This is a genomic window from Pseudomonas sp. CBS (genome assembly GCF_024734645.1).
Taxonomy (GTDB): Bacteria; Pseudomonadota; Gammaproteobacteria; order Pseudomonadales; family Pseudomonadaceae; genus Aquipseudomonas.
Window position 1 is genome coordinate 516998 of record NZ_CP102929.1, and the last position, 57671, is coordinate 574668.

Sequence of the window (57671 nt, forward strand, 5' to 3'; positions counted from 1 at the left end):
TCATTGTGGCCAATGGTGTCCGGTATATTCCTAGGTTCCGCAGTCTGGTGGCTTGGTTTAAGTAGCTTTTCCTCCGTGTTCAAAACCAGAATATCCAAGTCAAAACTCAAACTGGTTAACTACTTTTCCGGCTCTATTATAAGTATTCTTGGTGCGTATCAGGTAGCCGTCGGTATTGTTCTCGCTGTGGGATTCTAGCTTTCCTGAGGGCTTACATGGCTTCTCTTGAGAAGAGTCATGATCCTGGTCTTCACTGAGGGAGAGGACGGTGCTTTTTTTGATATATTCTCGTTCTATGGGTCGGGCATCTGTCGAGATGCGCCTAACAGTCGAAATGGTTTATATTTTTTTGTGTTTGCGGAGTTTGTAAAATGAAGATGGCATATGCGTGAGATTTTGATGTATTCTTTTAAGTGGGTGATATATAGCTCAATTTAAGTACTCATCTTGCAAGGAAGCGCCTTCGTGGATCGTATAGACATAAAAATCTTGAGTGTGGTGCAAGATTCGGGGCGAATCTCCATTACCGAATTGTCAAAGCACGCAGGTCTCTCCATCCCTGCCACGACGGACCGGCTGCGGAAGCTCGAGGATGCCGGAATCATTTCTGGCTATGGTGCTCGGGTTGATCCAGCGAAGCTTGGGTACGGAATATCTGCCGTTGTCGGCATCACTGCCTTTAAACCATCAAAAACTAAGCTGATAGCAACCCTCGACGAAATCCCTGAAGTTGTTGAGTGCCTGCACGTCACAGGCGATGACTCGTACCTCATAAGGATCTATGCTAAGTCAATGGCAGACCTTGAGTGCATCATCGGAAAGGTTAATAACTATGGCGAAACGCGTACAAGCATCGTCTTATCGGTTCCTATCCAAAAAAGACAACTGGTACTTCTACAAAAATAGGAGCCGGACTTAGATGCGGTACTCCCCCCTCCCGGATTGGGTGAAGGTACGTTTTAGGGTGTAATTGTTCATATGAAGATATTTTAGCATGTGCTGCAGGTAAGATTATTCGTCCAGCTCAGCAACCAGCGCGATTTGAGCTCGGTAATGTCCGATATTGTGGCGGGGTCGACTGCAGCGGTATGGACCTGGTCCGAGTCGAGTACACACTGCGCAGCGTAGCAGCTAAACTCTCCCCGGCGCACGAACGCATGGGCATGGAGCGGGTGGTGGGCATGAACAGTTGGCTCGCCGAGTATGGTGTGGCCGTGGAGATTGAACGTAGAAGGTTTCGAATCCATCCGCGCCGCGCCGGTGATGCGAGTGGGTTCACGATGACTCAGCCTTGAACAGGGATGGATATTACCGATGGTCAACTCAGCCTTGCGGACATGGTGCGCAGTCGGTGCGCTGTGTGTGGCCTCGTTTACGATGGTGACGTCCGAGTTCGCCCCCATTGGTTTGTTGTCGCAGATCTCATCCGACCTGGGTCAAACCCCGTCTACCGTCGGCTTGGCGGTGACGTTATACGCATGGATCGGGGCAGCCAGTGGCTTGCTCTCCAACTGGCTGAACCGCTGGATTCCCCGCAAGACGCTGCTGATCGCATTGATGCTATTACTGGCCGTATCCAATGGCCTGGCGGCGTTATCCCCCGATTTTCCGACGTTGCTCGGCTCCCGCGCCGTCGGCGCATTGGCCCATGGGGTGTTCTGGGCAATCGTGGCGGCCACTGCCGCGCATATTGTGCCGCCGTATCGCATGGGGCTAGCCACCTCGATCGTGTTGGGCGGCATTACGATCGCCACGGTTATGGGCGTTCCGTTGATCAATATGGTGGGCCAATACGATGGTTGGCGCACGGCCTTTGCTTGCTTGGCGCTGATGTGTGGGGCCAGCGCCGGTGCGATAGCAGTGGTGCTTCCCTCCGTGCAGATTCATTCGCTTGCCAAGGGGGTCGGGTTTGTAGCGGTTCTGCGGCGTAAGGATCTGTTGATCACTTACGTCATCACCGGGCTGACAGCGGCTGCGCATTTTGGAGCCTATACGTTCGTCGAACCATTTATTGGTCAGGTACCTGGGATTACTGCGTACTTGATCGCTGTCTTGTTGTTCGCCTTCGGGGCCGCAGGTTTCTTGGGCAATCTGCTGAGTGCGCTCTTTATTGATCGCCACTTGAGCGCTTTCATTCTGGCAGCCTTGATTGCGATGGCATTGGCCTTGGTGACCTTGGGTATTTACGGTCCTCTTCTAGGTATCGCGCCGGTAGTTATCTTGCTGGTGATCTGGGGTGTGGCCATTTCCGCGTTGTTTACCGGCCTGCAGACCTGGGTCTTGAGGATTGCCGGTGATCACACGGTACCGGCCACAGCAATCCATACAGCTGTACTGAATAGCGCGATCGGGCTGGGTGTGATTATCGGTGGTGAAGCTCTGAATCTAGCCGGGTTCAAGGGGGCGATGCTATCGGCCAGTTTGGTGATTGCCCCGGCCATCGTCTTGATGATTTCCGCAGGGGTTCGCGCGTGGACAGAGCCCGCCTTCTTGAAACGTGGTGCGCGAGTGGACTAGTCGCAAAGGCTAAGGCCGGCAGATGCAGACGGCGCGCCGCCAGCGAGATGTCCGCCCGTCACCCTAATTCCAGTAGCCCGCTGTTGCTGGATCGATTTGCACGGCGTTATTTAGGCTCAGTTGGGTGAGTTTTGTGAGCTGGTAAGCGTATGGCCCAACGGATCGAAGGCTGCTGACAACCTGTTGGGGGCCGCAAGCGTAATGGCAGTCGTGGAGGAGGGGAGTAAGGTGGAAGTTGATCATATCCAACGGGATTCTGCCTTTGTCGGCCAATACCTCATCGAGATCCAGCGTCTGACTGAGCAGAAGTCCATTGGCGAATTAAGGGGGAACTGGCGGGCTGTTGCGCTCGCGGGCTCTAGGCAGAGCACTGGAAGCGCTTCAGCAGTCGGAAACTGAAATTCAACGATCCCGGTTTCCCGCAATAACCGCCGTCAGAACGGTTTTAGCTGGGTATGCAATGGATGGGATCGAATTGGGCCCATTTATCTTCGTCCATCACCTGAATCGCTCGCAGCGATCCGCTCATGAATTCTAGCCGGAAATGACCTGAAGCGGAGATAATGTCGAGCCAGCCTGAATAATTCAAATCCTCCACGGGGCGCTCATCTTGATCGGTGGTGGTAACCCGAACCAATCGACCCTGATTGGTAACCTCGTATTGATCCATCGTGCATTGGAGGTCCTTCGTAGCAAATGTTGCTCCGTTAGCTCCGTTTGGCATACGGTACCTAAAGGTCACATAATCATACATTGCCATTGCTTTCTCTTTTCGTAACTTGTATCTGTGATTTCGCAAAAGTTTTCACTATGCTGGCAGATTAATAAGTAAGCGACTTAACCTACAGTAGAGACCTAAGCTTGAAGGCTAGCGATCAAGTGCTGAACACAATTACCTGTTCAATCGGTACACTATTATCAATATTGAATCCATTTCTGAGTGGCCAAATCCCGCCTGAATCAAGCACCTTTTGTGAGCGCGCGTAATGACAAATTGGTTATATCCTAGCTTTACAGTTGAGCTCTCACCCAACGTAGACAGGTTGGGCGAGAGCTCGTAAAAGCTCTAAATTTTGAAATGCCCGACGAGTTTGTTGAAGGAGATAGCCAGTCTCGAGAGCTCATTACTTGAAGCACTCGTTTGATTGGCGCCAGCTGCGGTCTGAGCAGATAGATCCTGTACGTTAACCAGGTTACGGTCGATCTCCCTGGCCACTTGTGCCTGCTCTTCTGCAGCGCTGGCAATCACCATGTTGCGTTCGCTGATCTGATGCACGCCTTCGCTGATTCGCTTGAGGGCTAACCCTGCCTCGGTGGCTAATGCTTGAGTGTTGAGTACGAGGCTCTGGCTTTTACTCATGGCCAGCACTGCATCATCAGCACCGTCACGAACTCGACTGATCATTAGCTCAATCTCCTTGGTTGAAGACTGAGTACGATGGGCAAGCGCACGAACCTCATCGGCGACTACGGCAAAGCCTCGACCCTGTTCCCCAGCTCGCGCTGCTTCGATTGCAGCATTTAGCGCGAGGAGGTTCGTTTGATCTGCTATTCCGCGAATCACTTCCAGCACCCTGCTGATGTCATGAATCTGGACAGCCAAGGCCTCAACGCTCCTTGTGGACTCAGTAATGGCAACGGTCACCGTGTCAATAGCCGTCACGGCCTGCTGCACTTGTTGTTGCCCCCGGGAGGCTTCATCAGCGGTTTTGCTGGATATCTCGGAAGTGCTTACTGCATTTCGAGCAACTTCTTCAACGGCAGCAGTCATCTCGGTAACAGCAGTAGCGGCTTGCTGTATTTCTCCGCTCTGAGTCGCCAATCCTCGTGTACTGTCCTCAGTCACTGCAGTCAATTCCTGCGCCGCGGATGCCAGTTGGCCAGCAGCGCTAGCAATTTGTTGAACGGTACCTTTGAGGTTGATTTGCATATCGCTCAGAGACTGCAAAAGTTGTCCAGTTTCATCAGTGCCGCTGACCTTAACAATATGAGTCAAATCTCCCGTCGCGACTCGGCCTGCGGCTTCTACCGATTTATAGATCGGCCCTGTGATCATTGCTGTCGTAATTAGGCCAAGCACAATGGCGCAGACGACCGCGAATAAGCACCCGATAATCAACATCCAGAATATCTGCGAGTATGCAGTTTCTGCAATTCTGTTCGCCTCACCGGTTTGCCGGGAGTTGGAGTCGAGTATCGTAGTAATATCGTCCTTAACATCTTTATAGGCCAATGCTACAGTGGATGTAGCGATTTTTCGGGCTAATTCAGTGTCCCGGTTGCTAAGAGCGGCAAGGCCTGTGTCAACAGCAGCAATGTAAACTGACCAGTCACGTTCAAATCTGTCGCCAGCGGCTCTCTCATCAGCTTCCAATGGTGTTGTCCGATACTCTCTGAACGCCTTCAGGGCTTTCGCTTGATTGTCGCGATAGAACTGAAGATTTGCCTTGATATCGTCCTCACTGGCATTTGAGGCCGCTAACATGATTGCCCTGAAAAAGTCGCGGTTAGTGGCAATGGTGTTGTTATTTACAATTTGAGTTTGTTCGATTGACTTTACATTATTAGTGATTATATTCTGCATCTGATCGTTTAGCTGGCCAAGGCCAGATAAGCCGAGAGCTGCTACTACCACAGTGATTAGTGCGCACAAGCCGAACGCGGTGATTAGCTTGGTCTTTAGTTTTAGATGTCTTAACCAAATCATAGCCGTTGTCCCGTGAAGCATAATAGATATTGAGCGTTCATGACTGTCAAGTCAGATATTACTGGCTGTACATGATAGATCTCAGGCGAAATTGTTTCTAAGTAGCCCATTTTGTCTATGGTTCCAACGCAGAATATGTGTGTTCAATGCACATTCTACCTCCGACTCTGAAGCCTCAGATCAGCTTAGCTTCCTCAAGGTTTTAGCAGTGAAAGGCTGAAGGCCGTTTTAGTACATTTCAATCGTTCGCTATGTAACATGGTCAGCGATCAATCAAACGAAGCCGTGATTCGAGGCTTTCCAGCAAATCTAAACTTTCAATTATATCAGACCTGGCATTACTCAAATCTCTACTATCTTGTGAGTTGTCTATCATGGTGTGGTGATTGGTCGCTAACTGCGCATCGCCATTTTGAATTAATAACCTGATGGATGTAGCCAAGCCTTTTTTTAAACGTAGTATCGCGGTAAGCAGTACGTGCATATCCCGATATAACATTCTTTCCATCAGGGCGTGTTTTACGACCTTATCTGTTTCGATGGTGGGAGAGAGGTTCAGTATTCCTGAACTAACCTCTTTGAAAGCCTCCTCAAACCGTTGAACAGTAACGGATGCTTTGCTTGCTTGTCTCGAGAGATCTTGCGAAAACTTAATAAACGCCAGTCCCGGTTTTCCATTTTGCGTTGGTAGACTCATCGATTGACCTCGTCAACCCTTAAAACTCATTGAATCATAACTTCCACCTGGAACGGGTGCGCAGCTATTTATCCTGTGACTTTGCGACAACACTAAAGTAGGGCTATGATCTGATATATGATTTCAACATTGTCAATTTCTCGCGTAGGCCAATCAGGTGTCTATGATGAGACTAGCCTAGCCGAACGGAGGGCTAACAACCTCGAATCTTCGAAAATTTTCTTGCGCTTTAGTTTAATTTTGCGTTTTTTTTGAATTTTTATTTCGCTTTCTGCATTCAGGCTTTCCGCTTATGTCTCACCCCCGCGCCGCGTCGGCATTAACGATGGTATAGCGGGTAACTAGCCCCACCTGTGCTCATCGTAAGCGAATTGCGAATCATCAACTTTCGGCTTCAAGATGATCGCGTCAGTAGCTAAGCGTTGTCAGGAAGCGCCGATGTAAAGGCGCAGTGGTTAACGGTGACGACCAGTGGCAGCCGGACTGATATGCGGCGCTGCGCATCCCTTCCAAGGGCATGGGGCGTACGCGAACTTGACCAAATTGTGACGTTGAAGACAATCTATCGTGACTTCGATGGTGCTCTATGTATTCAAATCTTACTTCTGGTAATATTTTTGATCTATGCCTCGATAGCGCTGCTGTCGATTCGGAGGTACAGGTTGTGCCATTCATTCGCCCGGTAGTCGTCGGCTTACATTAAGGCTTACGGAAGCCTGATTTCCAGATGTTGCCTCCCCTACACGGATATATTTTTGCTATTGCAGGCAGACTTCGATCACACGATGAACGTCTATCGCTAATAGCGTCGACCGCACGTTCTAAGTCACAGCTCGAAGCTGTCACATTTACTTGATCAGCTTCTGCGCGATATTGGTGCGTCTAATCAAGCCGTTTACCTGTGCTTGCGTACGTAGGCAACCTGCACCTTGCGTGTTCGAAGAGTTGCGGCATTGGTGTAGGGCTGATCATTACGTTGCCATAATAGATGACGGGATCACTGGTATATGGCGGGCCTTCGGACTTATCGCACGCCCAAGACTCGCTTATGGGCGAACGGTTTCTGTTAGCTTATTTTCAGCCTGTTCCGCGGCGGGAAAAGCATGGCTGGCCACAAGCTCTTGCAGTGAATAGTCAAGGGCGTCACTGTCTGGCGCGTGATAGCGACATCATAGTGACTCAGTGTATTGTCGCAATGTGGGGCGGCTTCCCATCAACATAACTGGTGTTAATCAACTCTCTCAGAAGGTTTGGCGCTGCCTTGGTTTTTCAAATTAATGAGTAGGGATGGCCTGCACAGACCGACGCTATCTCGCGGTGGACGGTGGGTGATCACACCTCATCCCTGCCACGAACAGTTGGATTCTTGTTCTGTCTGGGCAATCGCAGTAGCCGACTGCAGCGGACGTTATTTTCGTTTGAAATCACGGCGTTCAAGCCAAGGGATATTACCTCTCCAGTAAATCATATTCATTCGGTTGCGCAGCGTGTTGAGAAGGGGGAGGAACATGGCAACAGGCCGCCAATTTTAGGTTTGGCTGGACCTAGTCAGCTATGCCTTCAAAAAATCTCCAAAAATCGGTGTGTCGCGGTTGAGATAGGCTTTGTCGATTTCGGTGCAGGTCCGGCCATGCCTATTGCAACATGAATTTTTTTTTAATACCTTTCATCGGAGCAGTGTCACCAGGCGCAAGTGCTTGGACTATTATGTTAACTACCTATAACGTTAATGAGACTTAGCAATGAGCGAGATCACTTTCTCGTCATGTCAACTTACCTGCGAAAATTCTGCAAGTGAGTACTTTAGCAATCATCGCTGCGATATTGGAGTTGTCGGCGGAATAGAAAACACATTCGATTATGCTACTAGCATGTGCAAAATAGGGAATACAACGATCAGTCGATCAGAAAGTTCGACAGGCTGGGCTTACGAAAAAAGAGCGGAGCAGGACGGTTTTCTGCTTACTGTTCCCGATTCTGGGCGTGTCTCATGGCGAACAGCAAAAAATAATTATGAGTCAAGGCAGGGTGCTGTTTTTGTTTCAGATCAACGGGAAATTGTTTTATCCAGTTTTTCTCAACAGGCCAGCTATACGTGCATTTTTTTGCATTATGATGATGTAATTCGATGCATGAGTTCTCTTGTTGATGAAGCACCTAAGGCGAGAATATGTTTTTATAATAGAAGCCCCGATGTTAAGGTTGGTGGGTTTTTAGCTAATATGGCCGAGACTGTATTGTCTTTGCCGGCTGAGCTTCCATTGGTCGAAGGGCCCTTCCTTAATCATCTGAAAGATAGCCTAATCTCCTACACGATATATAATATCGAAAACAACTATTCTCGTATAATACGCTCAACTGATACCGTGCGCATACCTACACCGCACTGTATAAAAAGTACAGTAGAGTATATAGATTCTTATTTCTCTGAAGAGTTGACCCTCACCGGCCTAGCTGCACGGGCTAACGTAAGTGTTAGAGGTTTGCAGGTGGGTTTTAAAAAATACAGAGATACCACAATTGTAAGATATATTCGCGAGGTCAGATTAAGTCACGCCCGGAAAATGATTTCCGATACCAGCCTTTTTTTGTCCTTAAAGCAGATTGCTTTTGCCTGTGGTTTCACTAACTACTATCTGTTTTGCAAGTATTACTCTTCGAGATTTGCAGAGCCCCCTCTCGAGACGCTTAGGCGGTCGCGTACCCCAGGGCTGTAGCCCTATCCCTTACTCATTAAACTCCGGTTTATACCTGAGTGATGACTCTGTACTTTTAGAGAGTGGTTACAGAGTTGTCCGATGTCTCCTGCAGTGAGATGTTTATGTATGGCATCGTTTAGTGAGGCTTGCAGATCGAGTGATCCGTTTTAAGTCGCGCAACGTTCCATACGGAGTAAGCGCAGATGTCGAAAGTGATGCATTATTCCGTATTTGCGATATTGATCAGTTCTTATGGTTGGGTCAGCTGAATCATACTGAGCTTGACTCTACCGTATCGATATTCAGTCCGACAAAAACTGGGCCGTTGCGTGTGCTTCAGGCGCCCGTTGCAAAACGCATAGCTGTGCTGCTGATGCATCAGATCAGCGTTCGTTAGGAAGCTTTGCCTCATCAGGCGTAACGCCTTGGAAGGCCTCAACGATACCTACTTGCAGCCCATCACTCGACGTCAAGCGTTGGCGAAATTGTCTTGCGTTCTGTGACGTGCAAGAAATTTCACCACCAAAATCCTGCCGCTTCGCCTCAACTACTTTGAGCCAAAGACGTCTTAAATCCCCGCTCAAAAATAAGATCGTAATGATAAAAAACCGAACAAACCACTCGGTGATGGTGCTGTGCTACGACTGAGATAAAAACGCCTTCTGCCTTTAACGACACAAAGAGAAGATTCGATTCTCGCGGTTCAGATAGGGGGCTTGAGCCAATTGTCGAAAGCGTGGCGTGCGTACCTGAAAGCACGGGCGTCACTACACAGCCTCTGCAGGATGCTGCAACTCGCAAGCGGGCCCAAGCAGATCGAGGTCTTCCAACGTCAAGCCCGAGCTTTTCACCTTTTGGCGAGTGAGAATTGACTATCATGTATCGGCTGCGTACTATTTGGAACATCGTTCCATTAAGGGTTTTTTGTCACATTCACCTCATTGCCAAAGATAAGTCGAGAAAAATATGAGAGTCGTGAAAGGGGCTGTTGACCGTTGCCTGGAAGCTATTGAGCTGCTGGCGCGTGAAGCTCGCTGGATGCGGATGTCCGATATCGCAGCCGAACTGGGCTTGGAAAAGGGTCCTGCACATCGAGTGCTTGCTCAATTAGTCGAGCAAGGGTGGGCAGAACAGGATGAAGCCACCTCGCAATACCGCTTGACGCTCAAGTTGGCGCTGCTTGGGCAGCGCTATTTACACGGAATTGGCTTGCCTGAATTGGTACAGCCGATCCTTGAGCAAGTGGCTGTTCAGTGTCATGAGTTGGTGCGACTTACTGTGGTCAACGAAGGCACCTTGTCCTGGTTGTCTTCAGCCCAAGGTGCCGCACCGGGGCTGATGTATTCCCCGGCCATGGATAAACCGATCAATCTCCATGCGACTGCCAATGGCAAAGCCTGGCTGGCCTCAATGCCTGATGACTTGGCCGTTGAGCATGCGCTGCGTAGTGGGCTGGGGAAAGCTGACGGGGGAGCAGGGCCGAAAGCGATCAACAACATCGAAGGTTTGCTGGCTGAGCTGGCGCTGACCCGCAAGCGCGGGTATGGCTTAGTCATTGAAGAAGCCGAGGTGGGTGTCTGGGCGATTGCCGTACCGGTCAAGCTGGTTCCAGCTGGCACTGTGGTCGGCACGATGAGTATCGCCGGCCCGGTCTTGCGTATGCAGCCTGAACGTTATGACCAATTGCATGCGTTGCTTGAAGATGCAGCCAACAAACTGGGGACGGTTTGGCCGCGTCAGAACAGCCTGCATTCGGAGCACGTATGAGCCCGCCCGCAGCGACATTGACCGAGATGGAGTCAGAGTTAGAAGTCGCTGCGGCGGCTCTGGTCCGTGCACGGTTAGAAGGGGGGCGACTAGCCTGCTTGCCCGGCTCGAATGTGCCAAGCAGCCTCGCACAAGGTTTTGCCATTCAGCAGCGAGTGGGGTCATTGGCTGGAAAAACCGTGGGGGGTGGAAGTGTGCGTTACCCCCGGCTGGCAAGTGGATCGTTGCTCCGATCTACAGCGACAGTATTTTAAAAGGCGAACGTTACCGACTGGCCGCCGACGCGGATAAGGCGCGCATCGAGCCAGAACTGGCGTGCGTCCTGGCCCATGATTTGCCGGCCCGTGTCGAGCCTTATACCGCTGAGGAAATCGGTGCCGCGATCAGTGCCGTGCACATGGCCTTGGAAGTGATCGACTGCCGTTACACCGATCCACACACACTGCCGTTCGTGCAATTGCTTGCCGATGGTCTGTTCAATCATGGCCTGGTACTTGGAGAGGCAATCACACTGCCAAACCCTGGCGCCATGCCCTCTGAACTGGAAATCACCGTGCGCGGCGCAAAGGCAGAGCGACTAAATGTCAACGGCCGCCACCCGGACGGGGATCCGCTTCTGCCGATCATCTGGCTGGCTAATTTTCTTTCTACACAAGGGATAGGGCTGCAAGCAGGGCAGGTGGTTATCACCGGTTCGTATGCAGGTGTTCTCGATGTGCCTGTGAATCAGCCGCTGCATGTTCAATTCGGCGAAGCAGGCTCATTGTCTGTCCATTTCTCAACGCTGGAGGAGTAAAAAATGCGCTTAGTTCGTTTTGGATTACCGGGTCAGGAACAACCAGGGATCTTGGATTCACGAGGGGTCGTTCGAGACCTGTCTGGCATTGTCGATGACATTGATGCGTCGGCACTGACCCCGACGGTGCTGGAAAAACTGCGTGCTGTAGACGTTGAAAAGCTGCCGGAGGTAGCGCCCGGCACACGTCTTGGTCCATGCGTCGGTAATGTCCCGAACCTGATTTGCATCGGTCTGAACTACTCCGATCACGCGGCTGAAACGAACACGCCTATCCCGAGCCAGCCGGTGGTCTTCAACAAGCACACCGCATCCATCAGCGGACCCAACGACCCTGTTATTTTGCCGATCGGTGCCGAGAAGCTTGATTGGGAGGTCGAACTGGCCATCGTCATCGGCACGCCTGCCTGGCAGATCAATGAGTCCCAGGCACTGGATCATATTGCTGGGTATTGCCTCGCCAATGATGTGTCCGAACGGGCTTATCAGCTTGAGTACGAAGGTCAGTGGACCAAGGGCAAAAGCGGTTTTTCTTTCGCGCCACTGGGACCCTGGCTGGTCACTCGTGACGAAATCGCCGACCCGCAAGCCCTCGACCTCTGGCTCGATGTGAATGGCAAACGTCTTCAGACCGGCAATACCCGGACGATGATTTTCAGCGTTGCGCATATTGTCGCGTACCTCAGTCGCTTCATGCCGCTAATGCCGGGCGACGTGATCATTACCGGTACGCCACCCGGTGTAGGGCTCGGGCAGAAGCCGCCGGTGTTCCTCAATGCGGGTGACACCATGCGTGTCGGTGGTCACGGGCTGGGTGAACAATTTCAGACCGTGGTTCCTTATGTAGCCGAAATGGGCGCTGCATGGGTCGCCGGTCGCCATCCCAATGTTGACTGACTATCGCTAGAGGAAAAGCTATGAGCTTTGCAGGAACAGGTGTAGTCGCTATCTGGCATGATCTTTTGCCCGAGGCGCGGGACGAGTTCTATGAGTGGCATAACCGTGAGCATATGCCTGAGCGGGCTGCAATCCCCGGGTTTCTGCGCGGGCGGAGATACATTGCTCTGGATGCAGGGCCCACGTATTTCAACCTTTATGAGGCGGACACCGTGCAAGTGTTGGGAGGAGAGGATTATTTATCTCGCCTCAACACTCCAACCCCATGGACGCAGCAGTCTGTTAAGTCCTATCGCAATGTCGCGCGATCCATTTGCAATGTCACTTACACCAGCGGTGTGGGGCAGGGTGCGTTTTTGCTGACGGTGCGTTTTGATGTGTTCGAAGGACACCATGAATCGGTATCCAACGCGTTGTGCCAAAGTGTGCTTCCTCCCATTGCGGATAAGCAGGGCATTACCGGCGTGCATTTGTGCGTAGCTGATGAGGCTGTGAGCAAGGTCGAAACTGCAGAGAAAAAAGCGCGGGCCGAAGGGACCCAGATACCGGCCTGGATCGTTATGATTGAAGGCTGTGCGTCGGACTACGTGCGTGCTGCTGGCGAGTCCTTTTTGGCTCAGTTGCAACGCGTTTTGGAAGGGCAATCGACGGGACCCGAAACGACGCTTTATCAACTGGAATACACGCGTTGCAAGACACCTGGGAGCGCGGGTTGATCACTGAGCGTTAGAGTCCGTATTAACTTAACTTCGTTTTAATCAGATCTTGACACACGAGCGTGCCCCTACAGGCATTGAATCTGGCTCGCGCCTAGGCACGCTCGGGTTTTACAAGGAACAGGCGCAACGAAACGCTGTCTTTGAGCAAAGCCTTCCAGCAAAGCCGATGAAGTACGCCTGAATGCGTCGAAAATCCGTGCATGACTTGTCTCGAAATTAATGACATAACTTGAATAGAGAAATAATAATAATGACTCTCTTAATCCGTTCCGCTGCGGCTTGTGTATCTCATTTGCGACCATTGGTGGTGGGTATAACCCTTGCGATGACAACCTGCGCCGCACAGGCCGAAGGAAGCAGTTTTATTGAAGATGCGAAGGTCAATTTGAACCTGCGTAATTTCTACATTAATCGTAACTTTACTGACCCCATGAATACCCAATCCAAGGCCGAAGAATGGACTCAAAGTTTCATTCTCGACGCGAAGTCCGGTTTCACCGCCGGAGCAGTGGGTTTTGGGGTAGACATGTTAGGGCTGTATTCGCTCAAGCTCGATGGCGGTAAAGGCACTGGAGGGACTCAATTGCTGCCGTTGGATAGCGACAGGCGCCCTGCTGATTCTTTCGGTCGTACGGCGGTGGCTGGCAAGATGAAAATCGGCAAGACCGAACTTAAAGTAGGCGAATGGATGCCGGTATTGCCGATCCTTCGTTCCGACGATGGGCGCTCACTGCCGCAAACATTCCAGGGTGGGCAGGTGACTTCGCGGGATATCGATGGATTGGCTTTGTACGGCGGCCAATATCGCCAGAACAGTCCGCGCAATGATTCAAGCATGGAAGACATGTTCATGCTGGGCAAGGCTGCGTTCACCTCAGACCGCTTTAACTTCGTCGGTGGTGAATACACGTTCAATGAAAAACGCACACTGATCGGCGCGTGGAACGCGCAACTCAAAGATATCTATCAGCAGCAGTATCTGCAGATCGTTCACAGTGAACCATTGGGTGACTGGACCTTGGGTGCCAACCTGGGTTACTTCTGGGGGCGAGAGGATGGTAGCGCCCGCGCTGGCGACCTGGATAACCGCACTGTTTCAGCACTTCTGTCCGCCCGCAATGGTGGCAGCACGTTTTACATCGGCTTGCAGAAACTAACAGGTGACGATGGCTGGATGCGGGTCAATGGTACCAGCGGCGGTACTCTGGCTAACGATAGCTATAACAACAGTTACGACAATGCCCGAGAGAAATCGTGGCAATTACGTCACGACTATAACTTTGCCACCTTCGGCGTGCCTGGGCTGACGCTGATGAATCGCTATATCAGCGGCGACAATGTGCACGCAGGTAGCGTCACCGACGGCAAGGAGTGGGGGCGGGAATCAGAAGTGGCTTATACGCTGCAGAGCGGCACGTTCAAAGACCTTAATGTGCGCTTGCGCAACGCGAGCATTCGTCGTGACTTCAGCACCAATCAGTTTGATGAGAACCGTCTAATTGTCAGCTATCCATTCAGCCTGCTCTAGCTAGGCGCGACGCGGCTGCTTGCTCGCTGTGATCAAGCGTCTGAAGCCCAAGGGGGGCGGTCAACCACCACTGGCGGCAGGTCTTTGGTAGGTAAATGTACCTCGGTGTACATTTAGCGGTCATCCACGTACATTCGGGCCACGCATTTTTGATAGAAGGTTAATGGGATGCCCGAGTTAAAAAAGGCACGTGGCAAAGGCCAGGACGCGGGCTGGCGGGGCTCGCCGGACGGCTGGCTGGCAGCGGCCTATGAGACCCTGAAGGAGTCGGGCATCGATGCGGTGCGGGTCATGCCGCTGGCCAAGCGTCTGGGTTTGTCACGCACCAGTTTCTACTGGTTTTTCGAGGACCGCGAGCAACTGCTGACGGCGTTGCTGTCGCGTTGGCGGGAGACCAATACCGGGGGGCTGATACAGCAAAGTGAAAGTTATGCCGAAAGCATTTCCGAGGCGATCCTAAATGTGTTCGAGTGCTGGCTGAACCCGCAATTGTTCGACTCGCAATTCGAGTTTGCCGTACGCAGTTGGGCGCTTCAGTCCGCTGAAGTGGCCCAGCAAGTCGCTGTGGTTGACGAACAGCGAATGAATGCCCTGGCGAATATGTTCAAGCGCTTCGGCTATGACAGCCAGGGCGCTGACGCCAGGGCCCGGACGATCTATCTGACGCAGATCGGCTACATCACCATGAATACGACGGAATTGATCACTGTGCGCTTTGAGCGCATCCCCCATTACGTGAGCATCTTCACCGGCAAAGTCCCCAAGCAGCGTGAGCTGGATCGTTTTTACGGGAAGTTCGGCTATGCCGAAAAAGAGCCCGGGCTCTTTGTTCCGTTGGCGGAGACTTTCGAAGGCAATGGCGATGATCAATAAAACCCTGGGGATTATTGGCGGCACCGGCTGGTTGGGCGGCGCGATTGCCAGGGCGGTCCTGGCGAAGGGGCTGGTGCCGGCGGCAAACCTGATCATTTCCAATCGCTCGGGCAATCACCCGTTGGCTGAACAAGGCGCTCGCCTGGTCACGGACAACCAGGCGTTGGTGGATCGCAGCGACGTGGTGATCATCGCGGTGCGCCCCGAGCATTTCGCCAGCCTGAATATCAACGCGACGGGTAAGACCGTTATTTCCCTGATGGCCGGGATCAGCGCACAGACGATTGTCGCGCAGACCTCGGCTTCGGCAGTGGTGCGGGCGATGCCCAACGCGGCGGTGGAGATCGGGCAATCCTTTACGCCTTGGTATTGTTTTGCAGAGGTAGCGGCAACGACGAAAAGCTTCGTGCAGAGCTTATTCGAATGCGTGGGCACGGCCGCAGAGGTAAAGCAGGAAGACTTCATCGACTACCTGTCGGCGCTCTCTGGCACGGGCCCGGCTTTCCCTGCCTTGCTGATGACGGCGCTGGCCAATCAGGCGATGGCAGCCGGCATTCCCGCCGATATCGCGCAACTTGCCGCGAAAAATGTCGTAGTCAACAGCAGCCAGTTGCTGGCCGATCACGATGCTCAGCAGATGATCGACGCCTTGGTAGCTTACCGTGGGGTAACGGCCGCTGCCTTGCAAGTGATGATCCATGGGCAATTCGAGGAGCAGATTGGCGAGGCGCTGCGAGAGGGTGCTGCCGTTGCCCGTCGAGGGCTTTAGGCTGAATGAGCCGAAAGCCCCTTCACAGGGGCGTCGGGGAGGGCACGCATGCGGTCAGATGTCTTTGAGCAACCGCAGCGCATCGTAGATGGCGGCGTGGGTGTTGCGCGCCGACACCGCGTCGCCGATCCGGAACAGCTGGAAACGGCCCTCGGGGTTGGTCACGATGTTCTGGGTTTTCCCGGCGATCAAGTCGTGCTGTTCGACCGCGCCGTTATTGCTCGAGTGCGGGCGCAGTTCAAAGTAAAGGTCTTCCAGTGGCAGGGTGCCGTGGTTGACCACGACCTGATCGACCACGCGCTGTTTGTGCACCTGGCCGTAATCGCTGCCGAAGCTGGCCACCAGATGACCGTCGCGCTTTTCTACGGACTCGACCCGGTACGTGACCGTGAAGGTGACATTCAGGTCTTGCAGGCTGCGCATGTAAGGCACCAGGTTCATGGCCATCACCTCCGGCGCAAACGAGCGGTCCGGCGTGACGATCTCCAGTTGTGCGCCGCTTTTGGCGATGACCTCGGCCGCCTGTAGCGCCGCGTGGTCGCCTGCATCATCGAAGATCAGCACGTTCCGGCCGGGTTTGACGTCGCCGGAGATGATGTCCCAGGTCGAGACCACCAGCTCGTTGCCGTGCTTGAGCACTTCGGTGTGGGGCAAGCCGCCGGTGGCGACGATCACGACGTCCGGTGCCTCGGCCATGACGGTGTCGGCTTCGGCCCAGGTGTTGAAGTGGAACTTGACGCCCAGGCGTTCGCATTGCGCCATGCGCCAGTCGATGATGCTGATCATCTCGCGACGCCGCTCGCTCAGTGCCGTCAAGCGGATCTGCCCGCCAGGCTGATCGGCGATTTCGAACACCGTGACAGCGTGGCCGCGCTCACCAGCCACCCGTGCCGCTTCCAGGCCCGCCGGGCCGGTGCCGATCACTACCACCTTGCGCTTGACCGCGGCCTTGGGGATCTCGTGGGGCATGGTGGTTTCGCGGCCGGTAGCAGCGTTGTGGATGCAATACGCGGCGCCGCCCTGATAGATACGGTCCAGGCAATAGTTGGCGCCGACGCAGGGGCGAATGTCCTCTTCACGCTTTTCGATGATCTTGCGCACAATGTGCGGGTCGGTCATGTGCGCCCGGGTCATGCCGATCATGTCCACCTTGCCGGAGGCGATGGCGTGTCGCGCCGTGGCGACATCCGGAATCTTGGCCGCATGGAACGTTGGGAAACCGGTGGCCGAGCGGATCTCGCCGGCAAAATCCAGGTGCGGCGAGTTGCGCATGCCCTGGATCGGAATCACGTCGGTGAGGCCGGCATCGGTATCGATGTGCCCGCGCACGACGTTGAGGAAGTCCACCAGCCCACTGTCCTTGAGCATGTGGGAGATCTGCAGGCCGTCGCTGGCGCCGAAGCCGCCAGGCAGGTCTTCATCGCCGGTGTAGCGCACCCCCAGCAGGAAATCCTCGCCGCAGCGTTGGCGGATGCCGCGCAGGATGTCGAAGGTGAAGCGCATCCGGTTTTCCAGCGACCCGCCGTAAGGCCCGTCGAGGTCGTTGGTCAGCGGTGACCAGAATTGATCCATGAGGTGCCCGTAGGCCTGCAGCTCCAGGCCATCGAGACCGGCGGCCTTCATGCGTTCGGCGGCGTCCACGTAGTCCTTGATGATCCGGTCGATGTCCCACTCTTCGAGCTTTTTCGGAAAGGCCCGGTGGGACGCTTCACGCCGATGGGACGACGATACGACCGGCAGCCAGTCAGCCTTGTCCCAGCGCGTGCGACGGCCCAGGTGAGTCAGCTGGATCATCACCGCGGCCCCGTGCTCGTGACATTCGTCAGTCAGGTCCTTCATCCATTTGACCACCTCGTCCTTGTATGCCAGCACATTATTGAACACCGGCGGGCTATCACGGGAAACGGCGGCAGAGCCTGCCGTCATGGTCAACGCCACACCTGCTTTAGCTCGCTCTACGTGATAAGCGCGATACAGATCCTTCGGCATGCCATCGACAGGATAAGCGGGCTCATGGGAGGTGGTCATGATCCGGTTCTTGAGGGTCAGGTGTTTGATCTTATAGGGCTGCAGCAGAGGATCGCTGGACATGGCGTTGCGCTCCGGGAACAGAACATCAGGCTCGGTTTTGACATGACGGTATGTTCAATGTTCATGCATGTCAACGATTATGACATGGGTGTACATTTTTATTGCGTGACAAAAAAACCGGGATTACCATCCAGTCAAATCAAGGGTAGGTCGGTGCCCTGCGTCCGGTTTCCTGCCTCCATTCTTGGTGGCAGAGGAGGGCCGAATACTCGTGAATACATGAGGGGTTTCACATAACTAGAAATTCACTTAGCACGTAAAACCCCTGAGGGTGTGATTGCACTCTGCTTTAAGAAGGGGAGGTTAATTCTTCTGCTGCCCTGCCAATAACTACTCATACAGTACGCGGAGATGCACCATGATGACGTTATCCAGTAAAATGTGTATCGGTTGGCTTGCAGGCTTGGCGATGACCGCCGCTAGTCTGATGGCCCACGCCGAAGAACCCGCGCCTATCCGTATTGGATGGGTGAATTGGTCGGATACGGAAATCGCTGTAAAGCTGGCGGAGACGGCATTACGCGACCACCTGAAACAACCCGTCAAATTGGTGCTGGCCGACATTGGCATTCAATTCCAGGCCTTGGCTAACGGCAATATCGATCTGATTCCGATGGTCTGGCTGCCAAACACGCACAAGTCGTTCTACGACAAATACAAAGTTAAGCTTGAAGACCTCGGCGTGCTGTATGAAGGTCGAATCGGCATGGCCGTGCCAACCTCCATTCCCACGAGCGAGGTTGCGAGTGTCGAAGACCTCAACAAGCCTGAAGTGCGGGAAAAGCTTGGCGGCAAGATCCTGACTTCGGAAGTGGGTAATGGTCAGTACAAACTGACAGAAAAGGCCATCAAAGAGTACAAACTCGACGGCTATAAGATGGTCGCCTCTTCAGAGTCCGGCATGTTGAGCGAACTGGATCGCAACCTCAAACGTGACAAGTGGTCGTTGATCAACGCCTGGAGCCCGCACTGGATGTTCGCAAAATGGCCTTTGCGCTACCTAGATGATCCGAAGCAGGTTTTCGGTGGGGCTGAACAAATTCATGCGATTGCCCGCAAAGGCTTCAGCGCCGAGCACCCCGATGTCGCCCGGTTCTTCGCCAACTTCAAGATTCCCAAGACTGACCTTGAGACGTTGATGTCCTCCGCCCGTGACAGTTCGGCAGACAAGGTCGTTGCAGAGTACTACGCCGCCAACAAACCTCGCTTCGAGGCGATGTTTGGCAGCCAGACAGCCTCCACGACATCGTCTCAGTAGTAGCCATCTTCCGCTAATGATGTTGCTGTCAGGTGCCCTTGAGAGGGCACCGGATGCCTCGAACGTATATTCAGGCGGCACCCTTGAAGACCACAGCCTATCTGCGCTTTACCTTGGATGAAGCGGTTGACTGGGTGAGGCGCCTTTGCGAAGCGAAAGGATGCTCACCCGCGATTGCCATTTCATTGGCCCACGCTACCGTAGCTGCGCAAGCGCGCGGTAACCAGGCCGTGGGATTCCGGCATCTCGCCGATTACCTGCCGGGCTTTTCCTCCGGTCGCATCAATCCGCGGGCGGAGCCGCGTATCTCCCCCGCTGGCTCGATTATTTTCAGATCTGATGCCCAAGGCGGTATTGCCCAGCTTGGGGTAGATCGGTGTTTTGATTCGCTGTGCCATGCCGCGCATGCCAATGGCATGGCCACGCTGAGCCAGTGCAACAGTTTCACAAGCGGTGAGCTGGGTGACTACACGTTGCGGTTTGCCCAGGCAGGGCTGGTTGCATTGGCGGTTGCAAATGGACCTGCGCTGGTCTCCGTTCCTGGCGCCAAGGGCAAGACCTACTCTACCAATCCGCTCTCATTTGCCGCGCCCACGGCCGATGGCATCCCTCTGTTATTTGACCAGGCCGGCAGTGCTACTGCATTCGTAAATATTGCCCATGCAGCCTCGACGGGCAGCGATATTCCCGAGGGCTGGGCATTGGACCGGGATGGCAATGGTACGCGTAACGCCTTGGCGGCGTTGAGCGGTGCATTGCTGCCTTTTGGTGGTCACCGTGGGGCCAATATCATGCTCATGGTCGAGGTTTTGGCGGCGGGGCTCACGGGCGCCAATTGGTCGTTGGATGCACCAGCGTTCAACGAGGGAACGCAGACGCCTGGCTGCGGCCTCTTGATTCTGCTCCTGGCGCCGAACTTCTTTTCCGCGGGATTCGAGCAGCGGCTTTCAATACAACTTAGCCGCCTGAAGCAGATGGGCGTCCACAGGCCGGGATGGGAACGGCAACACGCAACTGTCACCGCACAGAGTGAGGGGGTAAGTATTCCTATTGATCTGTTCGAGCAAATAAGTCGACTATAATCCGGTCGATACGATGCTCGCAAAATGACATCGAAATCGAGAATGAATTGCACTGAAACAGCAGGCAGCGATCGATAGTCTTGGGTTCACGTAGCTCCCGCTCGATCTAACTATCCACATAGGCCGTGAAGTGGTAGTCCTGATTATTTCAGAGCGGTGGAAGATTTTTTTCGAACACGACATCTAGCCTGCGAACACGCATCAGCTATCCCCCGCGCTGGTGCTGGTCATTCAGGTTTATCAATGGCTGATTAACGCGCTCACCGGTGCAATGCGCACCAGCGGCTATCGAAGCCTGAGGAAACCCCTTCAGCATGTTTCTCGGAGTCTTCTTGGAATCTGAAGCAGCGTTGCGTCAGTCCTCAGTTTGTCAACCTTAAGCTTTCCTTTAAAGCGCTACGCAGGAACAATAAAAAATTAGTAATTCTTTTTATCTCGAGGATAATGGTTGCGAATTTTTTCGAAAAAATCCGTACGATTTAAAGGACCAATGAATGGCTATCGACAATGCTGAGCTAGGTGGTGGTGATTCAGCTTCCACCCGAGACCGTGTTGCGTTGGGCGATGAAATTCGCAAGTTGCGCAAAGCTCGCGCCAAGACGTTGGCGGAAATTTCCTCAGCAATCGGCCGGTCGATCAGCTTCATAAGCCAACTGGAACGTGGCCGCGCTGAAATTCCGATATCCGATCTAAAACGCATCGCTTTGACCCTAGGGGTACCCCTGGACTGGTTTTTCTTGGAAAGTGAGCGTCCGGCAGCAGAGGTTGGAAGAGTCGTTCGTGCGGGGGGGCGGCGTCGGTTGGGATCGGTCGCCGGTGGGCTTACGGAGGAGTCATTATCACCCTCTATTGGAGGTGCATTCGAAATGTTCCTCAGTACAATGAGCCCCGGTGCCACTTTCGAAGCTAAAAGCACCCGCGGGACTGAGGAGGAAGGCTTTCTAGTTTCTGGACAGCTTAATCTCTGGATAGGTGCACACCCCTTCAGTTTGAGTGCAGGAGACAGTTTTCGCATCGCCAATGAGCCCTATCGTTGGGAAAATCCCAGTGAAGTGGATGCCGTTGTCATCTGGGTCATCTCGCCACCTGCTTTTTAACTGATCGTGTGTGGCAGCGTATTTGATGCGTATTGCTGCGACATCCCGGGAACCGACAGTACGCCCTGAGAGCTGGCCTGCCGACTGGGCAGAATAAATAAACGACTCAGGTTCATAGCGATCAGCCAGGCCGCACGCGAATGCCCGTCGCCGAGTAGTACATCGGTAATGTCTCACTGAATAGGTTCAGCGCACCCAGCGGCTTACGGATGAACGTGTCTTGAGTACTGACAACCATAGCCGCTGAATGGCTCCACGGGAACCGCAAAGGTCGATGATCTCCCCTCGATGTCGGCATCGGTGGCAATCACCTGTTCGGTGACCTGGCTGATTAGCTGTTTACCAGCTTTGAATTGTGGTGGTGGAGATCTTGACCGTGTTGCACCAGCGCCCGGCAATGATTGGAAGCTGCACGATAGACCTGCGCCTGTACTGTTGATCATAAGCTTCCGGTGGTGCGGCCTAGATACGATGGCCGATGCACCAGGTGAGCGCCGTTGCGTAATAGGTGATGGCTGCTCGCGATGGTGATGTTCAGATGAGTCGCCATCGGAATGCGGGTGGACCTGTTGGAATGATCATTGCGGGGAAGCGGACTGAACAGAGGATAGGGCAGGGCACAACCACAAGGGTATCAATAGTGGCGCATTTAGTGCTTCGGTTATTTGCTGCAGCCGCTCTCATAAAAGTACAGACAACTAATAGCGCCTAGATCTTTTGCTAAGATGACGTCCTCTGCACTAAGTTTTGAATGATGTGGATGTTTTGAGGGCTATTTACATAGTTCTGATATTGATTCCCATGCCAACAGTAAGCCCGTAATTATTATCAGAGCTCCTCCCGCGCGACTTACATTCCTGATGCTGTTGGGGGTCGATAAAATCTGTGACCGTAGTGCGTGCGCTGCAACGACCCAGAGAGAGTCGATTACCAGACCTAAAATAATGGGCACGAAAGAGTATGTCACAAGCGTTATTATTGGATCCGCGATACTTCGAGGGAGAAAGCTGGGAACAATCGTTCCGAACATAATAAAAGCTTTTGGATTCGTAACGCCTACGACGATGCCGGTTACTAAAGGCCGTTTTCCACGGGATGTCTGTGTTCGCTTGGCTGAATCAGTCACCCCGGCACTCGAGAGGAATTGAAGTCCGATCCACAATAACGCAATTGCCCCCAGCGCTCTGATCAATAATAAAGTTATATGGGATTCCGTTATTATAGTACCGAGACCAACAGCAAGAAGTACTGCGACAATAGACATGCCAATTGCGTTGCCTGCCACTCCTCGTAGAGCATAGTTTTTTCCGTCCATCAATACTTGGCCTATAAAAAGCATAATACTTGGCCCCGGCACGGCAATAATTATTGAGCATGTCACGACAAGACCGATCAGGCCAGTGAACGCAAAGCTAATTCCATTCATAAAGTACCCCCTTGCAAAACGCCGCATAACGCTGCGGCGCTCTGCATCGTTGGTTATTGTTTTCTATCCGAAAGCAGTGATAATGTTGGCTGAATATGAAGAGCCTCATCAATTTCATCGTCAGTCATTAATGGATAACATTTATCGATATACTCGTCTTTAACTGGCAATGTGCTGCGCCGTAATTTAAAGTCTATAGCGCAGGCGCAAGCATTGAACGCCACGTTCTTGTATTGATCCAGATTTGTCTCCTCGTCTATGTAGTCATCGATGTCCCAGCGTCCAATTAAGCTTTCCTGCATATGAAACTGCTCAGTCTCAATACCGTCACGAAACACATGAAATACGGGGTGAATGTAAGCACTCTTAGATGTATCAAAGTGATCGGCTGGCAAAGTAAAGTAATGCGTTGGAAGATTGCCATCGCCATATCGGGAAAAACCGTACTCGAATAAGATTTCGACGTATTCACGAGATTGACCCCATCGTTCAGCATTATATTTTCGGGGAAACGGTGGCCAAACCTGCGCAATAATATCTCCGCTTTCTGATCTCTCAAACGTGACCACGCAGCTAAAATAGCTGTAGAGCTCAAACAAAGGCATGGTAGTACTGACCATGCCAACCAGGTACTCGGCCAAAGTACTCAACGCTGCAGGCGGCTCATTATTGGCGATTACACATTCAAAAATTGGTTTGACCGGCACGTTGTAGTGTTTTTCTGAGATCAGGGTAGCGAGAGCCTGAATATTGCATCGGAATCCGTGCACAAATCCGGATGCTGCGTCCGGATCATTTACACGTGTCGGGGCTCCAATAAAATATAAATCTGGCTCATTTTCAGAACACCATGTGGAGTCGAGCAGGAAGTATTTGCCGTTTTTATCGCGGCTCGGTTGTATGGTTTCAGCATCAAAAATATCGCCCATCGTATAATTGAAACCGCAGCACACTATAATTTCGTCCACAATGCCAGTGCGTCGCATCCACCTTGGCGGAGACCAGTGTACACATGGGGTTTCATATTTGACGAGAATGCGGCCAGCATTTTTGCCTTCCGTAATCCGGTGCACTTCTACGATGCGGTCACTGACGATGTTATTATTCGATTTCAGTTGCATGAGATCAAAAACATCAGACACTTGAGCACGGATATCATGAACATTATGAGTTTGACGGGCAAGTTTAGGTAGCGAGCGAGTTACAACACGCGTTTCCGCCGTTATATCAACCAAGTGATGAGCAATTTCAAAAGCTGAATTGCCACGACCAAGCACAACTACCACTTTGTTCCTGTAATGCTCATGCGCAGCCTCAGGATCGTAATCCTCGTAGAGAGTATATATTTCTTTGGTCAGCCCTTTTATCGATGGAATTACAGGCTCGGATCGGCCCGCGCCGCAAAATACTCTATCCGCGATCAGGTCTACTCCACCTTCGACCGAAATGAGGAAATTCCCGTCCTCTGGTCTACGGGATATTTTTTTTACGCGCGAATTCGTTCTGATCGATGGTCGCAGTCCCATTGAATCGGCGACATACTGAAGGTAGGTTTTGTAGGTGCGAGCAGATGGCCAGTGTTGGCTGGTCCAATTAGTAAATCGCAGCTTTGGGTCTTTCTCTACATCTTCTGAGGTGATCGTGCTAAGCGTGTGCCAGTCATAACGCATCCGATAGGTATGCGCATCGCCAGGAACATATTTCTTATTAAGCGATATTAGCTGGCCGCAGACTGGAACCTTATCCCATTGCCCACCCACACTGGAGCTGGCCTCTAGTAACAGGAAATCAATATCGCGCTTCATGAATTCAAGCGCCATATTGATCCCAGCAGGACCACCGCCTACTATTATATTCTGATAGTGATTTTTCATCTTATACTCCCCTCATTTGCTATTGCTTTTGATAGAAGTCTAACGGAATCTATTATTAGTTGAGAGTGATGACGCCTCATCGGAAGAGCTGCGTCAATACTCCATACATCATTGCTCCAGTTAAGGTGGGAGCAGCGATACTGCCTTTGAATTTCATCCTGATAAGGATGATGAGGGCCATGGATATGAGCGCAGGGATTATTTGTCCTGGTTTGAAATCCGGGGCCGCCACATCCCACAGCGAAACCGTCAAAAGGCCTGCTATTGCCGCCGGGCCAACTCCCAATAGGAGTTTCCGGGTTCTTTCGCTATTTGAATTGGTGCAAGTTCGCGCTTTACTGGCCCACCAAAAAGGGAGCCATCTCAAAGCAAAAGTGACCACGCCACACAAAATAACGATCGTTTCGGTTTTCACAGAATGCTCCTGAGCGCGTGCGCGGCAGTGCCGACGAGGATGGCGAGCAATAAAGCGAAATGCCCCGGCAAAAAGAACAGTGCAGCTAATGCAGTTCCGATTGCGACGACAGTAGGAACCCTTGAGCCACGGACGCCGCTTTCAAGGAGTAGCGAAAAGAACAGTGCAGGCAAAACAAATGAAAGCGCCTCCCTGACTGCAACAGGCCAGTGGGCCAAGTTGGCGCCGAACGTGGTTCCCAACACGGTCCCTAGGATCCAGGCGGCATATGCGCCCAGTTGCAAACCTAAAAGCCAAACCGGTCGCACTTCATAGGCAACTTTCTCAAGTCCGTTCGCTGCAGTGGAAAACACCTCGTCCGTCAAACCAAAGGACACCAAAGGAGATGGCAGTAACCGGGAAAGCCGGGCTGCAATTGCAGGGCCATAGAACACATGTCTGCCATTCAATAGCAGCACACTAAGAACCGTTGTGATCACGCCAGCACCAGAGGTAAGCAAAGCAATCATAAGGAACTGGCTGGCCCCCGCGTAGACGACAACAGAAATAAGTAGCGTGACAAAGGGCGATAACCCCGCATCGGTCGCCGCAAGACCAAACGAGAATGCGATGGGAATATACCCCGCAACAATAGAGATGCTGGCAAGCAACCCTTTGTAAAAGGCTCCGATGCGGCTCGTCAGCATAGTGTGGGTTTCCGGAACAAAAAGACATGTGTGCCACCGGACCAGTCGTCTGCCCCGACGGTTGCAAATACACGTCGATGTTGAACCAGTTCCAGTCCCGCAGCGGAAGCAAGAGCTGCAAATCGTCGTGCGTGGGTTTTTCGCTCCACCTCGTAATCAAGACCAGCCACCATGGCTTGTAGCTCGAGCCAGAAAAAACGCGTAAATGCGCCGATTTCGTGTTTTGGCGATCTGTCAGGAGGCGAGCGCCTTAACGCCGTGAAGAGCGACCGACATCTTCTTACGGCCAAATCTGTCAAACGGTTCGTCGCATCGTTGACCGCCAACGCCAGTTCTTCCTTGAATTTAAGGAACAGTTGTCCGTCCGCGTCATCCGGCACCGCCGTAATGCAGGATTCAATCATTCCAATAGAGGAAAGGATATAAGCAGCATGGTGTCGGATTAACGCCAGTTGGCGCTGCTCGGTATTGTCGAACTCAGGAAGATATTCATCTGCGATGCTCAGAAGCCCCCCCGGACGAAGAATGCTCTTTGCTTTTTGCAGCATGAAGGCTGTGTTGAAATGATGCGAGGCGCCAACGGAGGTGATCAGATCGAGTGGTTGCTGAAACTTCTGTTCAAGGAAGTCTGCCTTGCATAACCGGATACCTTTATGTCCATGGGTGTTCTTCTGCAGACATGCGAAGGCGATATCATCAGGTTCAACTGCCAGGCTGCTCAAATGGGGCAGCATCTCATGCAGCATGAGAAGCGGGAGCCCCGGCCCTGTTCCGACATCAACGTTATGCACCGCCTGCATCTCATAGCCGAGACTGGCTATGTCCTGTGCCATGGCAACCACCTGTCGAGCATAGGCGGGGTGAAGCAGTTCAAACGCATCGTACTGGTCAACATCGATTCTGCTTGAAAAGGAACTGTCACCCGTCCCAGCGCGCGAAGTGATGCGTTGGTGTATGGTTAGTGCGCTCAACTGAGCAGGAAGTCGTAGTTCGCCGTGCTGGAGAGCAACTTCGCTCTTCAATGTTTCCAACACCCAGCTCTGTGATTTATGCGATACCGTCGAATTGGGAGCTGCAGCGAGAAAGTCCAATGAGTTTTCCGCCTGGCGCGCAAGGTGTACAGCTTCTTCCGCAACGGTTGACCCGAGTTTAAGGTCCGGCGCCTGGCGGGAAAACGCGTGTGTGAATCGTATCGGGAGTAAAGAAATAAAGGGGCCGCTATAGTCCGATCCCGTAAACGCATGAAGTGGCCAGTTAAAGCTGTCAGTCAAACCCAGACGCAGATTTTGATTCAAGAGAACCTTTGCCTGCGAGGGAGGTATTGTGCATCCGCGAAACCGAATAAGGGCAGAGTCGGTGCCGTTGCTGACTTCCGCACTCAGTCTTCCAATAACACTACCCACCCCGTCCCAATCAGGAGTCGAGGGCCAGTCCAGGACGGCTACGCCGTTAAGTGCATCGGAACGGTATTCCGGGTACTGGACAAAAACCATCGCTTCGGCAGCGTCTCCCGTCGAACCATACAAGTGCGGAACATCTGCCGCAAAGGCGTGTGCATCCCCCGCGCTAATGAGCTTTGGCTGTCCAGCATCCCCGACTAGCATGGTCCCCCGTGTCACAATAATCTTTTCCGTCACGCCCGGCGGATGAGGCGCGGAATGCTTCACGTGGCCGGCTTTTACCCTCATTGCGTAGATTTCAATGGTCGGAGCATGTTCTGAGCCGGTGCGTTCTATCAAACGGACTGCGGACTCTTCGTCTCCAACAGGAGCACCTACAGGACTGTCTGAAATCAGCTCACTGAATGGCGTGTTCAGTGCATTTGCTATAGCCCATAGCGTTTCAATGGTCGGGTTTCCCTCGCCCGCCTCCAACTGCGAAAGGGTTGATTTCGCGATACCACAGCGCTGCGATAACCCAGAGAGTGTTAAGCCGCTTACCTCTCGTAGGCGGCAGATGTTACGAGAAATCGATTTGATCAATCTTCACTTCCCCTAGGCGTCGTTCTGTATATAGAACAAAGCTAGTTAAATAATGCCGTGAATGCAAAGAAAATTTGGTGGTGTGTTCGATAAAAAGGAATGTGCCTCTGTAGGGGCCTTGCCTTAACCTGTCCTAAGGCGCTGAGCGGACTAGAATTTCGTGCCGCTTCGCATGCTTAGCAACGCATGCTTTCCACAACAGGAATTCGAATAACTGATATGCCTACCGCGACCGTGCCAACGACGCCCGCTCGTTGGGAGATGTTGTAAAGGGTCATTGAACGGGGCTATCGACCAACGTGGTCTATCATCAAAAAAATTTAGTGAAATAATTTTTTATGCGTGCATAATCGGCTTAAGAAATTTTTATTCAGGAGAAAATACTGAGCTTGTTGGAGGGTAGACTGAGGGCCTGACAGGCGTGATATTGATGACGGAGCGAGAGTGCAGCTTGTGACAGATATGCGCGGGGAGTTGGGGTCATAACGCTCGCAAGCTGCGTAAAGCTCGCGATAAACCGTTGGCAGAGACTGCGCTGCAAACAGATTGATCGCTTAGATTTGTCAGCCAGCTGGCTCTAGGAAATGCATCGATTTCGATTGCAGATATCAACAAGATGGCGTCGATGGCGGAGGTAACCTAGGACTGGTTGGATACCTCGGACAATAAGCGAATAGCGGAGACGGATCATATTGTCCGATCCCACAGTTGTCGGTGCACTGGTTTCTTAGATGGTATTGCAGATGAGCTGTTTTCACCAGGCATGGGGTGCTTGTGAGAAATGTTTCTTTGCTCCTTCGCGATAGCTGCAACGCGCGCCCCGGCAGCGCCGAGTATCACAGAAGAGGAATTCTATATTGCCAGTGGACTATTCCATGTTTGGCTAGGTGAGCTTACGTACACTCTGAAGGCGGACGACAGTTTTCGGATGGTTCGTGAGTCGTATCGTTGAGGCAATACATGTGATCTGTAAATCAATGCCATGTGGGTAATTGCTTTACGGATCTACTGATCATATGTAGTGGCAAAGAGTCGCAGAGCTGATAAGTACCGACATAAAAAACTCCCTGGGATTGGCGTTGTGGTTCCGTACATCCATAGTTTGTCAAAAGTGGTCTGAGCTTCAAATAAAACCAAGAAGTCGCTGACGTTCTTGACGTGAAATAAAGCGCTTTTATGAGTGTGAAAAATAGCACTCTGTACGAAGTCGGTATCCCTAAGATCGCTTGCTTGAGTCGACAGCTCGATTGTACGGGTGTCCAAACGACAGTTTCTTATTTCAGGAGATACACAAGTTGGCCTTTTCATCTGATAAACGCATCGAAGTGACACCGCCGCAGGTTGAACCGACCGATTCAGGTTGGTATCTGGCCAGTGGGGTGGAGTTGCCGCTTAATCCTCTCACCACCGATGTGACATGTGAATGCCTGGTGATCGGTGCTGGCTGGATGGGGCTGCATGCTGCGCGGCGTTACGCCGAACTCAATCCCAATGCCCAAGTGGTGTTGGTGGACGCCGGCCGAATTGGCAACAACGCATCCGGTCGGTGCATGGGGTTTGCCATTGATCTGGCGCACAACCCCCGCAAGCGTGACTTTGTCGAGGACCTGAAGGGCAATCACGAAGAACTTCATGTCAACCGAGAAGGCACCTCATACATGAGAAGTGCGGTTGAATCCGGTGTTGAGTGCGACTGGGATCCCCAAGGGAAATATCACAGCGCTGCCACGGTGCAAGGCGTGGAAGATCTCAAGCACTTCTCCAAAGCGCTTGACGCCATGGGACAACAATATAGCTGGATGGATGCTGAGGCGATGCGCGAACTCACGGGCAGCAAGCATTACATCAAAGGTATTCATCACCCCGGCACCGTACTTCTTCAGCCTGCTAAGTACATGATGAATGCGGCGCGCGCACTTCCAAAAAATGTCAGGATTCACGAAAACACGATTATCACCTCTGCCAAGTTTGGTAAACCGCATCATGTGTTTGAAACGCCTCAAGCCGTGATCAAAGCGAATAAAGTGATCATTTGCGCATCGGGCTACCTGACAAACTTCGGCTTTTACAAGAACTCAGCTATCCCGGTCTACACGTTCGCCAGTATGACGCGAGCGTTGACGGAGAAGGAGCTTGCGGGCTGCGGGTCGGGTGCATTCGGGCTTATTCCGGCAAACAGTTTTGGTACGACGGTACGTCGAACTAACGACAATCGGCTGATCTTTCGTAACGTGTATTCGTACGCCAAGAAATTCAAAACCACGACCGAAGATGTGCATGAAGCAAGCCTGCAACAGCAGTTATCGTTCGACAGGCGCTACCCAGAACTCGCCTCCATGGGGTTTGAGTCCAGCTGGGGCGGGCTACTGACCCTGTCCCAGAATGGCGGAATGATCTGGGGCAAACTCGCCGAAAATGTTTACGGTACTGGTATCTGCAACGGTACCGGTGTGTCCCGCGGTACGGCATTCGGAAAAGCACTGGCCGAACTGGCTTCAGGTATGAGCTCTACCACTATTGAAATCCTCAAGCGGCGTAAAGCTCCGTCCCGCGCTTATCCGGAAATCATCACGTCATTGGGTGTGAAATTCGTCACCGGACGTCGTTTCAAAGAAGCTGGACAAGAAGTTTAATATTTAATAATAGGAGAATTTGCAATGGCAAATCTGGCCGGCATCAACCTTGCAATGCAAACCACTTTCGACGAGCGTGGCGAGATCGATTATGTCGCCTTCGAGACACTCATCGACCAGTACATTGAGGCGGGCGTGCATGGGTTGGTACTCGGTGCAGGTACGGGCCAACACCCCTATTTAACAGAAGCCGAATGTAACAAGCTGTATGAAGTTGGCATCCAGCGAATTAACGGTCGTGTCAACGTCATCTGCCAAACGTCGGCTTTGAATATTGATGAAGTGGTGCGTCGCTCCAAACATGCCGAGCGTATAGGCGCGGACGCACTCATGGTTTTGCCACCATACCTGGAAGGCCCGAGTGATGACGACAGCCTCTTTGAGTTTTACCGCGAGATCGACGAAGCGGTGAATATCGACATCATTGGCTACAACATCCCATACGCTACTCAGATCTCAATTTCTCCGCAATTGCTGGACCGTCTGCAGCAGTTGAAAAACTTCAATTACATCAAAGATAGCAGCGGCGATTTCACCGTTCAGCAGCAGTACCTTCAAAGTGGGGGCGGGGTGTTGAACGGCGGCGACACCCTCACATTGTATGCCTTCTTGGCGGGTACAAAAGGCGCTATCTGGGGGGCTGCCAACTACATGCCACGCGAGTCGGTTGATCTTTACAACCTCGTTCAGGAAAAGCGCTACGACGAGGCCTTTGCTCTGTGGGGCCGCATGCTCCCTTCTTTGCTGCTGGTGCAGACCACCAACTATATTCCAAGTGTGCTTTACGCCGCTCATCTGCGTGGCTTCGGTCCGGGCAATTTGCGCAAGCCGCAACGGCGCATCAGTGAGCAGGAAGCGACGGTGCTCAAAGCCTCTCTTGAGCCGCTTCTCCGCGGCTGACCTGAAAGGCTGTAAAGCCGCAACTGGGCTCCTTGCCGCGATTTTAGCCGCAGGGAGAAAGCGGTGATTTTAGTCGGCGCATTGGTCGGGGATTACATCCCAAGCCCTCTCATTGTCGATAAACGTACGGGCGTTTTGAAACCTGGTGGAAGGATAAACGGGGAGTTCGCCGGAAAGTGGGTGCAGATGTCTGGTAATGGACGATGCCCGGTCGACGCAATTGAAGGCGCTTGACCGAAAAAAATAATCAGCTTCCGGATAGGCCTATGAATATGATTACTCAACCTACTGAAACCGTCGCGGCGCCAATTGTGGAATGTCGCGGCGTTTGGAAAATATTCGGCAATCAGAACCCTGTGGCGATAGATGCCGCAAAGCGTTTTACCGAAGGCAAGGATGCGTTACTCAAGCAACATGGCTCAGTCGTCGCCGTTGCGGATGCGACCTTTGCCGTGCAGCAGGGAGAGACGTTTTGCATTATCGGCTTGTCCGGTAGTGGAAAATCGACATTGATTCGGCATTTCAACCGACTGATAGCCCCGACCTGTGGTGAGGTTCTCATCCACGGCCAGGACATCTGCAAAATGGCATCTGGCGAATTGCGAGACCTGCGCTCCCGCAAAATGGGCATGGTATTCCAGAACGTTGCTCTGTTGCCGTATCGCACGGTGCTGGAGAACGTGATGCTTCCACTTGAAGTGCAGGGCATCAACAAGTCCGATAGCGTGCGAAAGAGTCAGGAGGCTCTGGACAAAGTTGGCCTGGGTAATTGGGCCAATCGCTACCCTCAGGAGCTTTCCGGGGGCATGCAACAACGCGTCGGCATCGCGCGAGCATTGGTCGCCGACCCGGATGTGTTGCTGATGGACGAGCCGTTCAGCGCGCTCGATCCGTTAATCCGCAAGCAACTGCAGATTGAATTCAAAAAGCTCTCCAGCGAACTGCGCAAGACCACCATTTTTATTACCCATGATATCGACGAAGCCATCCGCATCGGTGATCGCATCGCAATTATGAAAGAGGGCCGAATGATCCAGATCGGTACCCCGGAAGAAGTGGTGCTCAACCCGGCTGATGAATACGTTGCCAGTTTCATGGAAGGCATTTCTCGATTGAAGTTGCTTAAGGCGCGCTCGATGCTCAAACGTATCGATAGTCGTGACCTCGCTCAGTTTGGCGGGCGTTCGCTGGACGCGCTGGCCAGTGTCGATATTGATGCAGATCTCGAGACGCTTATCGATGTAGCCGTGGGTAAGCGTGAAGACGTGGTTGCCATCAAGCAGGATGGCCAGATCGTCGGTACCGTTTGCCGTGAAACCTTGCTCAGGGCCGTACGCGGTCTCGACCTGGCTTGAGTCTTGAAGCCACCGGGTTATGGGAGAAGAGTATGAATTCAATCATCGAGGGATTCGACGCTGTGATCGATACGTCTTTGGCGTGGTTGATCGACGAAGCGTCCGGGTTCTTTGCGGCGATTAGCACAGGCATGGAAGCGGCCTATGGAGCGTTTAATTTTCTGTTGATGATCGCACCTTGGTGGGGCGTCGTCCTGATCGTAGCTCTGGTTGGCTGGAGACTCAATGGTGTGTTTTTCGCGGTGATCGCCGCTGCTGGACTCTGGTTGTGCCAGGCCATGGGTCTGTGGACCGAAACCATTGCTACGCTCACGCTGGTGTTCAGCTCAACCTTGCTGGCGCTTCTGATTGCTATCCCGCTGGGAGTGCTGGTGGGGCTGTCGGCAAAATGGAAATACAGTGCCGAACTGGTGCTGGATTTCATCCAAACCATGCCCCCGTACATCTTCTTGCTACCAGGTATCGCCTTGCTAGGGTACGGGCCCGCGACGGCCATCTGGGCTACTTGCCTCGTTGCGATTCCGCCTGCCTTGCGGCTTACCGCACACGGCATCTTCATGACGCCAACGCAGTATTGTGAGTTGGGCTCGGCGGTGGGCATGAAGCCTGTGTCGCAGGTTTTGAAAATTCGACTGCCATTCGCCATCCCTTCGATCCTGGCGGGCATTAACCAGAGTCTGATGTTGAGCTTTGGCATGGTCGTCATTGCTGGCATCGCCGGATCTGGCGGGTTGGGGCAGACCATTTATGAAGCTGTGCGAACCCTCAAGATCGATTTGGCCGTCAATGCCGGAATCGCCATCGTGGTGCTGACGATCATTCTCGACCGTATCTCCCAGGCCGTGTGCACTACAGAAAAAGGAGCAGTGTGATGGAACTGAGCATCTCCCCTGGTTCCGTAGTCGCGCCATTTCTAAGTTATCTAAATAGCAATTTCCATGACGTGTTCGTAAATATTGCGCTTTTTTTTGATGTGCTGATCGGCGGTATTGTCACACTGCTTTCCTTGGGATCGCCGCAGATAATGATCGGCTGCCTTTCCGTCATCTGCGCACTTATCGCGGGTTGGCGAGTCGGCCTAATGACCCTCATTGGCCTTGGCTGCTGCCTTGCACTGGGGATGTGGGCTCCGGCGGTACATACGATTGCGCTGATCATTATCGCCGTAGCCTTTTCACTGTCGATTGGCATTATTTTGGGGGTACTGGTGTCACGTAGCGAGCGGCTGAAGGTGTTCTCGCGTCCAGTGCTGGATGTCATGCAGACCATGCCGCCATGGGTCTACTTAGTCCCTGCGGTGGTGTTGTTCGGACTGGGCGCGGTTCCCGCTTTGCTGGCCACCATTATCTTCGGTATCCCGCCAATGATTCGTCTGACCATTTTAGCGATGAGTCAGATCCCGTTGAATCGACTTGAACTTGGCGCCGCGATCGGTGCAAAACCACGGGAAATCTTGTGGAAAATTGAGCTGCCTTCTGCATTGCCGACGTTGCTCGTCGGCGTCAACCAATGCGTCCTTTTGTCCTTGGGAATGGTCGTGCTGGCGGGGCTGGTCGGCGCCGGCGGGCTCGGTTCCGAGGTGACGCGCGGATTGAGCCGCATGGAGTTTGGCTTAGGCGTTCGCGCGAGCCTCGCCATTGTGATCCTGGCGTTGATCATCGACCGGGTTTGCCGCGGAACGGTGCCTGCACGGTTTCTCAAACATTGATCATTACCGGCTCGAAATTGTAGCGGTTGTTCATACACAAAAAGTCTTGGAGAGAGCATGCGTACTCAATTGTTCATTGACGGTCGATGGACCGACCCGGTCAACAAAGGTCAGCTGGACGTCATCAACCCAGCCACAGAGCAAGTCATTCATGTCATCCCTAAAGGCACTGCTGAAGACATTGAGCTGGCCGTCAGCGCCGCACGTCGCGCCTTTGATAAGGACGGTTGGCCAAACACCACAGGTGCCCAGCGTGGCGCCTATTTGCGACGCATCGCTGAACTGATTCGTGAGCGCTCGGAAATGTTGGCGCGTCTTGAAGTACTGGACAATGGCAAGCCGCTGCCCGAGGCGCGCTGGGACATTGGTGACGCTGCGGGTTGTTTTGAGTATTACGCTGGGCTTGCCGAGCAGCTCGACGACACCAGTGTTGTCGACATTGCGATTTCCGATGACCGATTTCGCACGCGAGTACGCCGGGAGGCTGTCGGCGTAGTCGGTGGGATCATTCCGTGGAACTACCCTTTGTTGATGGCGTCCTGGAAGGTCGCTCCAGCATTGGCAGCAGGTTGCACCATTGTGCTCAAACCTGCTGAAAATACCTCACTGACCGCATTGGAACTGGGCGCAATTGTCCAAGAAGCAGAACTGCCGGCAGGCGTATTAAACATTGTGACGGGACTTGGCGCAGAAGCCGGCCAAGCGTTGGTGAGCCATCCACAGGTGGATAAGTTGGCGTTTACGGGATCTGGCCGTATTGGTTCGCAGATCATGGCCGAGGCCGCCAAGGACATCAAACGCATAAGCCTTGAGCTGGGTGGCAAGTCGCCGCTGATTGTATTTGACGATGCTGATATTGAAGGCGCCGTTGAATGGATCATGTTCGGAATTTTCTGGAATCAGGGTCAGGTCTGCTCAGCTACGTCGAGAGTTTTGGTTCAGGACGGCGTCTACGACAAGCTGCTGACTCGCCTTATCGAGGAGGCCAAAAAGATTACCTTGGGGGATGGTCTCAAGGAGGGTGTCCTGCTGGGCCCATTAGTGTCAAAACAGCAACTTGACCAGGTCATCGCTGCGGTGGCACGTGCTCAGGAGGATGGAGCGCAATTGGTCGCTGGCGGTCACAGGCCTGGGGAGTTTAGCCAGGGGTATTTCTTCCAACCAACGATTCTCACCGAGGTGCCGCTGGACAGTCATGCCTGGAAAGAGGAAATCTTCGGTCCGGTAGTTTGCGTTCGCCGCTTCACCACCGAAAGCGAAGCGTTGACCCTGGCCAATGACAGCCGATTCGGTCTGGCTGCGGCGGTAATGACACAAGACAACGTGCGCGCTGATCGGGTTTCCGCGGCTTTGCGTGCTGGCATCGTCTGGATCAACTGTTCTCAGCCAACCTTCACCGAGGCGCCTTGGGGAGGTTACAAACAATCCGGGATCGGCCGTGAGCTTGGCAAGTGGGGGTTGGAGAATTATCTGGAAACCAAGCAGGTCACCACTTACATAAGTCGGGACCCTTGGGGTTGGTATATCAAGTAAAGCTACCATGCGCGAGGGGGGCTGCTCACCCATCGCCATCATCAGGTTGAACAGCCCGGCGAATGCTGGGCCCGCAGGAGGTAGGTTTTGGCGAACACATTGGTAGTCGTGGCCCATCCGGACTTGTCCAACTCACGTATCAATGCCGCATGGCGCAACGCAATCGAAAGTCTGCCGGGTGTTACAGTGATCGATCTGTATGGGCGGTACCCAGATGGCAAGATCGACGTCGCTGCAGAGCAGAGATTGATTGAGGCGAATGATCGAATCGTTTTGCAATTTCCGATGCAGTGGTACAACTGCACGCCGTTGCTCAAACAGTGGATAGACGATGTCTTTGCCCCGGGCTGGGCATATGGTGGCGGCAGGGCTGTTGCAGGTAAGACGCTGTGTATTGCCGTCTCGACTTACTCCAAAGCTTCTGATTATGAAAAAGGAGGCCGTTACGGTCGCACGCTTGAAGAGTTGACCAGTCCGTTTGAAGTGTTGGCGTTTCGCGTGGAGATGCTCTATCAGCCTGGATTCTTTTTGAGTGGACTGGAAAGTCTGAGCGATGAGGAGCTAGCGATCAGTACTGAGCAATATCGTGAGTTTGTAGCGTCCTGCGGCTGTGGATAGCGTATGGAAAAGGTTTAGTGCCCGATGTGCAAATGATGCAGTCGGTGTATAGGCGTTTGACGCTTTTTACGCTCGAATAATAAATGTTTGTGCACGGGTTAATCTAATAACAAAAAGAGAGTCCCCAGTGATGATAAAAATTTTTACTCCTGCCTTCACGTGTTTAGTGTGCAAGTGTGCACTAAACATTTATCAAATACCCGATTCTCGAGCTTGGTCAAACCTGATTTGAAATAAGTCGCGCAGAGAGCGAGGTCTATGGTCTTTCGCATCCTGCGCCGCTGACAGCGTATGCGTATCTCGCCATGGGCGAGGTGAATACTCCGGCCATAAATGTGCCTGGATGTGCGCAAACCGCGATTCTGGTGAAGTCCATTCGACTCGTCAGGGTGATCCTGGGTAGGGGGTAACCACACAGGGACGTGGCCCAACCTAGAGCAGGTAGGGACAGCAACGTTGTACGAAACCAATAGCTGCAGAACATTCTGCGTTTATATTTCATGCACAAAAGAAGGGTCAAACTATGCACAAGCTGTTGAAGGTCCTGGCCGTTTCATTGATGTGTCTCTTTGCTGCCTTTAGCCAGGCAGCAGAAAAAACAACGATCAAAATCGGTACGCTGTCCTGGGAAGACGTCATGCCCTTGTCTCAGATTACACAAAAATTCCTGGAGAAACAGGGTTATAAAGTTGAGTTGGTAACTTTCCCTGATTGGGGCATTGGCTTCGCCGCTCTCGCCAGGGGGGATGTCGACTTGATGGTGTCCCACATCAACAACATTACCGCTGATTATTGGAAGAAAAACTACAAACGTCTTGAAAAGGTTTCAGCTGTTTCCCATGGTTTGCACCAGGGCATCGTGGTACCCGACTATATGCCGATCAAGACCATTGATGAGTTGAACTCAATCAAAGACCAGGTCGGGGCGAAGATCATTGGTATCGAGTCGGGTGCTGGCATCATGCAACAAACCGCTGATGCTATTAAACAGTACGACTTACAATACACGTTAGTGGACGGAAGCACTGCAGCCATGGTTGCTCAATTACAATCAGCCATCGAGCGAAAGGCTCCGATTGTTACAATGCTGTGGCAGCCCTCTTGGATGGACATGAGATTCAAAGTCCGTTACCTGGAAGACCCTAAAGGCGTATTCCCTGCGCCGCAAAGCTACTACTGGATTGCCAAGAAGGGCTTTTCCACCGAGAATCCTCGTGCCCGGGAGGCTGTCGCAAGTGTCTTCGTTCCGATTGACGACGTAACGGCCATCAACGTGTCTATTAATGATGGTATGAACGTTGATCAGGCAGTCCAAAAATGGTGGGACGCCAACACCAAGTTGATCAACCAATGGTCTGTGATGTCCGAGAAATAACAGGGCCCAGACCGTAGTCCTGCATGATGTTCACGAGCCACTCGTGGTCGGTATTGATTGCGATAACCCATGGCTGGGAAGTCGTCCTCATGCAGGAATACCAGTAAGGCGCGCGGAATGAGTGTTTCGTCCGCTGCGCCATATCTGCGTCCCCCAAAGCCTAAAGGACGCCTGGCAGTCATCGAAATAGCGGCCTTGAGCCGCTTTTTTCGTTTTCTGAACTCCACATGGAATCCATGTCCAGCCATGATTTTAGGTACGCGCCTCTGCGGCGCTCAACGAGGTAGGTGTTGCAGAAGAGTGGATGGAAGCGCAGCGTTCCCACGCTGACGCCAGGTGATCTGCGAGCTGCGGACGTAGCCGAAGAAAACCCCATGGACTGGGTGCTTCTGCCCGATCCTCCAAGACCGCCGCGCGGCTTGTTGTAGAGTGTCCACGTTATACCCCGCCGGCAGAAACGCGATTGTTGCGAAGTCCAGCAGGTCCAGACTGGTCTTGACCAGCTCCGGGTTGGTGAGCAGCACTTCGACACGCGGTCGACCTGGTCGAGAATCCAATGCTCGCGCCGAGCCGTTTCAACCGTGGCTGCAGTACCGCAACGCGGAGGCCTGCCTGTTCGAGAACTTTCTTCAGTCTGGACGTGGTTTCGCGCGTCCCGCTGTAGACTATGTTTGCAAAGACCTTGCGGCTTTTTGCCTTCTCCTCGATGCACAAGTTCAGCAGCGCCGGCATATGTGGCATCAGTTGATTGCGGCCGAAGAGCGCCAGCACAAATGCCAGCGTGTCGCGGGTATCCGCCCTCGATCATGCGCTTGGTGAGTTCCGGAACTGGAGGTAGAACAAGTCGTCGGCGTAGTCTTGAATATTCATTCCCTTCCAACCCTTAGCGTTCTTTTGGCGCGTGGCCTTTTGTATGGAAATAGAAACATGGGTATCGGCTAGGCATTGATTTGTCGAGGGCTAGTACGGAAAAGACAAGAGTCGGTACACTGCGGTGCATATTTTTTCGGGGCTTGCCATGAACCTCACTGACGCCACGCTTGTGCTACTCCTCGCGGCACGTATCCATGGGACCGACGAAGCCGTCAGGGCTTCGGCGAAGAGCGTGGTCAAGAAGTTGCCGCGCAGTAAACGCGATCTGATCTACAAGGTGATCGACAGCCGAAGTCCGCTCGAGCTCGTGGATTTTCTGGCACAGAACCTAGATTCGTAATGACAGTTTCGATGGGGCTGGCAGTCTCTGACTCATTACATCAGGACTCCTGCGGCATGAGAGCTGGGCGCAGAAAAAGAGCCTAATTTTTGTTGAGTCCTGTTAGCACATCGCAGCGGTAAGGGAATTAGCAAACTTCATCAACATGCATCTTGAGTCATCCACTACCGCCAGCTTCAGTGGCCGCTCCAAGTTGAGCACACACGCCTAAGCGCTGCGGGCGTGATCAATGGCGCGAAAGATCACGCTTTTTTAGCCTTGAGCAGGCCGAGGCATAAGTCGATGTGACACTCGTTTTGCCGCCCCTTTTTATACCGGAGTAGGCGCATAAAAAAGCAGCCCCCGTCCCGGGGATTAACTCCTCAAACGCAGACGCGCCACGCCGGGACTTGGACTATGGCACATCGTCGGTTCGGAGGAGGGAGCCACCAGCTTTGGTCATACGGTGGGACGGCATAAACCCATTTAAGTCTTGGTGCGATCCGGTCGGATGCCCACCCAGCACAAAACACTCCCGAACAACAGAAGTGCGACGGAAATTCCAATCGACATATGCATGCCGCGCATAAAAGCGTCCGGCGCCGTGTCCTGAATCAAGTAGCCAAAGATTGCCACGCCCAGCATGCCGCCGACCTGCCTCGCAGAATTGAGCACGCCGGAAGCGATCCCCGCACGCGAGACGTCCACCGATGAGATCGTCGCATTAGTCATCGTCGGCACCATCAGTGCGATCCCGCTGGACGCAAGCAGCATCGGAACCACCATAAGCCAATAGGCACCCTCGATGCTGACCGACATCAGCAACAAATAACCGAGGGCCGCCAGTACCAAACCCAGGATCATCAAGAACCGAGCCCCCATACGTGTAATCAGGCGCCCCGCGAGCACATTGACTGCCATCAGCACGACCGTCATGGGAAGGAACGCCAGTCCCGCAAGTTGTGGCGAGAGGTGCTGCTGGACCTGGAAGAACAGGCTGAAAACGAAGATCAACCCGTAGTATGCGAAGTTAACCACCACACCAGCAACCGAGGCCACGGCGAACGTCGGAATCTTGAACAGCGCCAAGGGCAGCATCGGTGAGAGGCTACGGCTTTCGATCCAGACGAATCCCAGGGCCGCGATGACAGCCAACAGTAAGCTTCCTCGCACTAAGCCATCCTCCCAGCCGAGCGGGCCGGCCTCGGTCAACGCCGTGGTCAGCGCGGCCAGCGCCAAGATAATGGTTGCCTGGCCACCCCAATCGAGGCTGCGGCGATGACTGCCGCCATGGGGGACCACGTAGCGCAGCGTCAGGCAGATCCCGATTAAACCGATTGGGAGATTGAGCAGGAAGATGCTGCGCCAGCCCACGTGTGTTACCAGCAGCCCGCCTAACACCGGACCGGCCGCCAGCGAGATCCCGCCGAAGGCACCCCACCAGCCGACCGCTCGGCTGCGCTGCTCGCGATCCGGGAATGCCTGTTGCAGCATAGCAAGCGAGTTGGGTACCAGTAGCGCCGCGCCCAGGCCCTGAATCAGTCGAGCGATAACCAGCATCGGCAGGCTGCTGGTCAGGCCACAGGCTGTCGACGCCAGGGCGAACACTATAAAACCTGACAGGAAGACCCGCCGCGCGCCGAAGCGGTCTCCGAGTGCTCCACTGGTCAGCAGCAGTGCGGCAAAGACCAGTGTGTAGGCGTTGATTACCCATTGAAGGCCAGCCACATCGGTAATGAATTCTTGGCGCAATGTATCCAGCGCCACATTGACGATGCTGACATCCAGCAAAACGACCACGAAGCCGAGCGAGGCAGCCAGCAGGGTACCGCGCCCAGAAGGAGAAGGGTAAGACATGGATGCGTCCAAAAAAACTGATGACGTGCCATGTTAGGCTGCGGCTATATCTGCGTAAATTCCTTAAAAAGGCGTTCCATACTGGAGAAAATGCACAGATGTTCGATTGGGAAAACTTCCGTCATTTCCTAGCGGTGGCTCGCGTTGGCACCCTGTCCGGCGCTGCCCGAACCTTGAACGTGGATCACGCTACCGTCAGCCGACGCCTGAATGCGCTGGAGACCGAGTTACAAGCTCAGTTGGTTGAACGCTTACCGCGTTCCTGCCGACTCACCCCGATGGGTATGCTGATTTACGAGCAGGCTAAAATGATGGAAACCGCAGCCTTCACAGTTGAGCGCCTGACACGTGCTGGCCAAGAAGCGTTGAATGGAAAGGTTACGCTCAGCGCGCCGCCAGTGCTTGTGACGCATCTGCTGGCCGGTCGGCTGGTAGACTTCCGCGCCGAATATGCGGGTATCCAATTGTCTGTTTCGGCGCAGGCCCAACAGGTGTCACTTAGTCGCCGAGAGGCCGACGTGGCACTGCGGCTGGTGCGTCCCAAAGAGTCCAGTAATGTCGTTCGCAAGCTCGGGCAGATGCCCTTTGCGCTGTATGCAAGCCAGGACTATGTAGCGACGCACAATCCCGAAGACTGGACCTTTATTGCCTACGACGCGCAGTTCGCAGACATGCCTCAGCAGCAGTGGTTGCTGGGGATCGCAGGCAGCCGAACTGTGGGCTGCGAACTGAGCGATATCAGCAGCCATCTGGCTGCCGCGCGCGCCGGCGCCGGCGTGGCCGGCCTGCCATGCTTTCTTGGAGATGTGGAGCCTGGGTTGATGCGCCTTGAGCACGGAGAGGGCATGTTCTCGCGTGACATCTGGCTGGTGGTACACCGTGATATGCGTCGATCTGCAACGGTTCGTGCCGTGATGGAGTTTGTGGCCAAGGCCGTTTCCGAAGAACCAGGGCTTGGTGTGGAGGTGCCAGCTCGGACTTGATCGCATCGTTTTCGCGTGGCGACGCGACAGCCATTGATGACAGCAGCCTGGAAGTAGGGGATCTCCTTCTCCCTGCTCGGGGGGCGCCATGACTTATTCATAATGCTGCGAAGGCGTCAATGCCGGTGAGCATGGCCGGCAGTGCCCAAAGATGTTCGGCTACCCCCGACATCAACGGGGGCGCGAACGCCCATCGACGAGAGACGGCGGCTCGCTTGCATCCAGAGAAGCAATATTGCAGTTCTCGCAATAGACGCCGCCCCGACCGTTCAAATGCGCAGAGGTGGCGGTCCACGCGGGCCAACTTGTCGTCGCGGTGCTAGGTCACGTTCGCGGTTAACGGCGGTGCATATTTTTTGGTCCTTGCCATGAACCTCTCTAACGCCACGCTAGTGCTGCTGTTGCTCGCGGCACGACTTCATGGAACTAACGAAGCTGTCCGGGCCTCGGCGAAGAGCGTGGTCGAGCAGTTGCGCGCAGTAAGCGTAATCTGCTCTACAACGTAATCGATAGCCGAAGTCCTCTCCAGTTGGTGGATTATCTGGCGCAGAACCCGGATGCAGAATGACAGGCTGCGTGTGTGTGTGCCAGCTCCTAACTTTTTAGATTAGAGCCACTCGCATTGGAGTTTCTGGCCCCAGAAAAAAGGGCCCAACTCGCGTTGGGCCCTGTGAAGCGATTGCCGCGGTGAGGTGATGATCAAACTCCATCGTTCCTTCATCAAGTTAGCCTGACTCGGTCAGCTCTATGCGCTCCATCGGTTTGTAGAGAACCGCCAGAGTGCTGTGCTTACCCATTACGAATGTGCCCGCCAGCTTTTTAAGCTTGATTGAAAGTCAGCCAACAATCTTGAGTGAACGCCTGCAACCTGTCCACTGCCCAGAACAGCGGTAGATTGATGCCTGAATACGGACGACGCGTGATGGCGTTGTTGGGGAAGGGGTGATGATAACTAACGTCATAGAGCCACTTGAGGAACAAGGTTTTATTCGAGGGGTAACGCCTTGATCCAGAGCTTTAACGATCTTGTCTGTCACGCCTTGGTAGATATTGCGCATGGCAATTTCCTCGAGGGAAAACGAAGGAACGGCTTGCCCGTCGGGGAGGGTTCCCCGTTTGGGGGAAGTGCCGTATGGATGCAGTTTTGCTTGCCGGGCAAATGTGAAGGTGGGTGCTGCAAATTGCTATTAGCGCTGGTGTTCTGTTGCAAGCGCTATCAGTAGTGCATCAGGCTGACCTGGTTCTTGGAGTAGGCTGAGACTCAATTGCAGCAATGTCTCGTGGGTTAAGTGAGCGTTTGGTTCACCGTCGATTATCTCGAACAGTACATAGGCCTCGTGTGGACAGGCCAAGTGAGCCTCCAAGGCTGCACGCAATACGTGGCTCAACCGATCGACCTGTAGCTTTTCAGCTTGATCGGATTGTTCGGGCAGTACTGCGCGTTGCCACGCGCCAGGGGTGAACACGATGGGCAACCGAAAGGTGTTCAGTGCTTCCTGTGTAAGTAAGTCGGGCATGTCAGGTCTCCGTTGAAAACGCGAAGAAACCTGTCCTGTGCGGGGAAGATTTCCCCGCAGTGGGTTTAAGAAAATTAAGAGGGTTTATCTCAGGACCAGGGCTCGGAAGGCGCTTAGAAGAGCAGTAGCGTTCATCACCGTAGCAACGGTCACCGCGCGAACTACCGAACGCTAATCGCACTGGGGGGAGAACCATCGCCGAAGTGACGTAGCCTTGAAGGTTCTGGCTACCTGGGAAGGTGCTGTCGATAACATCGATCCGTACCTCGGGTTTTAGTCGAGCTGTCCGTGAATAGCAACGGGATAAACCAATGCGTTAGACGAACTGAGTCTGCTGAAAGCCAGCCTTGTTTTTTCGAACGGATTGACCGACAAACGGTTAGGTTTGGAGCGCTACCGGCAAGCTTCTAATAGAGCCTGATACCAGGGTGATGATGTGTAACCGTCCGGCCGACTCACCTTCCTGACTCCGACGCCAAAGGCGATGGTGCCCACCTAATTTGATCTGACCCCGCAAAGTTGAACGCCTTCTGCGTAATTGCATGGACTTGACCACCCATTTGCATTCGACCTGAGCATTTGTTTGCCTCGGATCTGACCAGCGCACTGGGTGCGCGTGACCGGCAGGAATCGACTCAGACTGTGTGAAAAGATCAACGCCCGTATTGAGGAATATGTATCTCAACGCTATCTGCCACCGAGACTTCCTCCACCATCAACGCCGATCACTTGGCCCGTCACGAAGGATGCTCCGTCACTCAGCAGGAAGGTAATCAGGGAGGCAACTTCGGATGGGGTTCCCAGTCTTTGCATTGGAATTGTGGAAAGTATTTTACGCTCGCTTTCACTTCCAACAGGCCTGGTTTTTCGAAAAAGCTCGGTTTCTATGGGGCCAGGCGCGACCGCATTAACCGTAATTCCGATGGGCGCCAACTCAAGCGCCCAAGTACGAGTAATTCCGACCAAAGCGCTTTTTGCAGCAGCGTAAGCTGTTCTGTCTCGGGCTCCAAAAATGGCCCGACTGCATACGTTCACTATCCGTCCCGCAGTAGATCGCTTGAGTGACGGCAGGCAAGCCTGTGTTACCTGTACAGAGGCCCGAACGTTCAAGTCTATAACTGTTTGTAGCGTTTCGAGATCAAGATTTTCCAGGCTTTGGGGAGCAGCGACACCTGCATTATTGACGACGGCATCAATGGAAGTTCGCTTTAGCAACTGCTGAAGCATTTCACTAGTCTGTTTGGTGTCGGCTAAATCACAGCGCAACAGCGTCCCAGGAAAGTTGTCAATGGGGTGCCTGGCAACACCGACCACGGTCCACCCTAATTGATTCAAATGGGAACTGATCGCGAAACCAATTCCTTTGGTTGCACCGGTTACCAGCGCAGTTCGACTGTTGCTCATGGTTACCTTCTCGTCATCCATCTTCAAGCTGATATTGATACCACAATCCACCCGACGTCTCTTCAACGTAACGAGGCCGATATGCGATTTTCCCAAGTGTACAGCCAGCTAGCTTGATCGATAGCTGTCCTCGGCATCAGTCAACTCCCAATCATCGCCGGCGAAAACAGCCTTAATTGCCTAAGTTTTCGATTGTTTAGATCGTGTCGGGGGGATCATGAAGCGATTCATCGAAGGTGAGGCTCGGACGCAAGTCACCCTGCTGCCGGAGCGCTTGGACGATTACATAAGCGGCGCTGATTCTTGCTAAGCGACCTTCCCTGAAGACACCGCGATGCGCGACACCTACCAAACACTCATGGCGCAAAGATAGATGACTTCGCTGGACGCTTACGGCAATTTAGCTATCAGTGAGGTGTGTCTGCCATACGGTTACAGACAAGGCGCGGGTAAAGGGGTCATCGTAACGGTGGTTGGTCGATTGAAGGGGTGAGCAAACCGGGGCTTCTTAGCTTCACGCCTTACGAGAATGGCACTGATTGGATTGAGGCTTTGGGAGCCGTTCGACCAGTCCTGAGTCGTTACGTGATCTAGAATCCTCAAACGCGAGAAAAAACAAGGACGATCAAAGTGCTAAAACCCATTCAGAAAGAACCCAGTGTAAATGAGAGCGAGAGGATTCTGGCCGCAGTCGTCTCAAACACGTTCTTTAGCCTCTGGTGTTACCCCAGCTTGTTCCGCTCGGTTGGGAAAGGTAAGGAGTTCGCTGACCTCACCATTTACTTCAACAACACTCTGGTCATTTTTTCTGACAAAGGCCATGTCAGCTTTCAGGAGCATAATGATGTCCAGTTGGCTTGGAGCCGCTGGTATCGCGCTGCAGTCAGGGAGTCTGCTAAGCAGCTGCACGGGGCTGAGAGTTTCATCAGAAATCATCCCGATAAACTCTTTCTCAACAGCAAGCTTGAAGATCCTTTCCCGTTCGATTTGACCAACCCAGGGCTGAAGATCCATCTGATAGCGGTTGCTGGCGGGATAGGTCAGCATGCGCAGCGTTTCTTTGATTCGGTAGGGCCAGGTAGTAGTGGGACGCTGGTATATCACTACGAAGTTCCTGAAAAATCTCTGCTTGAAAAGCCCTTCATCATTGGTGACATCGATCCAGGGAAGACTTTTGTCCATGTGCTTGACGAGAGCGGCCTTAAGTTGCTCTTCGAGGAGCTTTGCACACCGGAAGACTTCATTCACTACCTTGAGACAAAGGAACGGGCCATTCGGAGTGGCATCTTCTTATCCAGCGCTGGGGAAGAGGAGACACTCGCAACTTATTTGCAAGAGGATGGGGGGTACGGTTTCGGCGATCTCAGAGTACCAGCGGGCTACGAAGGCCACTGTTTCAGGATTCCTGAATGGGAGTGGAAGCATTACCGGCAGACAGTGGATTACGCGCTCCGGCATGGCCAGAAGAAAAATGCGAAGCTCTGGAACGAGATCATCGCGCGCTTCGCTGACGCCATCACCGATGCGTGTGTAGGTGAGGCCAGCGATCGCCCGTTCATTACCCATTCAAACGCTATTCAGATTTTGGCGTCCGAGAATCTCTATTCGAGTAGCTTTCTGGCATCAGCCTTGTTCGAGAAGTTCGATTTGGTACCCAAAGGCATCCGCTCCGCGCGAACGGCACCTTCCACTACCAAGCCAGGCCGGTTGTATGTATTCGTGTTCTTCCCTTGGGATGACAGCTATGCGTCATATCAGGAGTATCGGGAGGCTCGGACGGATTGCATGCAGCTGTACGCACATGTAGCGATGTACAAATTCCAGAAAGCTACAGAGATATTAATTTTCGGAGCTGATACCAAAGGTGGCCAGGCTGAGTCTGAAACGATTTTCGCCATTGATGCGACTGTTTCTCTTACCAGCGAAGAACGTGAAAGGGCTCAGCAAGCGATGAAGACCTTAAAGATTCTGGATCACGTTTCAGAGAGAGTAATTCAGACTTCCTTCACGGACAGGGACGTTGGACGTAATGATCTTTGCCCATGTGGGTCGAAGAAAAAACACAAGAAGTGCTGCATGATTTCGAGCATGCAGTAGGCCATCTGTATCGGTGAGTCTAGGAGATCATAAGGTGCAATTTACAACTGCACAGCACATCGAATCGGTGATGAGCAGGGAAGGAGTTTTGGAGGCGTTTCGAGAAGCTCATTTGGGCTCCCTGACTTCCTGCAACCTGATGCCTCGATTGCCAGCGTTGCGCTACGCCATGGCATTAACGCCAACCTAGCCCGCAAATGGATACCGCTTTATCGTGACTGGAAACCAGTCTCTTTACCGGCATTTGTTCCGTTGAGGATGTAAGCAACGCCTGTATCTTCCCCGCAGGGCATAGTCAGCATCGAAATTCCCGTCGGCCCGCAAACGCTCAGAATGAGCTGGCCGATCTCAGACCCAGAAGGCTGCGCTCGTTGCGTACGCGGCCTTTTCCAATGATTCGCGTTGGCTCGCTACCGGCCCCATGGACATGCGTGCAGGAATTGAAACCGCGCTAGTCCGGGTGGGTGCCGTGTTCGGTGCGGCGCAACCGCACTATGCTTATCTGTTTGCCAACCGTCGCGCCAATCGTATGAAAGTGCTGGTACATCACGGGGCGGGCATCTGGCTGGCGGCGGCCCCCTGCATCAGGGCAAGTTCTTCTGGCCGGGTTCTCGACACGGCTGTACCCATAGACAATAATCCGGTCGAGAATCAAATCAGACTCTGGGCACTCAGACGTTCCAACTGGTTGTTTGCCGGGTCGCTTCGTAGCGACAAACGGGCGGCGGCGATTATGAGTTTGATCAAATCAGCCCGCATGAAAGGGCATGCCCCGAATGCGTATCTCAATGATGTGCTGACGCAACAGGCGAGCGGAATTGAGCTACTGCTGCCGCATCCGTCGTTATCTGGCTGAGTCATGTGAGGTAGGCAGGATACTCGTCCAGCGAGTCTTAATGAGAGAAGAAGCATGCATAGTTACCAACTTCGGCTTAGTGGCATAGATGATGTGGCAGATTTATGCCGTATCTCGGCTCAAGCTCGTCTGCGTTACAAGGCCATTCCAAATCTCGCCCATATAGCTGAAACACCCGCACTGCCCCCAGCGAGATTTGAAGCCTGTCGGGTCGTAGTGGCGTTCGATAGCGAAAGCCAGAAAATAATTGGCTTTGCGGCAATGCGACCACTGGATGGGCTTTTGTATTTAGACAATATTTCAGTCGACCCAAATGCTTCAGGGAGTGGAATTGGAGCAAAGCTTCTCACGACAGTTATAGAGCATGCTGAAAGCCGTGGGATTCAAGCCGTGACCTTAACAACTTTTCATGAGCCGCCTTGGAATGGCCCTTGGTTCCGCAAACACGGCTTCCGTACGATGCCCAGTGAACACATAGCAGAGGGATTGAAACAGGTCATGGATCATCAATGGCTGACCTTGGACGCCACAACTCGTGAAACATTGTGGCGTGTCCTATGATTGCTCGATCAACAACAAAATTTGGCATTGCCACCTAACCTGGGGTGTCTTTGCCATTCGCCTACACTGTTATTGCCTCAAAGCTGAGTATTACTAGCGTTATGACTCTGGAGATCAAATCTTTTCTCCATGAAAAAACGGTTGTATCCAACGATCGGGTAATCTTTAAGTTCTCCAAATATGCTGAAGCCGAGCCGGAGGTAAAAGTCCGGAGCTTGAAAAGAGAATGTATCCAGCCAAATACCTTGAAAACCTTTCTCACGCGCCAGAGATTCCGCTTTGTTCATCAATTTTGACCCCAACCCTTGCCCTCGGGCGAATTCAGGTACTACCAGCAACTCAACAAATAACCACTGCCCAGAAATTTTTGCGTATAGCCCACCTTGCGTAGTCCCCGCGTCATCCTTGATTAAAATCGCAAGTTTTTCAGTTCCGGTGAGCCCTGTTTGTGCTTGGTTGTATTCGCGCAACGGTGTCAAAATCGCTTGGTAATCGACCTCTTGAGGCGTCTCATTTATCTCTATCCGTAAGTCCACAGCTTTCTCCTTGAGTAGTTTGTGATTAAACGGGCGCCCAAAGATGTGGTAATAGGTTGGCAGAGTCACTTGCCCGCTGCGTGGGCTGACGAGTCAAAACGTTCTTACGCGCCTACCGACGTAGCGGGCGAGTGAAGTTGGGAACCTTTTATCCCATCAATGGTGCTAGCCTAACTTACACAAGGTAAGTTGGATAGGCTCGTACCCTAATCTCATCGGAGTTCCTCATGTTCAGCCATACAATCGGCAGCAACGACCTCGCCAGCGCTAGGAACTTCTTTGGGCGGCTACTTGCACCGCTAGGCATCACGTTGCCCTCAAGCACAATCCTGAACGAGCTCTATTCACTCAAAGCACGACTGACTCAGGTACGGCGTTATGCATCTATAGCCATCTAAATGGCGAACGCGCGACACCAGGTACCGGGTCGATGGTTGCGTTCGAAGCCCAAGCGCGGGCGCAGGTTGATGACTTCTACGCGATAGCTATGGCCAACGGGGCATCAGAGGAAGGCGCACCAGGGCTGCGTCCTCATTACTCTAAGGGTTATTACGGTGCTTACATCCGAGACTCCGACGGCAACAAGATATGTTGCGTATGTCACAGCGCTGAATGACCTTCGACTCTTGGTTACCGACTCAGCAGGTTCTGAGTCTCGTAAGTTGACTTGGGCAGACGATTACGATGATGTTCGATGAAGTCGCATGAAAATGTACTTATCAAAGATTTTCTAAGGGCTTGGTTCCGCTCTTGATTCACGGGTGAAATCTGGTCAGTTACCAAGTATGGTGAACGGCTTCAACAAACGTCAGACGTTAAAGATTGGGGGGGGCTGATGGCATTCTCGGGCCCAGTCCGTTTAGTCAGTCCTCGAGAGGGGCGAGCGAAAGGCGGGTTACGCTGGATGGGTATATCCTTGGGGTGTTGCGCTAGGCTGATAAGGTCAGGTCGAAGCACATGGACAAGCTATGAATCAGCACTAGACCACTACATTTGATAAGGATGGCAATCCTATGCACTACGGCTTAAATATTCGCGATTTCGATGCTCTTGTATGAGCGCGAGGGCCTGAGTACTTAATAGAGCGAAGCCCCAAATTCGTGATACCTCCGGAGCTTCTGTTCTCACCACCATTCCTCAATGCCAACGAGCGTGGCGTAACGGTAGCAAATTGACCGGCACGTGCCAATCTGGTCGACGTTTTCAGCACTCCTAAACTCCGATCAGTACTCCCTCGATTTATATCCCGGCATCAACGCTTCATTAGTATGCGTCGGGCCAAGTTATCTACCCAGCCCCGCAGAACCAGGACATGGTGTGCACTTGAATCTAATTAGGCACCAGTTCTAGCCTTTAAGCGGGTATTTCATGCATCCAACACGGCGTTCCTATTCAAAGCCTAAGTCATTCAAGAGTGTGCCAAGCTCGGCGCTTCGATTGCCAGCATCGCGCTCACCCATTGCCTCAACGCAAACCTCTTCCACAAGTGGATTCGGGTGCAAGCGCAGAAGAGCACTGCGCTTCAACCAGCATTCATGCTATTGCCTATGCAGACAGCGGCCCCTGTATCTTCATCGAATATCAGCTTTGAGATTCTGCACTCGTGCGACACCGCCAAAGTTAACTGGCCAACCGATAGCGCTGCTGACTGTGCCGCATTCCTTCGAGACTTGTTGTGGTGTTTCGTATTGACGCCATCTGGCTCGCCACCGCGCCTATCTGTTTGCAAATCACCTTGCGACTCGGACGAAGGTGCTGGTACACGATGGTGTCGGTGTCTGGTTGGCGGCACGTCGATTGAACAAGGTAAATTCCATTGGTCACGCGCTCGGCAAGGCAGCGAAGTGCGGTTGGATACCGAACAGCTTCAAACCTTAGTGCTCGTCTGCATTGGCAGCGTGTAGGCGTTGGCGGTGCAATGACGCTGCTTTAAAAACAGTAATTTATGCCTTTGCTTGCTGTTGTGAGTGGCGTGGGTAATTGTACTGACTTGATCACCCATTTACATCGGATGTGGCCAGCACACTTCGTAACCTTGATCAGCAGAAAAGGGGCGGCCACGGCCTGTGGCCACCGGCGGCAGTCGCCCCATTGCGAACGGTCGCGATTCCAAGGTGGCGGTTTACCCCCATCATCTGAGACTAGGACTCACAGGCCCATTTCTATTGTCTCGGGATCAGGCCCTAGGCGGCCGGTTTGTTTGAGATGTGCAATCGCCTTGAGCTCATGGCTGCTCAGCTCAAAGTCAAATACATTGAGGTTGGCCGCCATTCGCTCAGCATTAGTTGAGCGCGGGATTGGCACATGGCCGTTTTGCAGGTGCCAGCGCAGGATGACATGTGCAGGTGTCTTGCCATGGCGCTGGGCGATCTCGGCGAACAACGGCATTTTCAGCAGATCGCCGCCTTGGCCCAACGGGCTCCAGGATGCGGTTGTGATGCCTCGCTCGTGGCACCATTTGCTCAGGTTGGCCTGGTTAAAATCGGGGTGAATTTCGATCTGGTTGACTGACGGCACCACGCCGGTGTCATCAATAATGTGGACAAGGTGCTCGACATTGAAGTTGGATACACCAATGGACCGTACGCGACCTTCCTGCTTCAAGCGCACGAACGCTTTCCAAGTATCACGATATGCGCTTTTCTTTGGGATGGCCCAGTGAATAAGGTACAAATCCAGGGTTTCAAGCCCCAGGCGCTGCATGCTGGCGTCGAACGCTCGTAGGGTGCTGTCGAAGCCTTGCTCGGTATTCCACAGCTTAGTGGTGATGAAAATGTGCTCGCGGAGGAGTTCGCATTCGGCGACAGCGCGGCCGACTCCGGCTTCGTTACCGTAACTCATTGCTGTATCGAGATGCCGGTAACCGGCAGCCAGCGCGGCTCTGGAAGCCTCGTAAGCCTGTATATCATCAAGCTTCCATACACCGAAGCCCAGTTGCGGAATTTGAACCCCGTCGTTGAGAGTGATCAGTGGCGCGAGGGAGATGCGGGGGGCAGGTTCCATATCCACAGCTTCCTTAATGGTTTTTTGAGAGTGCAAGCTACCGCGTAAGGGTAGTGCAGCGCAGACTTGCGTTTCAAGCAGACGGCTAAAATCTTCATCTTGATTTTTCACTGATCTGGACGTCCGCTGGTTGCCTGTCCCACCGGCAGCAATGAGCAATTCGTTGCTGATCATGGTTGCGACGCAAGCTAGTCAACTCCGATGCAATCGGTGCTCAGATCGAATGCAATAGACTTGTCGAATGCAAGCGGGTGGTCAGGTGAAGTGCAATTTAGAATGGCGTGCTTTGGTAAAATCCACGGTATGACCTCTTTGCCCAATCTCGATCAAATCACCGCCGACCAACTGCGTGTATTCGGTGCGCAATTAATGTCGCAAGTCGAGACCATGGGTAATACGGTTGAAACCATGACCAAGACGGTTGAAACGTTGAGCGAGAAGATCAACCGCGATCAGAAGGTGATCGAAAAGCTGAGCCACGAGATCGCACAACTCAAGCGTTTGAAGTTTGCCAAGCGCAGCGAACAGATTAATCCTGGGCAGGCCGGTCTGCTGGATGACCTTAACGATACCGATATCGCAGCTGTTGAGACGAAACGCTGGGCAGCGCTGTCGCGCTACTTCGATTACGGGGCCGTACCCATTGATAATAATTGGCAGAGAACCAGATCCGGCCATGGGTTCTTGGTCGCAAGAACTGGCTCTTTGCAGGTTCATTATGCAGCGGCAAAACGGGCGGCAGCGATCAAGAGTCGGTTCCAGTCTGCACGGCTGATGGTCATGATCCGTACGCCTATTTTAAGAATGTTCTCATACGCCTGCCGACAGAGCGGGCGAGTGAAATCGAGCAGTTGCTTCCTATAAGTAACAGCCGGTTTAATCACGCAAGACATGATGCCAGGACGCATACGGTAACGAGCTCGGATTCTATAAACCTTGAACGTAGTAGTCTCTTCCGCTTAACGCAATTTAGATGGCGGGACTGTCGCCGTCAGCACGTTAATTTCAGCTGATCGGATGCACTTGGCGTGTTATCCAAGAATACTGCAAGGTTTTAGGTTCGGCCCGAGGTGTGTTCGCTGCCCGCTTACGGTAAAGTTTCGACGCCCGATAATTAGATCTGGGCTCTTTTACCAGGGAGTTTTTTACGTGAAGTCTTTTAGCAAAATCATCGCTTCTGCGGCATGTGGCTTGGTTCTCGCAGGTTGCACAGGCACGGCGATGAAAACCCAGCAGTACGACAGCACCCAATACACTGTCGTTGGTCATAGTGAGGCGAGCGCTACTGGCCTGATGCTTTTCGGTCTGATCCCTATTCGTCAGAACGACCGTTTTGTTCGTGCTCAGAGTTCCGCGATCCAGGCTAAAGGTGGCGATGCCCTGATCAATACTCAAGTGCAGGAAAAATGGTTCTGGGCTTGGGTTCTGAACGGCTACACCACCACGGTATCCGGTGACGTGATCAAGCTGAAAGCTGCTAAATAAGCATCGTTCGGTTTAAGAAAGCCCGGCTCGCCGGGCTTTTCCGTTTCTGACGGTTGGAAAATGAGTGCGGGGCAGGGGGCGGCGGGGGCCAGTCGTATCCGTCCGGCCAATTCACCTACCAAGCCCCGCAAAGCCAAGACATGGCGTGCACTTAAATTAAGTGGGCACCCGCTCTAGCTTTTTAAGCGGGTATTTCATGCAGGCAACACGCCGTGCCTATTCCTAGTCCTTAAAGGTTCACCAGTTGAAGTTTACCGAGGTCAGCAGGGTGCGCTCGTCACCGTAGAGACAGGTGGAGAAACTGCACTGCGCGTAGCGCTTGTCGGTCAGGTTGTTGGCGTTGACGGTCACGTCCCAGTGATCGTCGATCTGGTAGCGCGCCATGGCGTCGAACAGGGTATAGGCTGGCATGGCCGAATCCATACCCGAGGCCTGTGTTGTACCCATGTAGCGAGCGCCGGCGCCCACGGTCAGTTTCGGAATACCCCAGTTGACGAAGTCGTAGCGGGTCCACAGGGCTGCCTGGTGGTAGGGCGTTTCGTCGGTACGTTGACCCACTTCGGCGGCGATAGCGCTCTTGGTGGTGCGTGCATCGGTATAGGCGTAGGTGGCGATCACGCTGAGTGCCGGGGTGACATCCGCCTTGGCTTCCAGCTCCAGACCGCGGGAGCGTTCCTCGCCGGTTTGGCGGAACTCGTCGGTAGCTGGATCCTGCTTGAGCACGTTGGTCTGGGTCAGCTCGTAGACTGCTGCGCTGAGCAGCATATTGCTGTCCTTGGGCTGATAGCGCACGCCAACTTCGTACTGTTTGCCTTCGGTGGGGGTGAAGGTCTGGCCGGTGACTTGCGCAACGGAAACCGGGAAGAACGACTCGCTATAGCTGATATAGGGCGCCAGGCCGTTGTCCGCCAGGTAGACCAGGCCCGCTCGCCAGGTGGTGGCTTCGTCGCTTTGGCTGGCCTTGGCGCCATTGCGATGCGCCGTCTGCTGCTGGTCAGCCCAGTCGTGGCGGCCACCCAGCTGCAGGACCCACTTGTCGTCGAACTTGATCTGATCCTGGAAATAGGCACCTTTTTGTAGCATATCGAGCTGCGAGCCACGGTCCAGGGCGGGGTTTCTGTTGACCACTACGGGCTGACCATAGTTGTAGCGACTCAGGTCCAGGCTGGGGGCTGCAGCTCGGAAGTTATGGGAGTCGTAGGAAGTGTCATAGCCGTCGAAACCGACCAGAACGGTGTGCTCGACGCTGCCGATCTGCCATTTCGATTCGATATTAGTATCGCTACCCAGGGTTCGAGCACGCTCACGGCGATCACTGTATTGCCGTGCAAGGATGCCGGTATTGGCAGCATTGCGGATAGCCGCTGCGGACGTCTGAGCTTGCAGGTATTTCCACTTCACATCGGACTCGGAGTAACGCAGCTTGTGATTAAGCGTGAAGTGCTCGTTGAAGTGGTGGGTGAATTCGTACCCCAGGGCCGACATCTCGCCATTCATGTCGTCGTAGCCCGGCTCGCCGATAAAGTCGTGGCGGCCGATTTTGAAGGCGCCGTCACCCACACCTTTGACCAACTGATAGGGCAGGGGCGCGGGGAAACGCGTATCGGTCTTCTGGTAGAAGGACAGCAGGGTCAACGATGTGTCTTCGTCAGGGCGCCAGGTCAGCGCCGGGGCGATGTAGATCTTGTCGTCATTGAGATGATCCTGCTGGGTGTCGCTGTTGCGGCTGAGCAGGGTCAGGCGATAGCTCAGGGTGTCGCTACCGGGCAGTGCGCCGCTGAAATCGGCGGCGAGCTGCTTGCGGTCATTGGAGCCCGCCTGCAGTTGCAGCTCATGAAGCGGCGTTTCGGTTGGGCGCTTGCTGACGCCATTTACCATTCCGCCGGGCGAGAGCTGGCCGTAGAGCACCGAGGCTGCGCCGCGGATGACCTCGACGCGCTCCAGGCCATACGGTTCCTGAATGCCGTCGTAGGAGTTGTTCTGCAGGCGCAGGCCGTCTCGCAGCGAGCCGCCGGTGGCGGATTCGACGGAGAAGCCGCGGAGGCGGAAGCGGTCCGCAGTGCGGTTGAAAGAGGTCGCGCTGGCGGTGAACCCTGGCGTATAGCTCAGCGCCTGGGCCAGCGTTTCCGCCTGGCGGTCCCGGATCTCGTCGCTCGTTACCACCGACAGCGACTGTGGCGTCTCGGTGATCGGCGTATCGGTCTTGGTAGCGCTCATGTTGCGTTTGGCGACATAGCCATCCACATGCTCGGTGGGCTGTTCGACGCTTTGCCCGGTAACGTTGATGGCATCAATCTCCACGGACGCAGCCGTGGGTGCCTGGTTGGTCTCAGCGGCATACAGACTACCTGAGCCCAGGCTTGCCATGGCTAGAGCTAGTGCAGTAAGGCTGAAGGCTGGGCGTCGGGTGAAACGTTCGGGGCTTAGGTGCGTAACTTGGCGCATGGCGAAGGAACATCCTCTGGTCTTCTTAGTATGTGTGCGCAATGCGGAGGACATTCTGTGATCCTTCACGCCAGTGCGCCGTGGCAGTCAGCAGTAGCGCGCGAACTCTACATCTAAATGAGAAAGATTTGTACTAGCTAACACTTTATTGTCATCACTAGGATATTACTGCAAGCTACTGCGTATAAATATTCAAGGCCTGGACGCTGCCTGATAGGCAATGTCCGCCCTAAGCTGGATGAGATTCGCGGTGAACCAGCATCCCTGGCGAGCTGTGCTGGCTCTAAGCCAGACGGGCGCGGGCGCGGTGGTTCGAATTCGAGTGTGTATGCATGTTGAGAGCGATGGGGCTTCAACTTCAATTCGACGGATTGAAGGTGCTGGATGACATCAGTCTGACCATTCCCGAGGGCTGCTTCACCGCATTGATCGGTGCCAATGGTTGTGGCAAGACCACCTTGCTGAACGTGCTGGCGCGCATGCTACGACCCGCCAGCGGCGACGTACTGCTGCAGGGAAAGCCACACGTTCAGCTGTCGCGACGTGATCTGGCTAGGCAAATAGCGCTGTTGCCGCAACGCACCGCTTCGCCTGCCGGGATAACCGTGCGCGAGCTGGTCATGCAGGGTCGCTATCCCTGGCAAAGCTGGTGGCAGCAGTGGAGTGACGCCGATCAGCAGGCGATCGACCGTGCCGTGGCACTGGCCGACGTCGACATGTTGCTGGACCGAACCCTGACCAGCCTGTCCGGGGGGCAGTTACAGCGCTGCTGGATTGCCATGACTCTGGCGCAGGAAACCCCGATCATCCTGCTCGACGAGCCCACCACCTTTCTCGACATCGCTCATCAGATCGCTTTGCTCGAACTGCTCGCCGAGCTGCGTGACCAGGGGCGCACGGTGGTCGCGGTTCTGCATGACCTCAACCAGGCCGCGCGCTATGCCGATCAACTGGTGATGTTGCGACACGGCAAGGTACACGCCCAGGGAACCCCTGCCGACGTCTTCACTCCGGCCAACCTCAAGGCTGTGTTCGATCTGGATGCGCACATTCTCATCGATCCGCATTCCGGTGATCCTCTGTGTGTGCCGGCTTCGCCTGCTCGCATGCGGGCGCTCGACAGCCAGGTAGCCCGATGACGGGTGGGTGGCGCTGGCCGATCTGGTTATCGATCTTGATCGGCATCGGTCTGGCGTCGACGCTGCACCTGGCAGTGGGAGCCAAGTCGATCCCCTGGAGCGATGTCTGGCAGGCGCTGCTGGCGTATGACCCGAGCAATTCTGATCACAGCGTCATCCGCGGGTCGCGGCTGCCGCGCCTGTGGGTGGCGATGGCTGTGGGCGCCTGCCTGGGTCTGGCCGGCACGGTGATGCAGGCGGTGGGCGACAATCCGTTGGCCGACCCGGGCATCCTCGGCATCAACAGTGGTGCGGCCTTGTTCGTGGTCATTGGCTTACTGGTGCTACCCGGCAACGACATGACCATGATTCCCCTGTTTGCCTTCAGCGGCGCTCTGGTGGCCGCCATCGGCGTTATGCTGCTGGCAGGGCGCACGCCCAATCCGGTACGCCTCACGCTTTCCGGAGCGATGATGGCCGCGCTGTTCGGCGCCATCACCGCGATTCTGCTGCTGCTCGATCAGCAGGGGCTGGACAGCCTGCGTCGCTGGCTGACCGGCTCGCTGGGTATCAGCGGGGCAAACCTGCCAAGCTGGCTCTGGCCTTACCTGATTG

46 protein-coding genes and 8 pseudogenes (2 of these 54 running past the window's edge) are annotated in these 57671 nt (G+C 53.6%); 35 read left to right on the forward strand and 19 right to left on the reverse strand.

The annotated features are described in order from the left end of the window. The 3 genes from NVB75_RS02330 to NVB75_RS02340 all read left to right on the forward strand — a co-directional run. Positions 1-198: the 3' portion of a LysE/ArgO family amino acid transporter gene (locus tag NVB75_RS02330; RefSeq protein WP_258345763.1), read on the forward strand. 432 nt of this gene lie to the left of the window's left edge; only the last 198 of its 630 coding nucleotides appear in the window; the start codon falls outside the window, past its left edge; the stop codon is at positions 196-198. Positions 199-465: 267 nt separating this feature from the next. Then, positions 466-906, forward strand: a complete 441-nt coding sequence (locus NVB75_RS02335) for an Lrp/AsnC family transcriptional regulator (protein ID WP_258345764.1) — start codon at positions 466-468, stop codon at positions 904-906. A gap of 408 nt (positions 907-1314) precedes the next feature. After that, the gene (locus NVB75_RS02340; protein WP_258345766.1) at positions 1315-2517 is read left to right on the forward strand and encodes an MFS transporter; all 1203 of its coding nucleotides are present in this window, start codon (positions 1315-1317) and stop codon (positions 2515-2517) included. 445 nt (positions 2518-2962) lie between these two features. On the opposite strand, the gene NVB75_RS02345 is transcribed toward NVB75_RS02340, so the two are convergent. The 4 genes and pseudogenes from NVB75_RS02345 to NVB75_RS02355 form a co-directional block, all read right to left on the reverse strand. Continuing rightward, on the reverse strand, positions 2963-3277 hold the full coding sequence (locus NVB75_RS02345) for a hypothetical protein (RefSeq protein WP_258345768.1): 315 nt from the start codon (positions 3275-3277) through the stop codon (positions 2963-2965). Positions 3278-3583: 306 nt separating this feature from the next. Then, complete coding sequence (locus NVB75_RS33230; RefSeq protein WP_375378927.1) at positions 3584-4447, reverse strand: methyl-accepting chemotaxis protein; 864 nt, start codon at positions 4445-4447, stop codon at positions 3584-3586. Further along, positions 4442-5245 (reverse strand): annotated as a pseudogene (locus tag NVB75_RS33235) (MCP four helix bundle domain-containing protein); the annotation flags it as partial. The gene NVB75_RS33230 and the pseudogene NVB75_RS33235, both read right to left, overlap by 6 nt. Positions 5246-5486: 241 nt before the next feature. Further along, positions 5487-5921 (reverse strand): hypothetical protein, encoded by a 435-nt coding sequence (locus NVB75_RS02355; RefSeq protein WP_258345771.1) that lies wholly within the window; start codon positions 5919-5921, stop codon positions 5487-5489. Positions 5922-7663: 1742 nt separating this feature from the next. Between NVB75_RS02355 and NVB75_RS02360 the strand changes: the two genes are divergently transcribed. From NVB75_RS02360 to NVB75_RS02395, 8 genes are all read left to right on the forward strand, one after another. Further along, positions 7664-8638, forward strand: coding sequence for a helix-turn-helix domain-containing protein (locus NVB75_RS02360; RefSeq protein ID WP_258345772.1), 975 nt, complete (start codon positions 7664-7666; stop codon positions 8636-8638). A 948-nt stretch (positions 8639-9586) separates the two neighbouring features. Further along, the gene (locus tag NVB75_RS02365; RefSeq protein WP_258345773.1) at positions 9587-10387 is read left to right on the forward strand and encodes an IclR family transcriptional regulator; all 801 of its coding nucleotides are present in this window, start codon (positions 9587-9589) and stop codon (positions 10385-10387) included. After that, positions 10323-11183, forward strand: coding sequence for a fumarylacetoacetate hydrolase family protein (locus NVB75_RS02370; RefSeq protein ID WP_258348494.1), 861 nt, complete (start codon positions 10323-10325; stop codon positions 11181-11183). Before NVB75_RS02365 ends, NVB75_RS02370 begins: the two co-directional genes overlap by 65 nt. 3 nt (positions 11184-11186) lie before the next feature. Then, complete coding sequence (locus NVB75_RS02375) at positions 11187-12080, forward strand: fumarylacetoacetate hydrolase family protein (protein WP_258345774.1); 894 nt, start codon at positions 11187-11189, stop codon at positions 12078-12080. 20 nt (positions 12081-12100) lie between these two features. Beyond that, entirely contained in the window at positions 12101-12796 is a 696-nt protein-coding gene (locus NVB75_RS02380) for a DUF4286 family protein (protein WP_258345775.1), read from the forward strand. A 328-nt stretch (positions 12797-13124) separates the two neighbouring features. Next, complete coding sequence (locus tag NVB75_RS02385; RefSeq protein ID WP_258348495.1) at positions 13125-14327, forward strand: OprD family porin; 1203 nt, start codon at positions 13125-13127, stop codon at positions 14325-14327. Between the two features lie 168 nt (positions 14328-14495). Next, on the forward strand, positions 14496-15200 hold the full coding sequence (locus NVB75_RS02390) for a TetR/AcrR family transcriptional regulator (protein WP_258345776.1): 705 nt from the start codon (positions 14496-14498) through the stop codon (positions 15198-15200). Continuing rightward, a complete protein-coding gene (locus NVB75_RS02395; protein ID WP_258345777.1) occupies positions 15190-15969 on the forward strand; it encodes a pyrroline-5-carboxylate reductase in 780 nt (259 codons plus the stop codon). The genes NVB75_RS02390 and NVB75_RS02395 overlap by 11 nt, the downstream gene beginning before the upstream one ends. A 54-nt stretch (positions 15970-16023) precedes the next feature. Here the strand turns inward: NVB75_RS02395 and NVB75_RS02400 are convergent, their stop codons facing one another. Further along, complete coding sequence (locus tag NVB75_RS02400; RefSeq protein WP_258345778.1) at positions 16024-18060, reverse strand: NADH:flavin oxidoreductase; 2037 nt, start codon at positions 18058-18060, stop codon at positions 16024-16026. Positions 18061-18418: 358 nt separating this feature from the next. On the opposite strand from NVB75_RS02400, the gene NVB75_RS02405 reads away from it, so the two are divergent. The 3 genes from NVB75_RS02405 (at position 18419) to NVB75_RS02415 (ending at position 21497) form a co-directional block, all read left to right on the forward strand. Continuing rightward, complete coding sequence (locus tag NVB75_RS02405; protein ID WP_258345779.1) at positions 18419-19318, forward strand: glycine betaine ABC transporter substrate-binding protein; 900 nt, start codon at positions 18419-18421, stop codon at positions 19316-19318. Positions 19319-19371: 53 nt separating this feature from the next. Continuing rightward, entirely contained in the window at positions 19372-20400 is a 1029-nt protein-coding gene (locus NVB75_RS02410; RefSeq protein WP_258345780.1) for an Ldh family oxidoreductase, read from the forward strand. A 494-nt stretch (positions 20401-20894) separates the two neighbouring features. After that, positions 20895-21497 (forward strand): helix-turn-helix domain-containing protein, encoded by a 603-nt coding sequence (locus NVB75_RS02415; protein ID WP_258345782.1) that lies wholly within the window; start codon positions 20895-20897, stop codon positions 21495-21497. A 50-nt stretch (positions 21498-21547) separates the two neighbouring features. Here NVB75_RS02415 and NVB75_RS02420 read toward each other — a convergent pair. The 6 genes and pseudogenes from NVB75_RS02420 to NVB75_RS02440 form a co-directional block, all read right to left on the reverse strand. Further along, a pseudogene (locus NVB75_RS02420) lies at positions 21548-21989 on the reverse strand (DNA topoisomerase III); the annotation flags it as partial. Between the two features lie 280 nt (positions 21990-22269). Beyond that, positions 22270-22950 carry a LysE family translocator gene (locus NVB75_RS33240; RefSeq protein ID WP_375378908.1) on the reverse strand — a complete coding sequence of 227 codons (681 nt, stop codon included), beginning with the start codon at positions 22948-22950 and terminating at the stop codon, positions 22270-22272. A gap of 26 nt (positions 22951-22976) precedes the next feature. Next, complete coding sequence (locus tag NVB75_RS02425; RefSeq protein WP_258345783.1) at positions 22977-24797, reverse strand: NAD(P)-binding domain-containing protein; 1821 nt, start codon at positions 24795-24797, stop codon at positions 22977-22979. 76 nt (positions 24798-24873) lie between these two features. Continuing rightward, positions 24874-25212, reverse strand: a complete 339-nt coding sequence (locus NVB75_RS02430; RefSeq protein ID WP_258345785.1) for an AzlD domain-containing protein — start codon at positions 25210-25212, stop codon at positions 24874-24876. After that, on the reverse strand, positions 25209-25898 hold the full coding sequence (locus NVB75_RS02435; RefSeq protein WP_258345788.1) for an AzlC family ABC transporter permease: 690 nt from the start codon (positions 25896-25898) through the stop codon (positions 25209-25211). The genes NVB75_RS02430 and NVB75_RS02435 overlap by 4 nt, the downstream gene beginning before the upstream one ends. Further along, positions 25892-27880: a helix-turn-helix domain-containing protein gene (locus NVB75_RS02440; protein WP_258345790.1), complete on the reverse strand. Its 1989-nt coding sequence runs from the start codon at positions 27878-27880 to the stop codon at positions 25892-25894. The genes NVB75_RS02435 and NVB75_RS02440 overlap by 7 nt, the downstream gene beginning before the upstream one ends. 1295 nt (positions 27881-29175) lie before the next feature. Between NVB75_RS02440 and NVB75_RS02445 the strand changes: the two genes are divergently transcribed. From NVB75_RS02445 to NVB75_RS02480, 8 genes are all read left to right on the forward strand, one after another. Beyond that, on the forward strand, positions 29176-30513 hold the full coding sequence (locus NVB75_RS02445) for an FAD-binding oxidoreductase (RefSeq protein WP_258345795.1): 1338 nt from the start codon (positions 29176-29178) through the stop codon (positions 30511-30513). Between the two features lie 24 nt (positions 30514-30537). Then, positions 30538-31413 carry a dihydrodipicolinate synthase family protein gene (locus NVB75_RS02450; RefSeq protein ID WP_258345796.1) on the forward strand — a complete coding sequence of 292 codons (876 nt, stop codon included), beginning with the start codon at positions 30538-30540 and terminating at the stop codon, positions 31411-31413. Between the two features lie 266 nt (positions 31414-31679). After that, the gene (locus NVB75_RS02455) at positions 31680-32768 is read left to right on the forward strand and encodes a glycine betaine/L-proline ABC transporter ATP-binding protein (RefSeq protein WP_258345798.1); all 1089 of its coding nucleotides are present in this window, start codon (positions 31680-31682) and stop codon (positions 32766-32768) included. Positions 32769-32800: 32 nt separating this feature from the next. Continuing rightward, positions 32801-33640, forward strand: a complete 840-nt coding sequence (locus NVB75_RS02460) for a proline/glycine betaine ABC transporter permease (protein ID WP_258345799.1) — start codon at positions 32801-32803, stop codon at positions 33638-33640. Continuing rightward, positions 33640-34476 (forward strand): proline/glycine betaine ABC transporter permease, encoded by an 837-nt coding sequence (locus NVB75_RS02465; protein ID WP_258345801.1) that lies wholly within the window; start codon positions 33640-33642, stop codon positions 34474-34476. Before NVB75_RS02460 ends, NVB75_RS02465 begins: the two co-directional genes overlap by 1 nt. 57 nt (positions 34477-34533) lie before the next feature. Continuing rightward, the gene (locus NVB75_RS02470; RefSeq protein ID WP_258345802.1) at positions 34534-36009 is read left to right on the forward strand and encodes an aldehyde dehydrogenase family protein; all 1476 of its coding nucleotides are present in this window, start codon (positions 34534-34536) and stop codon (positions 36007-36009) included. An 87-nt stretch (positions 36010-36096) separates the two neighbouring features. Beyond that, positions 36097-36627: an NAD(P)H-dependent oxidoreductase gene (locus NVB75_RS02475; RefSeq protein WP_258345803.1), complete on the forward strand. Its 531-nt coding sequence runs from the start codon at positions 36097-36099 to the stop codon at positions 36625-36627. A 523-nt stretch (positions 36628-37150) separates the two neighbouring features. After that, positions 37151-38002 carry a glycine betaine ABC transporter substrate-binding protein gene (locus tag NVB75_RS02480; protein ID WP_258345804.1) on the forward strand — a complete coding sequence of 284 codons (852 nt, stop codon included), beginning with the start codon at positions 37151-37153 and terminating at the stop codon, positions 38000-38002. Between the two features lie 326 nt (positions 38003-38328). Here NVB75_RS02480 and NVB75_RS02485 read toward each other — a convergent pair. Further along, a pseudogene (locus NVB75_RS02485) lies at positions 38329-38794 on the reverse strand (helicase-related protein); the annotation flags it as partial. 226 nt (positions 38795-39020) lie between these two features. On the opposite strand from NVB75_RS02485, the gene NVB75_RS02490 reads away from it, so the two are divergent. Continuing rightward, a complete protein-coding gene (locus NVB75_RS02490) occupies positions 39021-39215 on the forward strand; it encodes a hypothetical protein (protein WP_090454285.1) in 195 nt (64 codons plus the stop codon). 465 nt (positions 39216-39680) lie between these two features. Here the strand turns inward: NVB75_RS02490 and NVB75_RS02495 are convergent, their stop codons facing one another. Next, the gene (locus tag NVB75_RS02495; RefSeq protein WP_258345805.1) at positions 39681-41051 is read right to left on the reverse strand and encodes an MFS transporter; all 1371 of its coding nucleotides are present in this window, start codon (positions 41049-41051) and stop codon (positions 39681-39683) included. 2 nt (positions 41052-41053) lie between these two features. Here NVB75_RS02495 and NVB75_RS02500 point away from each other — a divergent pair, with 2 nt between their 5' ends. Together NVB75_RS02500 and NVB75_RS02505 are read left to right on the forward strand one after the other, a co-directional pair. Continuing rightward, positions 41054-42034, forward strand: a complete 981-nt coding sequence (locus NVB75_RS02500) for a LysR family transcriptional regulator (RefSeq protein ID WP_258345806.1) — start codon at positions 41054-41056, stop codon at positions 42032-42034. A 368-nt stretch (positions 42035-42402) separates the two neighbouring features. After that, a pseudogene (locus NVB75_RS02505) lies at positions 42403-42602 on the forward strand (hypothetical protein). A gap of 160 nt (positions 42603-42762) precedes the next feature. Here the strand turns inward: NVB75_RS02505 and NVB75_RS02510 are convergent. The 3 genes and pseudogenes from NVB75_RS02510 to NVB75_RS02520 all read right to left on the reverse strand — a co-directional run. After that, a pseudogene (locus NVB75_RS02510) lies at positions 42763-43092 on the reverse strand (ArdC-like ssDNA-binding domain-containing protein); the annotation flags it as partial. A 129-nt stretch (positions 43093-43221) separates the two neighbouring features. After that, entirely contained in the window at positions 43222-43551 is a 330-nt protein-coding gene (locus tag NVB75_RS02515; protein ID WP_258345807.1) for a hypothetical protein, read from the reverse strand. A 687-nt stretch (positions 43552-44238) separates the two neighbouring features. Further along, on the reverse strand, positions 44239-44955 hold the full coding sequence (locus NVB75_RS02520; RefSeq protein ID WP_258348497.1) for an SDR family oxidoreductase: 717 nt from the start codon (positions 44953-44955) through the stop codon (positions 44239-44241). A 630-nt stretch (positions 44956-45585) separates the two neighbouring features. Between NVB75_RS02520 and NVB75_RS02525 the strand changes: the two genes are divergently transcribed. The 3 genes and pseudogenes from NVB75_RS02525 (at position 45586) to NVB75_RS02540 (ending at position 48469) form a co-directional block, all read left to right on the forward strand. After that, positions 45586-47052, forward strand: a complete 1467-nt coding sequence (locus NVB75_RS02525; RefSeq protein WP_258345808.1) for a YecA family protein — start codon at positions 45586-45588, stop codon at positions 47050-47052. 415 nt (positions 47053-47467) lie between these two features. Then, positions 47468-47908: pseudogene (tnpB, locus tag NVB75_RS33245) on the forward strand (IS66 family insertion sequence element accessory protein TnpB); the annotation flags it as partial. A gap of 54 nt (positions 47909-47962) precedes the next feature. Further along, positions 47963-48469: a GNAT family N-acetyltransferase gene (locus NVB75_RS02540; protein WP_258345809.1), complete on the forward strand. Its 507-nt coding sequence runs from the start codon at positions 47963-47965 to the stop codon at positions 48467-48469. Between the two features lie 77 nt (positions 48470-48546). Here NVB75_RS02540 and NVB75_RS02545 read toward each other — a convergent pair whose 3' ends face one another. After that, the gene (locus NVB75_RS02545) at positions 48547-49005 is read right to left on the reverse strand and encodes an N-acetyltransferase (RefSeq protein WP_258348498.1); all 459 of its coding nucleotides are present in this window, start codon (positions 49003-49005) and stop codon (positions 48547-48549) included. Between the two features lie 382 nt (positions 49006-49387). Between NVB75_RS02545 and NVB75_RS02550 the strand changes: the two genes are divergently transcribed. Both NVB75_RS02550 and tnpB (NVB75_RS33250) read left to right on the forward strand, forming a co-directional pair. After that, the gene (locus NVB75_RS02550) at positions 49388-49621 is read left to right on the forward strand and encodes a VOC family protein (RefSeq protein WP_258348499.1); all 234 of its coding nucleotides are present in this window, start codon (positions 49388-49390) and stop codon (positions 49619-49621) included. 1082 nt (positions 49622-50703) lie between these two features. After that, positions 50704-50883, forward strand: a complete 180-nt coding sequence (gene tnpB, locus NVB75_RS33250) for an IS66 family insertion sequence element accessory protein TnpB (RefSeq protein WP_375378928.1) — start codon at positions 50704-50706, stop codon at positions 50881-50883. Between the two features lie 270 nt (positions 50884-51153). On the opposite strand, the gene NVB75_RS02555 is transcribed toward tnpB (NVB75_RS33250), so the two are convergent. Beyond that, positions 51154-52182 carry an aldo/keto reductase gene (locus NVB75_RS02555; RefSeq protein WP_258345810.1) on the reverse strand — a complete coding sequence of 343 codons (1029 nt, stop codon included), beginning with the start codon at positions 52180-52182 and terminating at the stop codon, positions 51154-51156. A 234-nt stretch (positions 52183-52416) separates the two neighbouring features. Between NVB75_RS02555 and NVB75_RS02560 the strand changes: the two are divergent. From NVB75_RS02560 to NVB75_RS02570, 3 genes and pseudogenes are all read left to right on the forward strand, one after another. Then, positions 52417-52545, forward strand: a pseudogene (locus NVB75_RS02560) (hypothetical protein); the annotation flags it as partial. Positions 52546-52602: 57 nt separating this feature from the next. Then, positions 52603-52868 (forward strand): annotated as a pseudogene (locus NVB75_RS02565) (transposase); the annotation flags it as partial. A gap of 289 nt (positions 52869-53157) precedes the next feature. Then, on the forward strand, positions 53158-53493 hold the full coding sequence (locus NVB75_RS02570; protein ID WP_258345812.1) for a hypothetical protein: 336 nt from the start codon (positions 53158-53160) through the stop codon (positions 53491-53493). A gap of 237 nt (positions 53494-53730) precedes the next feature. Here NVB75_RS02570 and NVB75_RS02575 read toward each other — a convergent pair whose 3' ends face one another. Continuing rightward, the gene (locus NVB75_RS02575; RefSeq protein WP_258345814.1) at positions 53731-55860 is read right to left on the reverse strand and encodes a TonB-dependent siderophore receptor; all 2130 of its coding nucleotides are present in this window, start codon (positions 55858-55860) and stop codon (positions 53731-53733) included. Positions 55861-56282: 422 nt separating this feature from the next. On the opposite strand from NVB75_RS02575, the gene NVB75_RS02580 reads away from it, so the two are divergent. Both NVB75_RS02580 and NVB75_RS02585 read left to right on the forward strand, forming a co-directional pair. Continuing rightward, the gene (locus NVB75_RS02580) at positions 56283-57077 is read left to right on the forward strand and encodes an ABC transporter ATP-binding protein (protein ID WP_258345816.1); all 795 of its coding nucleotides are present in this window, start codon (positions 56283-56285) and stop codon (positions 57075-57077) included. Further along, positions 57074-57671: the 5' portion of an iron ABC transporter permease gene (locus tag NVB75_RS02585; RefSeq protein WP_258345818.1), read on the forward strand. Its footprint extends 386 nt past the window's final position; the window shows 598 of its 984 coding nt (coding positions 1-598); the start codon lies at positions 57074-57076; its stop codon lies beyond the right edge, outside the window. The genes NVB75_RS02580 and NVB75_RS02585 overlap by 4 nt, the downstream gene beginning before the upstream one ends.

Excerpts from the sequence above, each read along its gene's own strand:
- NVB75_RS02395 (WP_258345777.1), top strand. The coding sequence starts at position 15,190 with ATGATCAATAAAACCCTGGGGATTATTGGCGGCACCGGCTGGTTGGGC.
- NVB75_RS02465 (WP_258345801.1), top strand. The coding sequence starts at position 33,640 with ATGGAACTGAGCATCTCCCCTGGTTCCGTAGTCGCGCCATTTCTAAGT.
- NVB75_RS02515 (WP_258345807.1), bottom strand. The coding sequence starts at position 43,551 with ATGCCCGACTTACTTACACAGGAAGCACTGAACACCTTTCGGTTGCCC.
- NVB75_RS33230 (WP_375378927.1), bottom strand. The coding sequence starts at position 4,447 with ATGCAAATCAACCTCAAAGGTACCGTTCAACAAATTGCTAGCGCTGCT.
- NVB75_RS02340 (WP_258345766.1), top strand. The coding sequence starts at position 1,315 with ATGGTCAACTCAGCCTTGCGGACATGGTGCGCAGTCGGTGCGCTGTGT.
- NVB75_RS02520 (WP_258348497.1), bottom strand. The coding sequence starts at position 44,955 with ATGAGCAACAGTCGAACTGCGCTGGTAACCGGTGCAACCAAAGGAATT.
- NVB75_RS02405 (WP_258345779.1), top strand. The coding sequence starts at position 18,419 with ATGATGACGTTATCCAGTAAAATGTGTATCGGTTGGCTTGCAGGCTTG.
- NVB75_RS02410 (WP_258345780.1), top strand. The coding sequence starts at position 19,372 with ATGCCTCGAACGTATATTCAGGCGGCACCCTTGAAGACCACAGCCTAT.
- NVB75_RS02390 (WP_258345776.1), top strand. The coding sequence starts at position 14,496 with ATGCCCGAGTTAAAAAAGGCACGTGGCAAAGGCCAGGACGCGGGCTGG.
- NVB75_RS02375 (WP_258345774.1), top strand. The coding sequence starts at position 11,187 with ATGCGCTTAGTTCGTTTTGGATTACCGGGTCAGGAACAACCAGGGATC.
- NVB75_RS02360 (WP_258345772.1), top strand. The coding sequence starts at position 7,664 with ATGAGCGAGATCACTTTCTCGTCATGTCAACTTACCTGCGAAAATTCT.
- NVB75_RS02500 (WP_258345806.1), top strand. The coding sequence starts at position 41,054 with ATGCGTCCAAAAAAACTGATGACGTGCCATGTTAGGCTGCGGCTATAT.
- NVB75_RS02425 (WP_258345783.1), bottom strand. The coding sequence starts at position 24,797 with ATGAAAAATCACTATCAGAATATAATAGTAGGCGGTGGTCCTGCTGGG.
- NVB75_RS02455 (WP_258345798.1), top strand. The coding sequence starts at position 31,680 with ATGAATATGATTACTCAACCTACTGAAACCGTCGCGGCGCCAATTGTG.
- NVB75_RS02540 (WP_258345809.1), top strand. The coding sequence starts at position 47,963 with ATGCATAGTTACCAACTTCGGCTTAGTGGCATAGATGATGTGGCAGAT.
- NVB75_RS02460 (WP_258345799.1), top strand. The coding sequence starts at position 32,801 with ATGAATTCAATCATCGAGGGATTCGACGCTGTGATCGATACGTCTTTG.
- NVB75_RS02580 (WP_258345816.1), top strand. The coding sequence starts at position 56,283 with ATGGGGCTTCAACTTCAATTCGACGGATTGAAGGTGCTGGATGACATC.
- NVB75_RS02495 (WP_258345805.1), bottom strand. The coding sequence starts at position 41,051 with ATGTCTTACCCTTCTCCTTCTGGGCGCGGTACCCTGCTGGCTGCCTCG.
- NVB75_RS02555 (WP_258345810.1), bottom strand. The coding sequence starts at position 52,182 with ATGATCAGCAACGAATTGCTCATTGCTGCCGGTGGGACAGGCAACCAG.
- NVB75_RS02400 (WP_258345778.1), bottom strand. The coding sequence starts at position 18,060 with ATGTCCAGCGATCCTCTGCTGCAGCCCTATAAGATCAAACACCTGACC.
- NVB75_RS02380 (WP_258345775.1), top strand. The coding sequence starts at position 12,101 with ATGAGCTTTGCAGGAACAGGTGTAGTCGCTATCTGGCATGATCTTTTG.
- NVB75_RS02480 (WP_258345804.1), top strand. The coding sequence starts at position 37,151 with ATGCACAAGCTGTTGAAGGTCCTGGCCGTTTCATTGATGTGTCTCTTT.
- NVB75_RS02345 (WP_258345768.1), bottom strand. The coding sequence starts at position 3,277 with ATGGCAATGTATGATTATGTGACCTTTAGGTACCGTATGCCAAACGGA.
- NVB75_RS02435 (WP_258345788.1), bottom strand. The coding sequence starts at position 25,898 with ATGCTGACGAGCCGCATCGGAGCCTTTTACAAAGGGTTGCTTGCCAGC.
- NVB75_RS02355 (WP_258345771.1), bottom strand. The coding sequence starts at position 5,921 with ATGAGTCTACCAACGCAAAATGGAAAACCGGGACTGGCGTTTATTAAG.
- NVB75_RS33240 (WP_375378908.1), bottom strand. The coding sequence starts at position 22,950 with ATGCGGCGTTTTGCAAGGGGGTACTTTATGAATGGAATTAGCTTTGCG.
- NVB75_RS02365 (WP_258345773.1), top strand. The coding sequence starts at position 9,587 with ATGAGAGTCGTGAAAGGGGCTGTTGACCGTTGCCTGGAAGCTATTGAG.
- NVB75_RS02415 (WP_258345782.1), top strand. The coding sequence starts at position 20,895 with ATGGCTATCGACAATGCTGAGCTAGGTGGTGGTGATTCAGCTTCCACC.
- NVB75_RS02490 (WP_090454285.1), top strand. The coding sequence starts at position 39,021 with ATGAACCTCACTGACGCCACGCTTGTGCTACTCCTCGCGGCACGTATC.
- NVB75_RS02470 (WP_258345802.1), top strand. The coding sequence starts at position 34,534 with ATGCGTACTCAATTGTTCATTGACGGTCGATGGACCGACCCGGTCAAC.
- NVB75_RS02370 (WP_258348494.1), top strand. The coding sequence starts at position 10,323 with ATGCAGCCAACAAACTGGGGACGGTTTGGCCGCGTCAGAACAGCCTGC.
- NVB75_RS02575 (WP_258345814.1), bottom strand. The coding sequence starts at position 55,860 with ATGGCAAGCCTGGGCTCAGGTAGTCTGTATGCCGCTGAGACCAACCAG.
- NVB75_RS02450 (WP_258345796.1), top strand. The coding sequence starts at position 30,538 with ATGGCAAATCTGGCCGGCATCAACCTTGCAATGCAAACCACTTTCGAC.
- NVB75_RS02385 (WP_258348495.1), top strand. The coding sequence starts at position 13,125 with ATGACAACCTGCGCCGCACAGGCCGAAGGAAGCAGTTTTATTGAAGAT.